At 37.8% G+C, this 57671-nt stretch carries 47 protein-coding genes (1 of these 47 running past the window's edge); 5 read left to right on the forward strand and 42 right to left on the reverse strand.

Annotated features, from left to right (window positions below; genetic code table 11):
- The coding region (locus EDD61_RS04060; protein WP_132224138.1) for an IS110 family RNA-guided transposase at window positions 1–880 on the forward strand (880 nt) is incomplete at its 5' end.
- 68 nt (window positions 881–948) lie between these two features.
- On the opposite strand, the gene EDD61_RS04065 is transcribed toward EDD61_RS04060, so the two are convergent.
- The 15 genes from EDD61_RS04065 to EDD61_RS04135 form a co-directional block, all read right to left on the reverse strand.
- Window positions 949–1488 carry a gamma carbonic anhydrase family protein gene (locus tag EDD61_RS04065; RefSeq protein WP_132224140.1) on the reverse strand — a complete coding sequence of 180 codons (540 nt, stop codon included), beginning with the start codon at window positions 1486–1488 and terminating at the stop codon, window positions 949–951.
- Window positions 1489–1756: 268 nt separating this feature from the next.
- On the reverse strand, window positions 1757–1948 hold the full coding sequence (locus tag EDD61_RS04070; protein ID WP_132224142.1) for a FeoB-associated Cys-rich membrane protein: 192 nt from the start codon (window positions 1946–1948) through the stop codon (window positions 1757–1759).
- Between the two features lie 54 nt (window positions 1949–2002).
- A complete protein-coding gene (gene feoB / locus EDD61_RS04075; protein WP_132224144.1) occupies window positions 2003–4018 on the reverse strand; it encodes a ferrous iron transport protein B in 2016 nt (671 codons plus the stop codon).
- Complete coding sequence (locus EDD61_RS04080; RefSeq protein WP_008979576.1) at window positions 4015–4257, reverse strand: FeoA family protein; 243 nt, start codon at window positions 4255–4257, stop codon at window positions 4015–4017. Before EDD61_RS04080 ends, feoB begins: the two co-directional genes overlap by 4 nt.
- 430 nt (window positions 4258–4687) lie before the next feature.
- On the reverse strand, window positions 4688–5302 hold the full coding sequence (locus EDD61_RS04085) for a J domain-containing protein (RefSeq protein ID WP_008979577.1): 615 nt from the start codon (window positions 5300–5302) through the stop codon (window positions 4688–4690).
- Entirely contained in the window at window positions 5286–6131 is an 846-nt protein-coding gene (locus EDD61_RS04090; RefSeq protein WP_132224146.1) for a DUF5685 family protein, read from the reverse strand. The genes EDD61_RS04085 and EDD61_RS04090 overlap by 17 nt, the downstream gene beginning before the upstream one ends.
- 84 nt (window positions 6132–6215) lie before the next feature.
- Window positions 6216–7163, reverse strand: coding sequence for a tyrosine-protein phosphatase (locus EDD61_RS04095; protein ID WP_132224148.1), 948 nt, complete (start codon window positions 7161–7163; stop codon window positions 6216–6218).
- A gap of 374 nt (window positions 7164–7537) precedes the next feature.
- The gene (locus tag EDD61_RS04100; RefSeq protein ID WP_132224150.1) at window positions 7538–10090 is read right to left on the reverse strand and encodes an ATP-dependent Clp protease ATP-binding subunit; all 2553 of its coding nucleotides are present in this window, start codon (window positions 10088–10090) and stop codon (window positions 7538–7540) included.
- A 342-nt stretch (window positions 10091–10432) separates the two neighbouring features.
- Window positions 10433–12091, reverse strand: a complete 1659-nt coding sequence (locus EDD61_RS04105) for a diphosphate--fructose-6-phosphate 1-phosphotransferase (protein WP_132224152.1) — start codon at window positions 12089–12091, stop codon at window positions 10433–10435.
- A 358-nt stretch (window positions 12092–12449) separates the two neighbouring features.
- Window positions 12450–12923 carry a flavodoxin gene (locus EDD61_RS04110; RefSeq protein WP_132224153.1) on the reverse strand — a complete coding sequence of 158 codons (474 nt, stop codon included), beginning with the start codon at window positions 12921–12923 and terminating at the stop codon, window positions 12450–12452.
- A 31-nt stretch (window positions 12924–12954) separates the two neighbouring features.
- A complete protein-coding gene (locus tag EDD61_RS04115) occupies window positions 12955–14121 on the reverse strand; it encodes an iron-containing alcohol dehydrogenase (RefSeq protein WP_132224155.1) in 1167 nt (388 codons plus the stop codon).
- A gap of 13 nt (window positions 14122–14134) precedes the next feature.
- Entirely contained in the window at window positions 14135–14473 is a 339-nt protein-coding gene (locus EDD61_RS04120; protein WP_132224157.1) for a cyclophilin-like fold protein, read from the reverse strand.
- Between the two features lie 266 nt (window positions 14474–14739).
- The gene (locus EDD61_RS04125; RefSeq protein WP_132224159.1) at window positions 14740–15054 is read right to left on the reverse strand and encodes a flavodoxin family protein; all 315 of its coding nucleotides are present in this window, start codon (window positions 15052–15054) and stop codon (window positions 14740–14742) included.
- 287 nt (window positions 15055–15341) lie between these two features.
- Window positions 15342–16241 (reverse strand): DUF3737 family protein, encoded by a 900-nt coding sequence (locus EDD61_RS04130; RefSeq protein WP_132224161.1) that lies wholly within the window; start codon window positions 16239–16241, stop codon window positions 15342–15344.
- Window positions 16242–16259: 18 nt separating this feature from the next.
- A complete protein-coding gene (locus EDD61_RS04135) occupies window positions 16260–16511 on the reverse strand; it encodes a hypothetical protein (RefSeq protein ID WP_132224163.1) in 252 nt (83 codons plus the stop codon).
- A 170-nt stretch (window positions 16512–16681) separates the two neighbouring features.
- Here EDD61_RS04135 and EDD61_RS04140 point away from each other — a divergent pair, with 170 nt between their 5' ends.
- Entirely contained in the window at window positions 16682–17602 is a 921-nt protein-coding gene (locus EDD61_RS04140) for a LysR family transcriptional regulator (protein WP_132224165.1), read from the forward strand.
- A gap of 232 nt (window positions 17603–17834) precedes the next feature.
- Here the strand turns inward: EDD61_RS04140 and EDD61_RS04145 are convergent, their stop codons facing one another.
- The 6 genes from EDD61_RS04145 to htpG all read right to left on the reverse strand — a co-directional run bounded on the left by EDD61_RS04145 (window position 17835) and on the right by htpG (window position 27554).
- Window positions 17835–18875: a hypothetical protein gene (locus tag EDD61_RS04145; RefSeq protein ID WP_132224167.1), complete on the reverse strand. Its 1041-nt coding sequence runs from the start codon at window positions 18873–18875 to the stop codon at window positions 17835–17837.
- A 224-nt stretch (window positions 18876–19099) separates the two neighbouring features.
- Window positions 19100–19723 carry a hypothetical protein gene (locus EDD61_RS04150; protein WP_132224169.1) on the reverse strand — a complete coding sequence of 208 codons (624 nt, stop codon included), beginning with the start codon at window positions 19721–19723 and terminating at the stop codon, window positions 19100–19102.
- A 609-nt stretch (window positions 19724–20332) separates the two neighbouring features.
- Entirely contained in the window at window positions 20333–23341 is a 3009-nt protein-coding gene (locus EDD61_RS04155) for a DUF4268 domain-containing protein (protein ID WP_132224171.1), read from the reverse strand.
- A 132-nt stretch (window positions 23342–23473) separates the two neighbouring features.
- Window positions 23474–24835 (reverse strand): 23S rRNA (uracil(1939)-C(5))-methyltransferase RlmD, encoded by a 1362-nt coding sequence (rlmD, locus tag EDD61_RS04160; protein ID WP_132224173.1) that lies wholly within the window; start codon window positions 24833–24835, stop codon window positions 23474–23476.
- Window positions 24829–25443, reverse strand: a complete 615-nt coding sequence (locus tag EDD61_RS04165; RefSeq protein ID WP_243642687.1) for an HAD family hydrolase — start codon at window positions 25441–25443, stop codon at window positions 24829–24831. The genes rlmD and EDD61_RS04165 overlap by 7 nt, the downstream gene beginning before the upstream one ends.
- A gap of 176 nt (window positions 25444–25619) precedes the next feature.
- Complete coding sequence (gene htpG / locus EDD61_RS04170; RefSeq protein ID WP_132224177.1) at window positions 25620–27554, reverse strand: molecular chaperone HtpG; 1935 nt, start codon at window positions 27552–27554, stop codon at window positions 25620–25622.
- A gap of 239 nt (window positions 27555–27793) precedes the next feature.
- Here htpG and proB point away from each other — a divergent pair, with 239 nt between their 5' ends.
- On the forward strand, window positions 27794–28594 hold the full coding sequence (gene proB, locus EDD61_RS04175) for a glutamate 5-kinase (protein ID WP_008979589.1): 801 nt from the start codon (window positions 27794–27796) through the stop codon (window positions 28592–28594).
- The gene (locus tag EDD61_RS04180) at window positions 28591–29832 is read left to right on the forward strand and encodes a glutamate-5-semialdehyde dehydrogenase (RefSeq protein ID WP_132224179.1); all 1242 of its coding nucleotides are present in this window, start codon (window positions 28591–28593) and stop codon (window positions 29830–29832) included. The genes proB and EDD61_RS04180 overlap by 4 nt, the downstream gene beginning before the upstream one ends.
- A gap of 339 nt (window positions 29833–30171) precedes the next feature.
- Here EDD61_RS04180 and EDD61_RS04185 read toward each other — a convergent pair whose 3' ends face one another.
- From EDD61_RS04185 to EDD61_RS04235, 11 genes are all read right to left on the reverse strand, one after another.
- Window positions 30172–31128 carry a sodium:calcium antiporter gene (locus tag EDD61_RS04185; protein ID WP_008979591.1) on the reverse strand — a complete coding sequence of 319 codons (957 nt, stop codon included), beginning with the start codon at window positions 31126–31128 and terminating at the stop codon, window positions 30172–30174.
- A gap of 199 nt (window positions 31129–31327) precedes the next feature.
- Entirely contained in the window at window positions 31328–32011 is a 684-nt protein-coding gene (rnc, locus tag EDD61_RS04190) for a ribonuclease III (RefSeq protein ID WP_008689175.1), read from the reverse strand.
- Between the two features lie 165 nt (window positions 32012–32176).
- The gene (recG, locus tag EDD61_RS04195; protein ID WP_132224181.1) at window positions 32177–34186 is read right to left on the reverse strand and encodes an ATP-dependent DNA helicase RecG; all 2010 of its coding nucleotides are present in this window, start codon (window positions 34184–34186) and stop codon (window positions 32177–32179) included.
- 121 nt (window positions 34187–34307) lie between these two features.
- Window positions 34308–34835, reverse strand: a complete 528-nt coding sequence (locus tag EDD61_RS04200; RefSeq protein ID WP_132224183.1) for a GNAT family N-acetyltransferase — start codon at window positions 34833–34835, stop codon at window positions 34308–34310.
- Window positions 34836–34895: 60 nt separating this feature from the next.
- Window positions 34896–35738: a radical SAM/SPASM domain-containing protein gene (locus EDD61_RS04205; protein WP_008979595.1), complete on the reverse strand. Its 843-nt coding sequence runs from the start codon at window positions 35736–35738 to the stop codon at window positions 34896–34898.
- A gap of 236 nt (window positions 35739–35974) precedes the next feature.
- Complete coding sequence (locus tag EDD61_RS04210) at window positions 35975–38548, reverse strand: calcium-translocating P-type ATPase, SERCA-type (protein WP_132224185.1); 2574 nt, start codon at window positions 38546–38548, stop codon at window positions 35975–35977.
- A gap of 171 nt (window positions 38549–38719) precedes the next feature.
- The gene (locus EDD61_RS04215) at window positions 38720–39169 is read right to left on the reverse strand and encodes a hypothetical protein (protein ID WP_017144613.1); all 450 of its coding nucleotides are present in this window, start codon (window positions 39167–39169) and stop codon (window positions 38720–38722) included.
- A 2-nt stretch (window positions 39170–39171) separates the two neighbouring features.
- Window positions 39172–40284 carry a cell division protein FtsZ gene (ftsZ, locus tag EDD61_RS04220; RefSeq protein ID WP_008979599.1) on the reverse strand — a complete coding sequence of 371 codons (1113 nt, stop codon included), beginning with the start codon at window positions 40282–40284 and terminating at the stop codon, window positions 39172–39174.
- A gap of 24 nt (window positions 40285–40308) precedes the next feature.
- Window positions 40309–41568 carry a cell division protein FtsA gene (locus EDD61_RS04225; RefSeq protein ID WP_008979600.1) on the reverse strand — a complete coding sequence of 420 codons (1260 nt, stop codon included), beginning with the start codon at window positions 41566–41568 and terminating at the stop codon, window positions 40309–40311.
- Between the two features lie 146 nt (window positions 41569–41714).
- Window positions 41715–43229 carry a cadherin-like beta sandwich domain-containing protein gene (locus tag EDD61_RS04230; protein ID WP_132224187.1) on the reverse strand — a complete coding sequence of 505 codons (1515 nt, stop codon included), beginning with the start codon at window positions 43227–43229 and terminating at the stop codon, window positions 41715–41717.
- Between the two features lie 11 nt (window positions 43230–43240).
- Entirely contained in the window at window positions 43241–45142 is a 1902-nt protein-coding gene (locus EDD61_RS04235; protein ID WP_132224189.1) for a glucosaminidase domain-containing protein, read from the reverse strand.
- A 271-nt stretch (window positions 45143–45413) separates the two neighbouring features.
- Between EDD61_RS04235 and rpmB the strand changes: the two genes are divergently transcribed.
- Window positions 45414–45605 (forward strand): 50S ribosomal protein L28, encoded by a 192-nt coding sequence (gene rpmB, locus EDD61_RS04240; RefSeq protein WP_008689190.1) that lies wholly within the window; start codon window positions 45414–45416, stop codon window positions 45603–45605.
- A 121-nt stretch (window positions 45606–45726) separates the two neighbouring features.
- On the opposite strand, the gene EDD61_RS04245 is transcribed toward rpmB, so the two are convergent.
- The 10 genes from EDD61_RS04245 to rsmB all read right to left on the reverse strand — a co-directional run.
- Entirely contained in the window at window positions 45727–47340 is a 1614-nt protein-coding gene (locus EDD61_RS04245) for a nucleoside kinase (protein ID WP_132224191.1), read from the reverse strand.
- Between the two features lie 556 nt (window positions 47341–47896).
- On the reverse strand, window positions 47897–48508 hold the full coding sequence (locus EDD61_RS04250; RefSeq protein ID WP_132224193.1) for a thiamine diphosphokinase: 612 nt from the start codon (window positions 48506–48508) through the stop codon (window positions 47897–47899).
- Complete coding sequence (rpe, locus tag EDD61_RS04255) at window positions 48496–49161, reverse strand: ribulose-phosphate 3-epimerase (RefSeq protein ID WP_132224195.1); 666 nt, start codon at window positions 49159–49161, stop codon at window positions 48496–48498. Before rpe ends, EDD61_RS04250 begins: the two co-directional genes overlap by 13 nt.
- A gap of 26 nt (window positions 49162–49187) precedes the next feature.
- Complete coding sequence (gene rsgA / locus EDD61_RS04260; RefSeq protein ID WP_008979607.1) at window positions 49188–50054, reverse strand: ribosome small subunit-dependent GTPase A; 867 nt, start codon at window positions 50052–50054, stop codon at window positions 49188–49190.
- Window positions 50054–51763 carry a Stk1 family PASTA domain-containing Ser/Thr kinase gene (pknB, locus tag EDD61_RS04265; RefSeq protein ID WP_132224197.1) on the reverse strand — a complete coding sequence of 570 codons (1710 nt, stop codon included), beginning with the start codon at window positions 51761–51763 and terminating at the stop codon, window positions 50054–50056. Before pknB ends, rsgA begins: the two co-directional genes overlap by 1 nt.
- Complete coding sequence (locus EDD61_RS04270; protein ID WP_008689196.1) at window positions 51756–52502, reverse strand: Stp1/IreP family PP2C-type Ser/Thr phosphatase; 747 nt, start codon at window positions 52500–52502, stop codon at window positions 51756–51758. Before EDD61_RS04270 ends, pknB begins: the two co-directional genes overlap by 8 nt.
- Before the next feature lies 1 nt (window position 52503).
- The gene (gene rlmN, locus EDD61_RS04275) at window positions 52504–53562 is read right to left on the reverse strand and encodes a dual-specificity RNA methyltransferase RlmN (RefSeq protein ID WP_132224199.1); all 1059 of its coding nucleotides are present in this window, start codon (window positions 53560–53562) and stop codon (window positions 52504–52506) included.
- 241 nt (window positions 53563–53803) lie between these two features.
- Entirely contained in the window at window positions 53804–55135 is a 1332-nt protein-coding gene (locus EDD61_RS04280; protein ID WP_132224201.1) for a TldD/PmbA family protein, read from the reverse strand.
- Window positions 55128–56528: a TldD/PmbA family protein gene (locus EDD61_RS04285; protein ID WP_008979612.1), complete on the reverse strand. Its 1401-nt coding sequence runs from the start codon at window positions 56526–56528 to the stop codon at window positions 55128–55130. The genes EDD61_RS04280 and EDD61_RS04285 overlap by 8 nt, the downstream gene beginning before the upstream one ends.
- A 281-nt stretch (window positions 56529–56809) precedes the next feature.
- Window positions 56810–57671 carry the 3' portion of a 16S rRNA (cytosine(967)-C(5))-methyltransferase RsmB gene (rsmB, locus tag EDD61_RS04290; protein ID WP_132224203.1) on the reverse strand. It continues 386 nt past the right edge of the window, so 862 of the gene's 1248 nt are visible here — the last part of the coding sequence; its start codon lies off the right edge, out of view — the gene reads right to left on this strand; the stop codon is at window positions 56810–56812.

Consider the following 57671-nt stretch of genomic DNA (forward strand, 5'->3'; position numbering starts at 1 on the left):
TCGAAAAACCAAAACAGATAAAATTGACGCTCGTATCATCGCTTTATATCTATCCACAGGTGCTTCTAGAACCTATCTGTATTCATCATACCACACTGAGGCTCTAAAGCAACTATCTCGTGCAAGAAATAAGCTGATTCGTTCTCGTAGTAACCAATACGTTATCATCACGAATATTCTTGATGTGGAATTCCCTGAATTTAAAGCTTTCTTTCATAACAAACTTAGTGATACTGCTTTATTTCTTTTAAACAAATATAAAACAGTGGATCGTATGAAACGTTTAACTCATCAAGACTGTGTTCTATTACATAATAAATCTCGTCGCATTCCAACTTCTAGTTTTGAAGAACTTCGTGATTTAGCAAAGCATACGATTGGGCATCATTTTAACTACAATGACCTTATTCTTTCCTCTGCACTTCAAATCGTAAATACTCTTGAACGGCAAATAGAAAGCATTGAGAAGGAAATTTTAGCTATCATGGAAGAACTGCATTCTCCTATTGATACTATTCCGGGAATCAGTACGCTTAGTGCTGCGACTATCCTCGGGGAATTTGGCGACTTCTCGAAATTTAGTAATCCTAAACAGCTTTGTGCTTTTTGTGGAGTAGAGCCTGCCATTTACCAATCTGGAACATCTTTTCATAATGGCAGAATGGTAAAGCATGGCTCCTCTGAATTACGTTATGTCCTTTTTAATGCAGTTCCTTATTTAGTTATTCATAACATAACTTTTCGTGAATTCTTTTATAAGAAACTTCATGAAGGAAAGAATTACCGCGTAGCACAATCACATGTCGTTAAGAAACTATTACGTATGATTTATCATTTAGAACTTACTGGAGAATCATTCGACCCAACCCTTCTTTACTAGTCAATTTTATCTAATTTTCAAAGATCAATTTTTGTGCTCTTACCAGCACTTGTTTTTGTCATGCTTTTTTAATCTTTTTCAAAAAGGCTTGACTTCTTAATAGCTAGCTCCTTATACTCTTTGCCTAGTTGTGCATAATGCATAGCATTGTCTTGAATTTCCTGTATTTGTTGTGCTGATATTGCCTTTATAACCTTAGCAGGACAGCCAACAACGATACTATTTTTAGGTATCTGCATATGTTCTGTCACTAAAGCCCCCGCTCCGATAATGCTATGGGAACCAATATGAGCACCATTTAAGATGATGGCGCCCATACCAATTAACACCTCATCCTCAATATAACAACCATGCAAAATGGCATTATGACCTACTGTCACATGCTTTCCTATGGTTAATACATGCTGTGGATCGGTATGTAACGTACAATTATCTTGAATGTTACTACCTTCACCGATTTCAATATGATCTTTATCCCCACGGATCACACTGCCAAACCAAACACTCGCATCTGCTTTCATAGTTACATCACCAATGATGGTTGCATTATCCGCAACAAAGCAGGTGGCATCAATTCGTGGAGTATGGTTTCGATATGTCTGTATCATATGTTTCACCTCTTTGCCTTTATTGTAGTTGTGTTTCTAGGAAATGTAAATGCTTCTTTGGCTTTTTTACAAGCGCTTTACTATCGTATCTTCTCCATCTTTCACTTTAATGCAGGTACCATCTAATTCCATGTTCCACTCCAAATGTGTGGTTAATACATGCATACCGATTGGAATCATTTATTTTTGCCCCTTAAATTTTCATTAAACAAAGAAAAAGCGAAGTAGCAAATGACTTCGCAAATAAGACGTAGGTTTGTATACAAGCTCATTCTTTCAGCTTTTTATCAGCTTCATCTTTTTTATAATCTTCATAGAAATTGGAAAATGCATGACAGGAACTGCAATCACTTGTACAAGAGCCACATCCGCTATTTCCTTTTTTAGCTCTGGTTACATAAAAGACAATGAGCAATAAGCCGATAATAATGGCGCTCACGATAACATCTGCTAAGTTCATATCATCACATCCCTTCTTATAGTATTAGTATATGTTTTTTTCTTGATTCTGTCATCAGAAAAGCATAGAACCTATCTGATAAACAACTAGTGCTACCACATAAGCTACACCGGTTTGATAAGCCACCGTAGCCAAAGCCTGTCTCATAGAACCTAATTCTCGTTTCGTTGCGGCAAAAGCAGCAACACATGGCATATACAAGACCGTGAAACATAAGAAAGCAAACGCTGAAACCGGTGAGAAAATCGTTTGCAGTGCGCTGGATAAGCCTGCATCACTTGTGGTATTGGTTAATACAGACAGTGTAGAAACAACACTTTCTTTCGCCGTAATTCCGGTAACCAATGCCGTTGATGCACGCCAATCTTCAAAGCCTAATGGGGCAAAGATATGGGATATCCAAGTACCGATATTTGCCAACATGCTGGTAGATGAATCTTCTACAAAGTTGAAGGCAAAGTCAAAGCTTTGTAAGAACCAGATGATGATGGATGCTACAAAGATGATCGTAAAAGCTTTACGTAAGAAATCTTTTGCTTTTTCCCACATGTGTAAGATCACACTTTTCGCACTTGGAATACGATAAGCCGGCAATTCTAAGACAAAGGGTACGGATTCTCCTTGAAATACAGTTCGCTTTAATAACAAAGCAGACAGTATTGCAACTAAGATGCCTATCAGATACACACTGATTAAAATAAGTGCCGTATGTTCTGGGAAAAAGGCAGCTGTAATCATGCCATAGATTGGCAGTTTTGCACTACAGGACATGAAAGGTGTCACCACGATCGTCATTTTGCGATCACGATCACTGCTTAAGGCTCTTGTGGACATGATGGCAGGTACGCTGCAGCCAAATCCGATTAGCATTGGCACAAAACTTCTTCCGCTTAACCCAAGTTTGCGCAATGCCTTATCCATGACGAAGGCAACTCTTGCCATATATCCACTATCTTCCAATAAAGATAGAAAGAAAAATAAGGTAACGATGACAGGAAGAAACGATAATACACTTCCCACCCCATTACAGATACCATCAATCACCAAGGCATGAAGCCAAGAGCTAACATGTAACTGCAACAGCAATGTACTTAACGCATGAACTGCAATATCTATGCCTTCTTCTAATAAACCTTGTAAAGTACCGCCAATCGGTCCAAAGGTCAAATAGAAGATCATCAACATAATAAGGATAAAAACCGGAATCCCTAAATATTTATGTGTTAACAGCCGATCAATGCGTTGACTGCGTTTTAATCCTTGTGAGCGATGATTTTTCACAACACAATCCTTTACCAGCTCTTCAATATAAGAATAACGCATATCCGCTAATGCAGCCTCACGGTCTGTACCTAAAGCATCTTCCATGCTTTTAACAATTTTTTCAATGATATCTAGATCATCTTGATGTAAATGCAAAGCACGCTGCATCGGTTCATCACCTTCAACCAATTTGGTAGCCGCAAAACGTGTTGGATAATCCGCAATCTGCGCATGATCTTCAATGATATGTGCAATTGAATGAATGGCACGATGTACTTCACCCTTACAAAAATCCAGATGAATGGCTTCTTGATGTTTCCGTGCTTCTTTCTTTATCACACTGATCAGATCATTGATGCCTTCATTCTTACTAGCAGAAATCGGTACGATGGGAATCTGTAAATGCTTTGATAGCTTTTCTACATCAATACTATTTCCACTGGCTGTAACTTCATCCATCATATTCAATGCGATGACCATCGGTGTCTTTAATTCCATCAACTGTAAAGATAAATATAAGTTTCGTTCAATATTGGTCGCATCCACAATATTGACGATCAAAGCAGGGTGATCTTTTAAGATAAAATCTCTTGTGACAACTTCCTCACTCGTATAAGGCGATAAAGAATAAATGCCCGGAAGATCGACAAGGGTTGCCTCTTTGAAATTCTTGATGGCTCCCATCTTCTTTTCTACCGTTACTCCAGGGAAGTTACCAACATGTTGATTACTTCCGGTTAAACGGTTAAATAAGGTTGTCTTGCCACAGTTCTGGTTACCGGCTAATGCAATTAGCACTTCACTCATAGCATTTCCTCCTCAACCAGCACTTCAATCTCTGCTGCATCCTGCAAACGCAGCGTTAATACATAACCGCGTAAATATAATTCCATCGGATCTCCCATAGGGGCAATCTTAGTTACCTGAATTTTGGTTTTAGGGGTTAATCCCATATCTAAAAGTCTTCTGCGCAATGCTCCTTGCCCACCTACACTTTGTATGATGCCGCCCATGCCCGGACGTATTTTATCTAATGTCGTCATCATGCTGTCTACCGCCTTCCTAAAAAAGTTATACGCGTCTAACGTTTACATATCTATCATACTCGAAATTCTTAACTTGTCAACAAATTGCATGTGTTTCGTAAAGAAAAGTAATAAATTTATGCATGAATGCGTTTACATCAAATGATATACTCTCTGTGTATAATGATAAGTAAAAAAGACAAGAGCGGCTAAGGAAACCCTTGTTAACGAATCCCTATGGATAAGACTTATGTCGGGCAACGATAAACACACCATCCTATGAAACAAAGCAGTGATCAGTTTTGTATGTGAAGAAGGCAAAGACTGCCCTTTTATAAATAACAGCTTTCTATATCTCAAAGACTTTTTTTCAGATAGACAGGATGTAATGATTGAGATTTTCACTAAGGAAACAAGCAAAGGATGCCATAATAAAAAGAGTGTTTCCACTCTAACAGCATAATATAGGATAGCACATGCCGCCTCCACCAAGGCACATATTGCATAACAACAAATAACAACAGAAATTACTTGCACCACCAAACGGTGTCTGCATCTGCTGATAGCGCGTCCTGCCTCTTTGCAGTTGCGCATACAATTGACGATACTGCTGGTTGCTTGGATCCATCTGACAGGCCTTCTCCGCCGCATCCATTGCCGCGATATGATTGCCTAAGCCATAATTCGCAATGGCAAACAGATAATACCAGCTGGCATCACGTTCCTGAATATTGATTAAAACATTGTAAGCTGCCTGATACTGACCGGTATTCAAATAATTCACTGCTGCTTGATAATCATTCGTTGCACCACCATTTTGGTAGCCTTGATAATTACCATAGCCACTGCCAAACCCGCTGGCATTCCAGAAATCCTGCGGCCCACCGTTTTTCTTATAATCCATGATCTGCTGATAAGCATTCTGAATTTCTTTAAACTTTTCCTCAGCTCCCGCTGTTTTATTCACATCCGGATGATACTGCTTCGCTAATCGTCGGTATGCTTTTTTTATTTCATCTTCACTGGCATCTCTTGATACCCCTAATATCTTATAAGGATCTTCCATCTTCTTCACCTGTTCTCTTTTTACGTGCTAATTCATATTTTGCCCATATCCCTGAGTATAATACGTTGCGGATAATATCTGCATACGCAATGACCGGCAATATTTCAAAAGCCTCACATGATGCGGAAATCATCAATTCCAAGATCGTGCGCATGCGTTCATCAAAATCACTTTTCTTCGCTTCTTCTAACAAAGGATTAAAACACTGTTTCTTCTTATCTTCTTCTAGATCATCATAAGCATCCAGCAGATAAATATAGCGTCCCAGATAATCACCCATCGTTTTTAAAGTGGGTGCCCACTCATCTTCCTTGTAGCATAGAATTTCTGCCATAAAACGCCCTGTATAGGAAGCCAACAGATCTAAATCCTTAGTTCCCTTTTTTTCTTCTTCACCAAGTGCTGTCAAGGCTTCTTCAATACGTGTTACTTTCTCAGGATACTTTTGCTTAATGCTTTCATAGCGATGCTTTAATACTTTCTGATACATATGTGATGTATGCGAATGTTCATCCTGCCAATTGTCTTCACACTTTAAATACGTTAAGACTATCGTCATCTCGGCCGCATAGCTAAGATAGATGTTATCATACATCCTACGTTTTTGCATGGGATGTACCATACAGCGTTTCATCTTCTCTTCTGTAGGCGGTTCATATAACGCAGTTAACAAAATGGCCAGAAATGTCATATCGTAATTTAAGGAAAACCGTGACAGCTGTCCAAATTCTTTTTTCAGACATTGACAAAGACCACAGTAAAAACTGCGATAAATATCAAAATCTTTGATTTTTAGTTCCGGTTTATTTACAATGACATAGCCAAACATGCTCTTACCTCAAATATATTCATGTCATATAGTTTAACCTGTTCTTTAAAAAAATTCAAGAACAGGCGTTAAAATAACATGATTCTACATATTCAAAGGATATAAATAACGCTGTTTTAGATGCTTTCTTTGTGTTTCATCAATACCGAATTCTGCTTGAAAATAGGCTTCATAGGTTTGATAGCGTTGTTTAATAGCCTGCAAAGCTGCCCTAAGATACTGCTTTTGTACCCCCATTACAGCCTCCACATCCGTTTGCGAAGCTGCTACCTGCGCATAGATTTTCGCATTCTCCTTCTTACGATACTGATTGCTTAAGACATAATCATTTAAGATGGTTTCTTCATCAACATCAAGCAGCAACAATAACAAAGCTGCCCCAAAACCAGTGCGATCTTTTCCTGCACTGCAATGAAACAATACCGGTACCTCTTCCTCTAACACCACTTGTACAAGAAGACGATACGCAGGATTATCAAAAGGAAGCTTCGTATAAACCTGCATCATCATATTCTTTAACAATGTGACATCTACTTGTTGCAATAATGTCGCAAAATCAAAACTGCCTTTTACATCTATTCCTTGATCAAAAGTTATCGCCGATATGGGATGATACTTCGCTTCCGGTAAGTGGATGTCCTCCTTGCCTTTACGTTCCATATCACTACGCAAATCCAGAATATGTTGTATATGCAGTTGTTGCAAATATTCCACATGTTCCTTTTGTAAATCACACAAAGGAGCACTGCGATAAAAACAATCATAGCGCACCTGTTGTCCATCACGATTCACATAACCGCCAAGATCACGAAAGTTCACAACACCGGTGTCAGGAAGCGCCCGCGGTTTTACTACAAAGGTTTGCTTGCCTTTGCGAATATAGAGCATTGGACGTTTGTTGTTGCCAGAAAGCAAATGGCGCTGATTTCCTGTAACCTGCTGTAAGAGGCATCTTTTCTCATCGTAGACATCATAAACTCCTGCATCTGCATCCATCTCTAACAGCCAACCATCTTCATAACGTAATTCCATAGTTAATATCTCCTATTCATCACACATGTCATATATTTTCTACTATCTTCTAGTATACCTGCAATGTCTCATGAAAACAATTCCTCAAGAGGGAATCCTTACGTTTTCATGCATCTCGTAACCCTCTATCTGCACGTTGATCCTAGCTGTTAGGCGTTAGATGAGTCCTTATTACTTCTATTTATGATTCACTGGAAAGGCATAAAGGATACATTGGTAATGTACCTTATAAAAACTATTGGGCAAAACAGCCATAACAAAAAAAGATCCCTCCTTTCATAAACAACGTTTTATTTACGTTGTCTACTTTAGAGGGATCATATCAAAGTTGTTTGAAAAACAGTCAACAAAGGGAATCTTTTTTATTCTAGTCCTTATGCATGAACCGTAACGACGTAATCGCCATCAACGACATCAACACTGATGACATCATCCTTACCGGCATTGCCTTCAATCATCTTACGAGCAATAAGTGTTTCAATGTTACGCTGGATATAACGCTTCATAGGTCTTGCCCCATATACCGCATCAACACCCTGAGTAGCAATACTGCGATATACAGCATCACTAACTTCTAACTTAATATCTTTATGGGCTAATCGTTGTGTCAGCTCATCCATGAATTTATGGGCAATCTTACTTAACATATCATCATTTAAAGCATTGAACACTACAATTTCATCAATACGATTGATAAATTCCGGTTTAAAGTATTTCTTCACTTCGTTTAAATACTTGTCTTCTTTATCTTCTTCATCAAAGGCAAACTGACTTCCCAGATTACTTGTCATGATCAGCAGCGTATTCTTAAAGTCTACGGTCACACCTTTAGAATCGGTAATACGTCCATCATCCAGAATTTGTAATAATACGTTAAAGACATCCGGATGGGCTTTTTCAACCTCATCAAACAGTACGATAGAATATGGATTCCGACGGATTGCTTCCGTTAACTGACCACCTTCATCATAACCGACATATCCCGGAGGAGCACCAATCAAACGGGCAACGCTATGTTTCTCCATATATTCACTCATATCAATACGAACGATATGTGATTCACTATCGAAAAGCTGTTCTGCCAATGCTTTGGCAACTTCTGTCTTACCAACACCGGTAGGTCCTAAAAATAAGAAGCTTCCAATAGGACGATTTTCATCTTGAATCTGGGCTTTGCTACGCAGAATGGCATCACTTACAAGCTCTAAGGCGTTGTCTTGTCCAATGACACGTTTTTGCAATGCTTCTTTCAAATGCAATAATTTCTGCCGCTCGCTTTCCACCAGTCGTGCAACTTCTACACCGGTCCAGCGCGAAACAATCTTGGCGATTAGCTCTTCATTTACCGTTTCCTGAATCAAAGCATCTTCGTTATGTTCTTTTTCAGCTTGTTCACGAATGAGCTTCTCTAAATGCGGAATGGTTCCATACTGGAGCTTCGCCGCATCCTCATAACGAGCCTCACTTTGTGCCTGTTCTAAGTCTAAACGTGCTTTTTCCAGTTTTACCTTAGCATCTTTGCTTTCTTCCAAAACAGCCTTTTCATCTTCCCATTTTGTATAAAGCTCATCTTTCTTTGCACGTAACTCTTCCAGTTCTTTCTTAATATCATTCAATCGTTCGATTGCTTTTTTATCTTCTTCTTTCTTTAATGCCGTTTCTTCGATTTGCAGCTGCATGATCTTACGCTGTAACTCATCCAATTCTTGTGGCATGGACTCCATTTCCACCCGTAAGGTAGCACAAGCTTCATCTACTAAATCAATGGCTTTATCCGGCAAGAAACGATCTGTGATATAACGATTCGACATAGTAGCCGCCGCAATGATTGCTTCATCTAAGATTTTTACACCATGATAAGATTCAAAACGATCTTTTAAACCACGCAAGATACTGATGGTATCCTCAACCGTTGGCTCTTGCACGGTAACTCTTTGGAATCGACGTTCCAAAGCAGCATCCTTTTCAATATACTGACGATATTCATTAAAGGTCGTTGCTCCGATACAACGCAGTTCTCCACGCGCTAGCATTGGCTTTAACATATTGCCGGCATCCATACTACCTTCAGTTTTACCAGCACCAACCAAATTGTGAATTTCATCAATAAACAGTATGATGTTTCCTTCGGCATTTTTTACTTCTTCCAAAATTGCTTTTAAACGTTCTTCAAACTCACCACGATACTTCGCACCGGCAATCAAAGAACCCATATCCAATTCAATCAGTTTTTTATCCTTTAAAGAACTAGGTACATCACCCTTCATGATACGCCAAGCAATTCCTTCCACTACAGCGGTCTTACCAACGCCTGGCTCACCAATCAATACTGGGTTATTTTTCGTCTTACGAGATAAGATTTGGATAACACGGCGAATTTCATCATCACGTCCGATGATAGGATCAATTTTACCGCTTTTTACATCTTCGACCAAATCACGACCATATTTACTTAAAGCCTCTAAATTACTTTCCGCATTTGGTGTATCCATATTCTTGCCACCACGACGTTTCAGTTCCTCTTCCTTGCATGCTTGCTCATTCAGGTGGAACTCTTTCACCAACTGTTTAGAAATATAAGATTTGTTAAACAGTAAGGCAATAAAAACACTGGCAACACTTAGATAGCTTTCCTGAACGGAATCACTCCATTGCTGCGCCTTATCAAATGACTTCGCAACTTCATTTGAGAATTGCGGATTCACATTGGAACTGCGAGCTACCCTGCTCATCTCATCATCAATCATTTGTAAAGCTCTTGTTTTATCAATATTCAATCGCTTAAACAGCCCATCTAACACATCGTTTTCAAAGATAGCTTTCAGCATTTGAATTGTGTCGATGGTTGTATGCTGATAGGTTTTACAGATTTCGACGGCATGCATGATAACTTCTTGCAGTTTCTCACTCATCTTTTCAAAGTTCATAGTATCACGCTCCTTTAGCACTCTAATACTTTGATTGCTAATTGTATTATAGCACAAGTTTTAGCACTGTCAACACTTGAGTGCTAATTTATTTGAAATAATATTTATTTAAAGCAGAGCTATTCTATTTTCAAGAATCATTTGTCAATATTTTAATAACTTGTATGTTTCATATTTTAGAATCATAAAAAAAGCTATACTGCATATTACACAATATAGCCTTTTACATGTATCTGGAATTTTTATACGATATTCATCTTTCTATATGCCACTTCTTTTACGAATACCTTCATTATGAAGGACTAGCATTTCACAAAATAGCAATAGTTTGACTACAACGTATTATTCTTGTTCAAGAGCAAGCGTTCTCGTTGTGATATCACATACTTCAGCAGGTCCGTAGTACTGGATAGCTCCTGGATAAACGAAGCAAGTTTCACTTGCCCATTCTTCTCTGTGTGCTTCAAAGAATTTGAATGGTTTTCCATCAAGTTCAACTAACGCCTTTCTGATAACTGGTTTGTCTTCACCATGACGTCTTTCTACGTTCATCATCTTCGTGATTGGCATACCACCGGCAACCCATTCGCTAGCTGGCTTAGAAAGATTAGAAATCTTTGATAAGTAGCCTGTATAACCATACTGGATCAACATAAATGCGTTATATCCTAATGAGTAGCAGTAGTCAGAATCGAAATTAGATGGGAATGCACATCTTCCTTCATATCCAAAGAAATGGTGAAGAGGATTAAATTTACCGTTGTATGTACAAGCTTTTCTTCTCTCTTCTAATTTATCTTTTACTAAAGCAGAGAATAATTTTTCAGATTCAATCAAAGAAACCTGCACATTTCCATGTGGATCTCTTTCTAAGAATAACTGCTGCTGAATACCTTCTGGAAGGATCGCAAATACATCCATAGATGCTTTTGTTAAACCATTTTCGATGAAGGCATATTTTTCTTTCCAAGTTGCTAAAGCATTGAATGCTTCTGCTTTGCTACCTGCTAATAATTCATTGATTTCCTGGATCAATGCAGAGAATTCAGGAACGAATTCAACAACACCTTCTGGGATGATGGCAACACCAAAGTTCATGCCTTTAGCTGCACGTTTTTCAACAGAATCAGCGATATAATCAGCAATCTGTGATAATGACATCTTTTTCTCAGCTACTTCTTCAGAAATCAAGCAGATGTTTGGCTGTGTTTCAAGTGCACATTCCAAAGCTACATGAGATGCAGAACGTCCCATAACTTTGATGAAATGCCAGTATTTCTTTGCAGAGTTTGCATCTCTTTCAATGTTACCAATCAATTCACTGTATGTTTTTGTTGCTGTATCAAAACCGAAAGAACATTCAATATCTTCATTTTTAAGGTCACCATCAATAGTTTTAGGACAACCGATAACTTGAACACCTGTATTATTAGCTGCAAAATATTCTGCTAATACAGCTGCATTTGTATTAGAATCATCTCCACCGATAATAACGATAGCAGTGATTCCATGTTTTTTACAAACTTCAGCAGCGATAGCAAACTGTTCGTTTGTTTCCAGTTTTGTTCTGCCAGATCCGATAATATCAAATCCACCAGTATTTCTGTATGCATTGATATATGCATCATCGAATGTTAAATAGTCATCTTCGATCAATCCACTAGGACCGTTTTTGAAACCTAACAATACATTTTCTTTATTGGTTGCTTTTAATGCATCGTATAAACCACAGATAACGTTATGTCCGCCTGGAGCCTGTCCTCCAGAAAGGATAACACCGACAACCTGTTTTTTTGCTTCAGATGTATTTGCTCCTTTTTGGAAAGTGATTTCCTTTTTACCATAAGTATTTGGGAAAAGTTCTTTGATCTTTTCTTGATCGGCTACACTTTGCGTTTCCTCGCCTTCTACAACACAAATATCTGCAATACCGTTTCTTAGCATTCCTGGAAGTTTAGGTGAATACTCATATCTAGCTTTTTGTAGTGATGAAATTTCCATAATCATTCTCCTTTTCATTTATCTAATTACATCCTAAATTATAAGGCATTCGCCTTAAAATGTAAACTACTAAAAGGTCATAAGTATGATTTTAAAGAGACCCCTCTTAGATGTCCTTAATGATCACTCATACATCATTTCAAGAGGCAGTTTCATAACAAAAAAGTTTGTATGATGCCATGCTAATTCACATCAAATGATAAATGTCGTATCCGAATATGACTTTATCTTCATTTTACCTAAAAGAAGTAAGTCTATCTTTTATCCCGTTAATTTTACAGTATCCTGTTTTCTGCTTAACCTTAACAAAACAAAACATCCGATTTCCATAACCTTCTTTTCTTACTTTACATATCTGTTAAAACTGTTCTGCCCAAGCTTTCAGCTCAATATCTTTTGCTTGACTACAAAAACGTTTCCCTTCTTTTAAGATAGCTCCTTTACAAGAACCTTCCAATTCGGCATTTGTTCTTCCCATTTCACTTCCCCCTGATGTAGCGAAAGGTATCACCGTTTTTCCTGTCATATCATAGCTCTCCAAAAAGGTGTTGATAATCGTTGGTGCAACATACCACCAAATAGGAAACCCAACATAAATCGTATCATATTGCTCCATGTTCTTTACCTTTCCTGTAATAGCAGGACGAAATGATGTATCATTCATTTCACAGCTTGTGCGACTATTTTTATTTGTCCAATCTAGATCGGCTGTCGTATACGGCTGCTCCGGCATAATTTCATATAAATCCGCATGCATCACCTTTGCCAACTTTTTTGCTATTTTCGCGGTAACACCACTCGCACTAAAATATGCAACTAATTTTTTGCTCATATCTTATACCCTCCTCTATTTGATACTTGTATTATAAACTGTTTGTTAGAATATTGACAATGTCTTCATGATTGAGAATCCGATAGCCACCTTCCATAATCAGTGTGCTGTTCGCAATTGGTTCAATCATCGCTTCCGTGACACCAAGCTCAGAAAGATTCATCACCAACCCCAACTCTTTCATATAGGTTTCCATACGATCAAGACCTTCCCTTGCAATCTGTTCATCTGTTTTTCCTGATGGATCCACATCCCATACATGAATGGCATATCTCTTAAATTTCTGTAATCCATCTGCCATAATGTACTTATAATATGGAATTGATACTGCGGAAAGTGTCATTCCATGGGTAGCATCGGTATGGGCACCTATCGCCTGTCCAAGCATATGTACTTCCCAATCCGTTGTTTTCCCCATTGCAATCAGTGTATTTAATGCCCATGTAGCTGTCCACATAATATTGCTTCTTGCTTCATAATCCTCTGGATTCTTGACAGCAATCTTACTGCTGGTAATCAAAGAGCGCAAAAGTCCTTCGGCAATATAATCAGATGTAGTGTCATCTTCACCTGAAAAGTACTGTTCTAAAATATGTGACATAATATCAAAACAACCCGCTACCATCTGGTATTTCGGCAGCGAATACGTAAATTTTGGATTCAAGATCGAGAATTTTGGAAATACATTATCCCCAAACACATGTCCGATCTTCAATTTCTGTTTGTGATTTGTAATAACGGCTCCCCCATTCATCTCAGAGCCTGTTCCTACCATCGTTAATACACATCCAACCGGAATGATCTTGCAAGTGACATCTTCAAAGCGAATATAATATTTTTCCCAAGGATCATCTTCACAATATGCTGAAATGGAAACCGCTTTTGCATAATCACATACAGAACCGCCGCCAACTGCTAAGATAAGATCCACCTGATGTTCTCTGGCTATCTGGCATCCTTCTGCTAGTTTTTCTACTGTTGGATTTGGCATGACCCCACTATCCTCAAAAATCACCTTTCCACATTCCTTCAAAATGGTTATTACCTGCTCGTAGATACCATTCTTCTTAATTGAACCTCCGCCATAGACAAGCTGCACGTTTGTTCCATAGCTTGCCAGCTCTACTTTTAAATTGCTTAGTGCATCCTCTCCAAAATATAATTTTGTCGGATTCGAATATTTAAAATTTCCTAACATTAACCTTTCCTCCTTATGAATTCTGACATACTTCAATCGTGATGGTTCCCTTTAATTTTTCAATATCACTTTTCCCGGAAACCACTTTGCCAAGCGCATATAAATCACTTCCTTTACCATAAAAGTCATAAAACATCACCACATCCGCCCAAGGTGCATAATAAGCCAATGTTCCTTTTTCTGCATTTGCCAAGGGAGCATCCTTTATATCAAGTGTTTTAGGTGGATAGAATGTTTTTTCATTTGTGCTAAAATCTTTGACTTCCAATGTCAAGGGAAGTTGTGCATATAATTGCATTGCGGCTTTGCTCTCATTCAGTTCATAGACAATTTCATACGCTTTTGACTTCACACGAAACTTATAGTTCTTTTAATCATTATTTAACACCCCCTTCGTTCACATTGTGCTTCCTAGATGATAAGCTCTTTCAAGATGCTTTTTGTCTATATGTCTTTTTCCTTTCTCACCATTACAACCACTGCCAAACACATTCCTATATCTGTCCAACCAATTGCTTTGTAACAAAACGATAGTAGGAGACCGATTGCTCAAATGTCCAAAACTGATCACTTCCGGCAGTCATTAACAAAACACTATTCTTATGTGGATATTTATCTTTACGTTGATATGGCAGATAACCTGTCAATAAATGCTTTTATGCTTGCTGAAAAAGACCAAAAGTAAAGAGGTGATGCCAATACTATCGTATCGCATACTTTGCATAATGGATATATCTCATTCCCTATGACACAAATATGGTTTCCATTTTGGCATGCTCCACATCCTTGACATCCAACAATTTTTTTATCACCCAGAAATACTTTATGTATAACATGTCCGTTTGCTTCTGCACCTTTTCTATAGGCATCTGCCAACTTATCTGTATTTCCGTTTTTTATACCACTTCCAATTATCGCCAAAATCTTATGCATAGTTATCTTCTTCTGAATAAACTATTCCTTTTATTTTGACTACGTTTTTCATAAAATTGTACATACGCTGTCCTACCCTTTTTCAACTATAGCAAACTTTATTCTAATACAATATGCAGGTAAGCTGTATTCATGACAAACGCGCTTATCTTTTATATTCGTTTTGTTTCCCAAGATACAATTAGACTTTTCTTTGCCACAAGAAACCGTTTTTTTCTATTTGCGAAACTAGTTTTAAAAAGGTGTCATGAAATATCGTTTACTACATCTGCGACATTTCATCTTGTTTATACTTTAATAAATTGTTTGTTTTCAGAAATCATCTTTTGCGCTTCCTCTGTAGGAAAATCAACAGGACCTACCATGACTTTGCCTTTTGCCTCTGGAATATCTATGATAATTTCTTTCACTTGCGGAACTTGAATCCATCCTGAAAGTGGATTTTTAATACTATCTAGTGAAGATGAAAGAATTGCCTGAACTTCTGATTTTTCAAAACAAAGATCCGCGTCTACCATTTCACAGTTGATCAAGGTCAGATTCTTGCAGTAACAAAATGGCTGCGTACCAATAATCTTACAATTCACAAGCGTTAATCCATCAGAATACCATGCCAAATATTCGCCTTTTATCACACTGTTCTTTACAACTACATTCTCTGCATGCCAGAAAGCATCTTTCGTATCCAATACACAGTTTTCGAATACAGCATTTTTTATATACTGGAATGAATATTTCCCTTTGAAGCGCACATCAGAAAAATCCAAGTCTGTAGCGCGCATCATAAAATACTCACTCTCTGCAGTACTATGATTCATCTGCATTCCATTGACTGACCAACCAAATTCCGAAGAGATAATATCACAGTTTTCAATTACCACATCGTTACATTCTCGCACCGCTTTAATTCCATGCATTTTTGTATGTGAGATTTTAACATGCTGAGAATACCATAACGAAGCTCTGCAAAGTTCTGTCATATCACTTCCATGTATCTTTAATCCTTTATTATGCCAAAATGGATAACGAAGATTGAAGTAACAAGCATCCACTTCAATTCCCTGACATTCTTTAAATGCACTTTCTCCATCTGCCAATCCATCAAATGCACAATTTTTCACCAATAAATCTGAACGTCCATAGAATGCTCTTTCCTTATCGAAGCTCTGATTCTCTACTATATTCATAACCATCATCCTTTTCTTTTATTTATGCTCATTATTTCGTCTAATCTGATAAACCAAATAATCAAGACAATCAATCTGTTTTTCGCTTTCATGTAATGCGTTAAGCAGTTCGTTTCTATGCTGTTCCAATAACTTAAACGCTTCTTTCATGTCATCTTCATTTAGATGTGTCAAGATACATTCCAGCATTTCCTGAGTACACCCGGCATCCTTTAGATTCTGAAGGACAATTTCCTTTGATTCATAGTTAACTAACTTCTCTAATTCCATGTTTATTCCCTTCCTTTTAATTTTTTCTCTCTACATGTATTATAATTTTACCGCTTTTATATAGCAAATACTTATTTTAAATACATTTGTATAGTTGAAACCTATTCATAAATCTGATATGCTACCTAAGAAGTTATTATCAAAACCAGATAGTTATAGGAGGGCACCATATGGAATTACGTGTACTTACTTATTTTCTTGCTGTAGCAAGAGAACAAAGCATCATTCGAGCTGCTGCTTCACTGCACCTTTCACAGCCAACCCTTTCCACACAAATTCGTAACATGGAAAAGGAATTAGGGAAACAACTTTTAATACGTGGAACGAAGGGCTCACGAAAAGTTACTTTAACTGAAGAAGGAATGATTCTCAAAAAACGCGCAGAAGAAATTTTAAGTCTTATAGAAAAAACAGAAAAAGAAATAACGCTATCAGATAGCGTTATAATGGGAGATGTTTATATAGGAGCCGGTGAGACAGATGCAGTTAGGATCCTTGCAAAGGCTGCTAAAGAATTACATAGCATTTACCCTGACATTCATTATCATATATCCAGTGGGAATGCTGAATTTGTTTTAGAACAGTTAGATAAAGGTCTGATTGATTTTGGCATCGTATTTGGAAGCGTGAATTTTGATAAGTATCATGCTTTGAAAATTCCCGTTAAGGATACTTGGGGTGTCTTAATGCGTCGTGATGCTGAACTTGCTCAAAAACAGACTATTGTACCAGAAGATTTATGGGATAAACCTTTGATAATTTCACATCAAAAGAATCAAGGCGGAGAAATCAGTTCATGGTTAAATTACGATATTGATCAATTGAATATTGTTGCCACTTATAATTTATTATTTAACGCTTCATTACTAGTAGAAGAAGGTTTAGGCTATGCCATCGGGCTTGATAAGATAATCCATACCGAAGAAAATAGTAAGCTATGTTTTCGCCCTCTAGAACCAACTGTCGAAGCAGAAATGTATATCATTTGGAAAAAATATCAAGTTTTCTCAAAAGCTGCGGAGCAATTTATGATAAAAATAAAAGAACTCCAGGAACAAAGCGAAGAAGAGAGATTAACATCGGCTATTTAACTTCAGCAATCCCGTATACTTCACTACTAGCTCATTTGCATGACTTCAATATTTCCTAAACCATATACCCAATACAGTGAATATTAAAGAATTTCAAAATTCAATTTCATAAGCATGCGTCCGCTTTTAATTTCTATTAAAACAATTCATCAATGCATACTTATTTCACCATAATTAACGTATCAGAAATCACTTCTTACTGTATTTTCATAGCAACACCACATTAATAATATTAATGATATGTATAATATATTTTCTTTGTATTCATAATTTCTATCGCCGTTTTAAGTAGTCTTTGATACCATTCATCAATTTTATCTTTATCATCAATCCACTGATATAATTCTTCAATTGTTATAATTTGGCTATCATAAATTTTCATATAGATCTTGCGAAATTCAATCTCTTGTTGTGCAGTAGTATGAAAATAAGCTTTTGGATTATGAAGCGCTTCCTCAAATATTTTTAAATCTTTCTGCATGTTTTTCCGATATATTTCTTTTGTTTCAATAATTGCCTTTAATTCTTTTTCGGCATTTTCTTTGTTCCCTTCACTGATATAAAATAGTGCATTTCTATAAGGTGTTTCATATCCCTTCACATCTATTAGAGTGGATTTTTTATAATCACGGATATAGAATTTTTCGATATCCTGTAAAGATTGAACGCTATTAAAGTAAGGAAATAATTGTTGAAAGATTAATTCTTTCATATCAACTACACTATGAATCAAATTCTCTTTTACAGCACAATCAAAATAAAAAGGCAAAGTATATGTACAATCTTTACTTATTATAGCTCTATAATATATTTGATCATCACTGAAATATTTAAACAAATCCTGTTCAATTAAGCATAGAGGGTATATATAGCCATTTAATTCTCGTATCCCTCTTTGTCCCTTATAGACTGCTGAAATAATAATATCATATACTATGTCATGTTCAATTTTACGAAATACAATACCTTTCTCTTTCACTTTATGAAATCCATATTGGTTTAAATCTTGTTCTAAAACCTGTTTTACCTCATTTTTTAAATTGTTTCTAATATCTTGACTGGACATTTTTTCACGATTCTCATCTTTTTGATTCCAACTATCTAGCCTACGCCAACCTCGATCTACCAAATATTGTTGCATTTGCTCTTGTTCCTTTTTAGAACAGCTTTTTCTTCTCATTTTAACCTGTACTATTTCTTTTAAAAATGATACAAAACTTGCGAAAAAAAACAAACAAATGAGAATTGCTATGAGCAATAAAATTTTAATCAATTTAAATCCTCCTTAAATAAATGTATAAAATTCATATGATAACACTTATAGATATTGGAAACAATGGAAGCTCCCAGTTTCTATATCACTACTATGTTTTACGAAAGTATCATTGCAAATATTTTAACTTCTACACATACTTTTTCACAGAGCTATTAATTTAACATTTTTTAGTTTATATTAATAAAATATCCATTCTGCTCATTACCTAATCTTTGCTTTCTTTAGACCTGTTGCTTATTCATCATTGTTTTGCAATATTGTTTTATGCCATCATGTATCCAAAGTCCTTTATTACAGAATATACCTTCACCTTTATCTTTTAGATATTCGATTGCCTCTTGATATCGGGTATTGTAAGCCATTGTTAAAGATACTCTTAGTTCTTCATGATATGTATTATCACTTATATGAGCATAAAAATCATCTATTGTGACCTCATTCATGATTTGATTAAATTTCTCTAAATACAAATCCACATATGTTTCCATTTCTTCTCTTGTCCACTCTTTTAGATAAGCATAATCTGAATATACTTCAACGCCACTAACCGTGAATGCGCCAATAGCCCTTAAACTCATTGGTTCTGCTTTGTTGTTTTCCATTCCTAGACAATCCCATAATAAATCATCTATCCATAAAGGTTTTATTTTTACTTGTATACTGCAACAACATCTATCGTCAACTGTTTCTCTAACATCAATCATGCATTCTATAAACAAATCGTTTATACTATACCAAATCATATAGTCTTTTTTCTTCATTTTGTATGCCTTGGCTTTTTCCTTTAACATCTTTGGCAATGTTTTTTTTAATTCTCTTAGTTTTCTTTGTTGCTCTCGTTTCATATTAACCTCCCAGGCATAAAACTTTACATAACGAATTGAACTGAGATGTTTTCCTCTTTTGCTAAGTTCTTAATAATTGTTTTTAATTACATCGCGTTTTTCATAGCAAAACCTCAAAAATGTCCTCAATTTTGCTTCTACTTTGAATATTTTTGCATATGCGGATAAAAGTAGTATACTCTTATTTTTTTCAGCAGCATTTCGTTTAAAACTTTCAGTAATAGTTTGTATTTCCGCTGAACTGTTCAGGTGCAAAATATCACAAAGCTTTCTTGATTATATGCCTTTACAGTATTACCACCGGGTCTTACTTCTTATAAAACATTGAAAAAACCTATTTTCATACACTTTTATTTCTGTATTTTAGTCAACAACACGACACTCTCAACATGGCTCGATACGTGCTGATTGATGTCGCCATATTGGAACATATCTGTGTATTTTGAGCCAAATATCGCTTATTTGCGGAAACATATCTATCGGCATAATTTGCCCTTATAGCAGCGCAGGGAGGACTATCGTCTCCACCTCTGATGAGCCATTTCGGGAATAGGTCATAGTAGAACTGTTTCCGCTTTAATTGCCATTGTCTCAACCTTAAAAACCACTTTACTTGCCTAGTTTTTTCGCCAAATCAGCTTCAAATGCAAGAATCTCCTGCCAGCATAAATCCAACTTCGTAAACACCTCTGCTTTATCCAACTGTTCATCAAAGTCAATAGTTGTTGTCTTAAATGGTATTCTCCATTGCCAATCTTCCTTACCCATCTTTGCAGGATAGTATTTATTAATGTCATCACAAATTGCTCTAAACTCATCCGTGATGTTCTTTGAACTAATTGCAAGCTGGATATATGAAGTCTTACCATTTCTATTAATGATTTCATAAAAATAGTGGTTATTAGTATTCCAGCCACTAGGTGCATCAGGAATATCAGGTAAAATTGCTGACATACCATCTGTAGTAAAACGGGTATAAGTTCTATTGCATCTAATCATATCAAGATGAGTTTCAGTCCTTGATTTAACCCATTCTCTGAAAATAGAAACAATAGCATTATAGCGTTTTTCCTCGTCACTTAATAAATACTCTAGCATTACGCCACAAATTTTATCGCTCCATTCTGCATGGAATTTAGCCATTCTTGACCAGTCTGCTTCATTAGTGATGCTTACTCCATTTAAGTGATAACACATCCATGAAGCTTTATTGTTATCCGCTCTATCCCAAGCAAGCTCTATTCCTAATTTAGCTTCGATTTCGTTTTTGTGCTTGTATAGTAAATCAAAAGCCTGTTTGTTTTTATTCGTATCACCGTTACCAAGGTAAAAGTCAATTCTTGCATTGTCATAATTAGCAATACAACTAATACAGAATCCACTTATTCCAAAGAATCCAGACTCAGTATTTGAAGTAGTCGGATTACATCCACTGAATGTACCTCTATGAACATGCTGTTCCTGAATAATTGGAAGTGCATATTCCCAATAACGTCTTCTGATTTCATGTCTTCCAGCATCAGAAACTTTTTTCATTTCTGAGTCTTTAAGATAGAAAACCAAATCCATTGGGTCAGCTTCGTACAATGCAAAGATTCTGCGAAGAATGGACATCTTCAAAGCTGTGCTTGTATTCTTCTCTATATAAAGATTTTCATCAATCTTTAATGCGCTACGTAAGTCTGATTCATTATTGGTAACATAAACAGCAAGGTCAGTATTTTCTTTTTTGCTATATGCAAGTGACATAAGCACAGACTTGTCCTTCTGATGTAGGAACTTAACAATATGCTCAAACATATCAGTCCAGCTTGTTACCGATTGTTCTGTAGTTAAATAACTATACTTTGCAATATCTCTACCGGTAAGGTCGAAGTTTTCATCGTCTAGTGTGCAAGAATCAAACTCCTTTTCTGATGGAACAAAATTCGTTGTTGGACAAGCCCAAATCTCCATAGCTAATTCAAGCATTTCATCATTACGCTCTTTTAGCTCATCCAATCCCCATGTTTGTTTTGTGGCGATTTTCTGGTTCATTTTTAAACCACTTGCTTTATAGCCACCTTCTTTAGCATCGCGCTTTTCAACAAAAGTATTATTACTAAGATTCGGATTATATCCTGTCAAAGTAAGGTTCGCTAAGCGGTGCAACCATGTTGCATGGATTTCTGCAGCATTCACGCCTAAACTTTCATTCCAAGCTGGAGTTAAATGCTGCGGCATAATATGCTCAATTGTATAAATGTTATTATCAAGATGTGTATAAACATCTTTTGTTTCAATTGTTCCATAGTTCTCAAAGCGTTCAAATAAGTATGCTTTATATTTACCACGCATCTGATATACTTGCTTCTCAGTAAGAGCCAAGCCGAATTCATCATCATCTGGAAATCGACCACTCTCTTTCTTTGAAAGCAATGCGTAGATGAATTTTGAAACATAATCATCGGCAGTATTATCATAGCGAATGATTTCTTTATTCAAATTCAAGAAAATCTTATTCAATGCATTTGTAGGCACTTCACAGATATTTCTTCTAAACAAGTAATTTTCAGTGATTAAGAAAATTCTTAATACATCATCAGTAGTTAGCTTACCATCCTGATGTAGTCTTAATACTTCCATCAAGAACGGACGAGTAACAACAATCTCTAAACGCATCAAGCGATATAAACAGTCATCAAGTTTCTGCTCCTTTAATCCGCTTTTACAAGTAAGGAGTTTTTCAAAGAATCTTGCATATCTAAGAAGGTCTGTGAGTAATGTATCAATAGGCAGAGAAACAGATTCGGCATAATTCTTAAATGCTCTATAAACGTTGCTAACCGTAGGAGTAACCTGCTGTTTGATGCTTAAGTAATCTCTTACAAATCCACTCACATCATTAGCTGTGCATTTTTCAATCTTTGCCCAGTAAGTATCATAATACTTGGTCTGATGTTGAGCAGGAAGGCCCATCAATACATAGTTTCTGATTTTATCACCTTCAGTAAGTGCAAGGCCAGTTGAGTTTAGGCTTTCAAAAATAAGCTGTGCATTATCGCCTTGGTCTAAGGTTATACTGATAATTTCAAGTTTACCAATTGCGGCATACAAATCAGCTACCGAAACTTCTTCTTTCATCACCATGTCATAGAAAAACTGATAGTTAATTGTGAGATTAGAACTCAGGTCATAGTCTTCTTTATCTCCGAACAATTTGATAAGAGCTTCTTTATCGCTTTTTATCGGACGAAGCTTAATTCTATCATCTTCACTAGCCCAAGGTGAGATAAGAAAACGCTGACTAATCTGTTCATCAAGTTTTTCTTCATCTGTTTTCACCTTACCTTGTGAAATAAGGTTACGGATGGCCAAAAGCAATAAAGTAATTGTAGTTAATCTTTGTTGCCCATCTATGATGTGATATTCAATTTTGCTGCCATTAGGTACAATCGCGGAAACAATGCTACCAAAGAAGTGGCTATCTCTACCATCAATCACTATTTTCTTTAAATCATCGTATAACTGGCGGCAGTTTTCATATTTCCAATCATACTTTCTCTGATAAACAGGAATCACATAGCGCTTATCTGCACCTTCCATGAAGCCTGTCATTTTAGCTTCTGAACCTTTCATCCGCCACCTCCTCTTTACTTTTAAATGAACTGTACTATTTTTCCATCATAAAGCAACTCAGCTTATTGACTTTTGAATTGATCTTACTTATTGTTTCGATTCAAAAGAAAACACCTTGCATTGAAGTGAACCCTATTTATAAATTCTTGACATCAATACTACGGTTTCAACATGAAACGTATTCGGAAACATATCCACACCATGCAAAACATCTCCGACATAGCCATATTTCTGAAACAGCTGCAAATCCCGCAACTGTGTTTGAGGATTACAAGAAATATACAGCACCTTTTTAGGACGAATGGTCGCAACACTGCGAATAAACGCTTCACTGCTGCCAGAGCGTGGTGGATCTAAGATCACCACATCCAAACGTTCTTTTTTCGCCGCCAGTTTCTGCATGAACTTACCGGCATCATCACAAACAAAACGAATATTGCGAATCTGATTCAGTTTAGCATTATTCTTAGCATCCTCTACAGCATCCTTATTCAGTTCCACACCAATGACCTGTTTCGCATATTGTGCCGCATACATACCGATTGTACCGATTCCACAATAGGCATCTAAAACCGTTTCTTTGCCTGTCATATGTAACAGCTCCATACCTTTTTTATACAACACTTCACATTGCTCATGATTGATCTGATAAAAAGATTTTGCTGATATGCGAAATTGTAAACCACATAAAGTATCCTCGATATAACCCGGACCATATAAAATACGCTCCTGTTCACCTAAGACAATGCTCGTCTTACGGGTATTCACGTTTTGTACGATGGTCGTTATCTGCGGATGCTTTTTTAATAGTTCCTGCACAAATGCCTTACGTGCCGGGAATACCTGCTGATTAATGACCAATACCACCATGATCTGTTTACTTACCATACCATAACGTATGACAACATGGCGAAGTAACCCTCTACGTTTATCCTCATCATAAGGTTCAATGCGCAGCTTTATCATCAAAGCCGTAATCGTATGTAAGATAGCATCACAAATTTCCGGATGCAGTAAGCATTGCTCATAGGGGATGATATGGTGTGAAAATTCTTCATAAAACCCTGCTTGCAGTTTCCCTTGTTTATCCTTTTGAAACCCAATGATCATCTTATTACGATAATGATACGGCTCTTTCATCGTGGCAATATCTTCCACTTTCATATGCAATCCCTTGCTTTTTGAACATAAATGCTGTAAGTACGCTAGCTTCTGTTGTTTTTGTCCCTGCACACTCATATGCATTAAATGACAGCTTCCACATCGCTCATAAATACCACAGAGTGGTTTTACACGTTCCTTATCTTTCTGTACAATTTCTATAACACTTGCACTATAGCCTTCCTTTAAGCGTTTCTGTATCTTCACCTTAACTCTTTCTTTTGCCAATACATGACGCACAAACACCTTATCTTTACCAACTATTAAAATTCCATTGCTGGATTCATCTAAATAAGCAATCGTTCCAGTTAGGATCTGTCCACTCTTTAACATACCTTCTCTCCTTCCAGCAATTCTTCTAGTTCTTGTAAAGCAATCTGTATATCATGAACAACGATTCCCTGCATACCTAAAGAGATTGCTTTTTCAATGTTTTGTACACCATCATCTAAAAACACACAAGATGAAGGTTTTAAATGATAGCGTTGAAACAATTCCATATACATAGCCGTATCCGGCTTAATCGTTTTTAATTCATAAGATAATACCGCACCATCTGCATAGGCAAAGAAATCCTGCGTCTTTTTCAAATAATCTGCGCTATCCTGACTGATATTTGATAATAAATAGATGCCATAGCCCTGCTGTTTTAACTTCTTCATACAAGCTAAGGTTTCCGGAATCGCATCCATCAATTCCAGCCAATGTGTCAGCATATGATCCATTTCTTTTTGATATTGCGGATATGCCTGATGATAAATTTCATATAGATCTTCTAGAAAAAGTATTCCTGCATCATATTGTGACCATGCCTCATGTGAGAACATCAATGTGCATAAGGTCTGCGTTTTTGTTTCATCCTTAAAATATTTAAGAAAATAGGTATAAGGGTCAAATGTTACTAAGACATTTCCAATATCGAAAATAATATTTTGTATCATTGCTAAAGCCTCCATATGTTTACATTATACTATAGTCCGTAAAGTGAAGAAAGTAAAATTGTCTATCCATGGCACATCTATTCACAGACGCAAAAAAAGACCAGCGGTGTGTTTATCCACACAACTAGTCTTCTTCTAAGTGATACTTTCTAAATCATCCACTCTTATCGACGATCTTAGTTTGCTGCTTTAACCATAAACTCACAGATTTTTCTTGAGAATTCAGCTGGATCATCAATTGGGAATCCTTCAATCAACAATGCCTGATCATACAGTAACTGCGCATAATCCTTCACCGCATCCTTATCTTGTGCATACACATTTTGTAAGGCGGTAAAGATTGGATGGCTAGGATTGATTTCCAGAATTCTTGTGGCTTTCATGCCGTATGGATTGCCATCTGGCATTGCGCTTAACACCTTTTCCATCTCAAAGGACATACCTTCATCGGCACTTAAGCATACCGGATCATCTACTAAACGTGTACTCAGTTTGACTTCTTTGACTTTTTCACCTAAAGCCTCTTTTAAGCCATCAAGCATATCCTTACTTTCTTCAGCCTTCTTTTCCAGTTCCTTCTTTTCTTCTTCACTATCTAAGTCTAAATCTCCCTGTGAGATATTCTTAAAGTTCTTTTCCTTATAGTTCATCAAAGACTGTAAGACAAATTCATCTACATTATCTGTCAGATACAAGATTTCATAGCCTTTCTCTTTGACCTTTTTAACAATTGGCAGCTGGTCGATCTTTTCTACTTTATCACCGCTGACAAAGTAAATGTCCTTCTGACCTTCTTCCATGTGATTAATATACTCATCCAGCGTAATCAATTTCTTTTCCTTGCTGGAATAGAACAATAATAAATCTTGCAGCAATTCTTTATGTGCACCAAAGTCATTGTATACACCAAACTTGATCTGTACACCAAAGTTCTGCCAGAATTTCTCATATTCTTCACGTTCGTTCTTCAACATCAATAATAATTCTGATTTAATTTTCTTTTCAATACGATTCGCAATAACCTTTAATTGACGATCATGCTGCAACATCTCACGAGAAATGTTCAAAGACAGATCCTGAGAATCTACCAAACCTTTTACAAAACGGAAATGCTCCGGCAATAGTTCTTCTGCATTATCCATGATAAAGACGCCACGGCTATACAGTTGTAAGCCTTTCTTATAATCCTGTGAATAATAATTCATTGGTGTCTTACCTGGAATGAACAATAAACTGGTAAAAGATACCGCACCCTCTACACTAAAATGGATGACTTTTTGTGGATCGGTATAGTCATTAAATTTACTCTTATAGAAGTCATTATATTCCTCTTCCGTGATCTTTGCCTTTTCACGTTTCCACAATGGAATCATAGAGTTCAATGTTTTTTCTTCCATCACTGTTTCATATTTTGGTTCTTTTTCTTCTTCGCCTTCTTTTGTTTCCTCTTCCACACGACGCTGTTCTTCCACCATCATCTGGATAGGATAACGGATATAGTCAGAATACTTTTTAATCAGACGTTCAATTTCATACTGCTGCATGTATTCATCATAGTTTTCATCATCACTGTTCTCTTTCAGATACAGCGTAATTTCAGTACCACAGCTATCCTTTTCACATGGTTCGATCGTATAGCCATCAACTGCATTTGAGCTCCAGATATAAGCTTCTTCACTGCCATATTTCTTAGAGATGACATCAACTTTCTGGGCAACCATGAAAGCGGAGTAGAAACCAACACCGAACTGTCCGATAATATCTACATCATCCTGTTTTTCCTCTTCTTCTAATTCCTGCTTGAAGGCCAAAGAGCCACTCTTCGCAATTGTTCCTAAGTTTTCTTCCAGCTCTTCTTTATCCATACCTAAACCATTATCGCGAATGGTTAAGGTACGAGCTTCCTTATTTACTTCCAGATAAATGTGGAACTTATCGCGTTCGACATCGCTCAGATTTTCACTTAAAGATTTATAGTATAATTTATCGATTGCGTCACTCGCATTGGAAATCAATTCACGTAAGAAAATTTCCTTATGCGTGTAGATAGAATTAATCATTAAATCTAACAGACGTTTTGACTCTGCCTTAAACTGTTTCTTTCTAGCCATTGCAAATTACCTCCCATTTAGCACTCTTTTGCTAAGTCTGCTAATAGTATAAATCTTTTCTTTAGCACTGTCAACACCCTAGTGCTAAAAAATCTTGCTTCTCTACATGCAGGTGACAAGGAATCGTATATGGGGTTGTCCTTTTTGTTTTGTTCGATCTAAGTAACCAAGAAATGTTTGCTTGTTTGCTGTTTCTCGTCTATAATATAAGAAACAATTTACAAAGGGGTTGTAAGAAAATGAAAGAAATGAAAGATGTGCGCAGAATTGTTGTGAAGGTAGGCTCTTCTACCTTGACCCATCCACAAGGAGGACTTCACTTTCAGAAGATTGATCAGCTTGCCATGGCATTGAGTGATATCAAAAATAGTGGCAAAGATGTCATCTTGGTGAGTAGTGGTGCTGTGAGTGCCGGTGTTGCGAAACTGCAAATGCGTCATCGCCCCACTTTGATGAAAGAAAAGCAAGCAGCAGCTTCCGTAGGACAGAGTGAATTGATGTTTATCTATGATAAATTCTTCTCCCAATACGGTCAAACCATTGCACAGCTGCTGTTAACCAAAACCATAACCCACAATGAAACCTTACGGATGAATGCCGTTAATACGTTAGAAACGCTGTTATCCTATGGTGTCATTCCGATCGTCAATGAAAATGACAGTGTCGCAACGGATGAAATTGCTTATGGTGATAACGATACGCTAAGTGCCGTGACTGCTTATCTTACAAATGCCGATTTACTTATTTTGCTATCGGATATTGATGGTCTGTATGATGATAATCCTACCCTTCATCCAAATGCCAAGCTGATTCCTGTCGTCAATCACATCAGCGAAGAGATTCAGGCAATGGCAAAGGGCGCCGGCAGTAAGCATGGGACCGGTGGTATGGTGACAAAACTATATGCTGCACAATATGCCGGTGAGCATGGCATTCCGATGATCATTGCCAATGGCAATCAACCATCAATTTTATATCATATCCTAAAGAATACGTATCGTGGTACGTTATTTGATTTAAAAAAGGAGGAGAATTTATGACGTTAGAACAATTGGCACAGAAAACAAAAACTGCTTCCACCGCAATCATGAATGCGGACACACAACGCAAAAATCAGCTCTTAGCAACCATCGCAAAAGGTTTAGAAGAACATATGGCAGCCATTTTAGAGGCGAATCAAAAGGATGTTGAAACAGGCAAAGCCAATGGCATGTCAGCTGGCTTGTTAGATCGTATGATGTTGAATGAAGAACGCATGAAACAAATGATCGAAGGTATTCAGCAGGTTATCTCTTTACCTGATCCAATTGGCGAAATGCGTGGTATGCATACAAGTGAAAATGGTTTACAGATTGGTAAGATGCGTGTCGCTTTGGGAGTTGTCGGGATGATTTATGAAGCTCGTCCAAATGTTACCGTAGATGCGGCCATTCTTTGTTTAAAAGCAGGCAACGCCGTTATGTTAAGAGGTTCTAAGGATATTTTGGAATCAAATAAAAAACTCGTTGCCATCATGCAGGAAGCACTTATGAGCTGTGGCTTTGATAAATATACCATTGCCTTATTAGAAGATACCTCACATGCATGTGCAACAGCATTCATGCAATTAAATGGCTATTTAGATGTTTTAATTCCCCGTGGTGGCGCCGGACTTATTCATAATACGGTGCAGCATGCAACCGTTCCGGTATTAGAAACCGGTACCGGCAATTGTCATGTTTATATCGACGCGGATGCTGATCTGCAAAAAGCGATGGATATTGTCATCAATGCGAAGACCTCTCGCACGTCGGTATGCAATGCCTGTGAAAGTATTTTGATTCATCGTGGCATTCGTGATAGCTTCATTCGCTCTTTATTGCAAGAATTATCAGAACATGGTGTTAAGATTCATGGCGATATGACCATTTGTGAGTTGCATCAAGAATGTATTCCGGCAACCCAAGAGGACTATCGCAAGGAATATCTGGATATGGAGGTTTCCGTAAAAATGGTGAACAGCTTAGCCGAAGCCATTGCCCATATCAACACTTGCAGCACGCATCATAGTGAAACGATCGTATCTGAGAATTATACGAACGTGAAAAAGTTTTTAAAAGAAATTGACAGTGCCTGCGTGTACGCCAATGCCTCAACAAGATTTTCCGATGGCTTTGAATTTGGCTTGGGTGCCGAAATCGGTATCAGTACCCAAAAGCTGCATGCCCGCGGACCGATGGGATTAGAAGCTTTAACGAGTGAGAAATATATCATTCTCGGTGATGGACAAGTTCGCTAATGAACGTAACAAGAAATATGCAATTTTCGACAATTTTCACGCAATATCATCCAAATAGTTTCACAAAGTTTCAAAATACTTCTATAAGGAATAAATTTCTTTTTCTATCCATCCTACACATAATACGAAAGATTTAAAAAAGTTATAAAAAGCTCTAATGCAAACAAAGAACTCTTTCAGTAAATGAAGAGAATTTGCCTTTTGAAATACAATCAAAATGATACCATAAAAAAGGAAGGACTATTGCCTATGCATACTAACATGTCGAAACGTAGTTCTTCCTTTTTTAATATTTTTAAATTTTTTATGTGCCAACAGTTCTGCTAAGTATAAATTCTTTTACATGGATAAGGCGATACTCAGCACGTAAGATACTAAGATCAACACACTACATAACAATACTGCTCCACGATGTTTTTTTCCATAAATAACACCTAATGTTGCCAACATGGAAAATGCCCCAAAACCTAACAGGTTCAAGACTTGTGGCTCATTCACATAAATACCACCCTTGACATAAAGCACATCCGCAAAGCATAAAATGATAAAATTAAACAAATTGCTTCCTACAATATTGCCAAAAGAAGCGTTAAAGTTCCCGATACGTACCAAATTTATGGAAGCACTCAATTCAGGTAATGAGGTTGCCACTCCTAGGAAGATAGCACCAGCCACCGTAGCTCCCAACTGCAATTCATTCGCAATCTTATCTGTTACTTGAGTTAATAAGATACTTACAACGACCAAAGCAACACTGAAGATGATAAAACGCAAAGCAATTTGTTTTACTGTTAATGAAATATACACATCCTCAGCATTGTCTCCACTTTCATCATGTTTCATGAACTTCACATTCACAAGATACACAATCAGAATGAGAACCGACATTAAATTTACCTTTAAAAAGCCAACTCCAAGTTCATAAGGATAGAAAATGGCAATAAAGACACAAGCATACATGACAATACCATACCATAACGTCTTGGAATGGGAATTTGACAGGGTTGCTTGCTGATAGCGTTTGCTGGTAAACAGCATCAATCCGCCAATCACACAAAGGTTAAAGATATTAGAGCCAAGCACATTCCCCTGCACTAGATCAGGCTGATCTAATGCCAACACAGCGGTTAATGAGGTGAATAGTTCAGGCAGTGAGGTGACTGCAGCCAGCATGACTCCCCCGATAAAAGCGCCGGATAAATTGGTCTTTTTATCCAGGCAATCCACATAATAGGATAGTCGGACAGACAAATAAACAACCAGGATCGCCAATACCAGATATTCAATATATATCATACATTCGTTTCCTTTCTTATTTTCAGCTTTTTTATGATACCTTCCCTTATGAAAGAAGTCAATAGCCTTTCTGGGAAAACACCATCCGTTTCCAGCTTGTAATCATTCTTGTAAAAAAACAGAAACACTTTAGGTTTCTATTTATGATTTATCCTTTTTTAAGTTGTAGGAACACGTTTACGAAAAATCACCTACAAAGTTATTTCACCATTTTTTCAAAAGCATCCTTGGCAGCCATTTGCTCAGCCCGCTTTTTGGAAAAACCCTTTCCTCTTCCTAACGTGATATCATCCAACATCACAGCTACTTCAAATTCCGGCTTATTGCTAGGCCCTGATACATGAATGGTTTCATAGTGGACAGTCTTGCGTGAATCGGATTGGATATATTCCTGTAATTTTGTTTTATAGTCAATGACCTTCTCACTTTTTGGTTGTGTGATGGCTGGAGTAAGTACCTCTTCTAAAATAACATTAATGCTGTCCATCCCTGAATCTAAATAGATAGCACCTAATACCGCTTCAAACATATCCGCCAGTATGGAATCACGTTCTCTACCACCAGTCTTTTCTTCTCCTACCCCAAGCAAGAGATAACGACCTAAGCCTAATTTGCGATTATATTCCGCTAAAGCCTCCTCACATACCAATTGTGCACGCAAGGTGGTCATCTGCCCTTCACTTAATTCCGGCGTCAGTTTAAACAACTTGGTCGTTGACCATAACTGTAAAACCGCATCCCCCATAAATTCTAAACGCTCATTATCGTGGGCAAAGGTCTTATGTTCATTCACATAAGAAGAATGAACCAGTGCCTGACGTATTAATTCCTTATCTGTATACGGAATTTTTTTGCTTTCTAACCAATCAAAAATCGTATTCATATCATTTCTCCTTCTTATATACCCTATTTAAAGTCACCTTTGCTTTTCATGAGTATGATCTTTCCTTTTATTAGTAAGCTATCACGAATCCCTTATCTAAAACGAAACATCATACCAACTGCCATTGTATAATCAAAAGCGCGGTCACACCGCTATTATATCACACTAATCCAAATATGTGGCACGCGCAATGGTCATATCAATATAATTTTTTATCTGTTCATAACCAGGATCATGGATGTGCTTTAATAAAGCTTGCGCATCTTCTCTGGCAACCTCTAAAATATTTGCATCTTGAATAACATCCCCTAAAATAAATCCCGGAACGCCACTTTGCCGTGTCCCTAAGATATCTCCCGGACCTCGCAATGCCAGATCATAACGCGCAATCGCAAAGCCATCATTTGTTTTCTCACAAACCTTTAAACGCTGTAGGCTATCTGGATCTTTTGAATCACTTAATAAAAAACAATACCCCGGTTGACTGCCGCGTCCCACACGTCCGCGAAGCTGGTGAATTTGACTCAAACCAAAACGATGTGCATCATAAATAACCATTATATTGGCATTAGCGACATCCACACCCACCTCAATAACCGTTGTTGATACTAAGATTTGCAAATCCCCCTCTACAAATGCTTTCATTACAGCATCTTTCTCTTGCGCACTCATTTTTCCATGGAGCAAGCCTATCTGATAACGTCTTCCTAAGGAAGCCTGCATGCCTTGAAAGATATCTGTGACATTACGCATCTCATAATCTTCATTTTTCTCAATGGCCGGGCAGACAACATAACACTGATTGCCTTCATCAATTTTCTCTAACACAAAATCTAAAATACTACTCATGGATCTTGCGTGCACCAGCTTTGTCGTGATTTTTTGACGTCCAGATGGCAATGTCTGAATCGTGGATACATCCATGTCGCCATACAAAGAAATGGCTAATGTTCGCGGTATTGGTGTAGCACTCATCAATAAGAAATCAACCTTATCCCCTTTTTCCAACATTTTCTTTCGCTGGGCAACCCCAAAACGATGCTGTTCATCCGCTACGACCATACCCAAATCATGAAACTCTACACCTTCTTGAAACAAGGCATGCGTTCCTACAAGAATATCAATTTCATTTCGCGCTAAGCGCTCTAAAATATCTTTTTTCTCTTGTGTCTTTAAGCTGGCATACAATACCTCAACCTGAATTTCATAATCGTGAAAGATTTTCTTCAAATTGTTTCCATGCTGTTTCGCTAGGATTTCCGTCGGTGCTAAAAAAGCTGCCTGCTTATGTGCTAATACACAGGCATACATGCCAAAAGCCGCCACCAAGGTCTTTCCACAGCCTACATCTCCCTGCACCATACGATACATGATGTGATCACTCTTCAAATCGGCTAAAATCTCTTCGATTGTTTTGATTTGATCCTCGGTCAAAGAGAAAGCTAAGGTTTTTTGCAGATCCATGACTTCCTCATTATCAAATCGCTTTTCATGTCCATGTACCACTTCTTTTTCCTGTGCCTTTAAAGCTTGCATCGTGATTTGGAATTTTAAAAACTCTTCATATTTTAAATGGCGCAGGCTCTGTTTTACCGCCTCCATATTTTTGGGATGATGGATGAAATACAAGGCCTGCGAACGAGAAATTAAGCGATACTTCTGTAAGTATTCCATGGGCAGAAAGTCTTTAATGCTTTCTTGTTGCGCTAGCCATGCCTTATCAATGTATTTACGGATATCTTTTTGACTGATTCCCTCTTTTACATTATATACCGGGAAAATACCAAGCTGTTCCTGTAATGGCTGAAAATTATATTGCAATGCCGTCATCCGTGAACCACCTTCATATTTAGCGATAAGTGTAATTGTTTTTCCTACCGTAAACGCTGATATCCAAGGGCGATTAAAGATAGCGATATCCAATTCTTCCTCTTCATATAGAAGTTTAAATTTTGTGACACTCTGTTTGCCTTTCAAGCGTATTACTCTGGCACGATTTAAAATCACACCTTCCAATGCGATTCGATCTTCTTTTTGCCATTCCTTACGTGGTTTCGTTTCTACGCTTTCATAACGAAACGGATAATACGTTAAAAGATCCATGGCATTTTCAATTCCCATGGTATGCAAAAGTGCTCTTTTTTTCTCTGATATTCGCAGTTCTTTCAGTTCCATATGTCACACCCTAACTGATTTTCATTATATAATAGGTTTTGAAAACATTCAAACAGAAATATCCTTCCCCTTTACGATCGTATCGCACGATAGCATTTCTTCTTATTATCTTTATCTTTTATTAAAGTGATGTTTCCATCATCCTTACCTGATACTTCCCCATATCCATTTCTTCTTTCGTAAAATGAAATCCCAACTTTGTCCAAAACTTTTCGGCCACGACATTTCCCTTAATGCAGCCCAAACGCGCATACTTAGCAGAAAAACACTGATGCAACAGCGTCTTCATCAATGTCTGGGCAAACATCGTACCTTGATACTTTTTGTGAATCATAAACCATCCGATATACAAACAATCTTCATTGGGATAGCCAACAATAGCATCCAAAAAACCTAACAATTCCTCCTGGTGATAAAAACCAAGAAAGTACTTATCCTGCATGCTTTTCCCCATAGGTAAAGCAGTTAAATCTTCTTTCAATGAAGCTTTCGTTGGTTTGCTTTTCATACAAGCAAAATAATAGGGATTGCTAATACAGATGGCATACATAGCATCTATATCTTTTTCACTCAGTTTACAAACCTTAATACCATCCTGATACGGTGGAATCGTTATTATGCTTTGAAAACAATGCTCTTTATTTTTCATGATATACCTCCATTGGCCATTTTTTTAGTTTCTCGTTATTCGCTTTACTTTCCTAAGATATCATAGAAATCTTAAGCGATACGTGCAATGCTGACACAACGCTTCCTCTACTTGATGCTTTTGAAAGCCCTCCAACATCTTTAAACAGCGTTTCGATGATAAGATTTCTTCCAAAGGGGTCTCAAATAAATTCCCCAAAGCAATATCTCCTTTACTGTCTAAACAGCATGGCACTAGTGTACCATCCACCAATACCCCACACATGCTTTTCATACCTAAACAACTTCCTGTCTTCGACACAAAAGGATTCATCAAAGAAGGCCAAGTAAAGATATTCTCAAAATGCAGATGAATATGATCCGCTAAATCAAAACGATGCATTCGCTTAATAATCACATCTTCTAAGTTCTTCTGATATTGTTTTACTACGGTCGTTAATAGTGTTTGTGTTTCTTTGCTTAACTTTTCATCTTGTATGCTCCATAAACGATAGTTCACATGTATACCACAGGCTGCTAGCTTTTCCGCACATTCCCATATCGTCTCTAAATATCGTGGTTGTTCATGCTGAGGAAAGCTGTGCAAGGAGATATTTAATTGTCGGATACATTGGGAAGCACATAAAGCATCCACTTGTTTTTTTAATAAAGTTCCATTTGTCGTCAGGATGACCTCCATATCATTCGCTTTGCATATCTGTAAAAAAGCGGGAAGATCTGGATGGGACAGCGGTTCCCCTAATACATGCAGATAAACATGTCTTGTGACACTGCGTACCTCCTGAATGACATGCGTAAATTCTTGTATATTCATCCTGCGTGGCTGTCGCTGATTTTGAATACAGAAGCTGCAGGCAAGATTACAAGTGTTGGTAATTTCGATATAGACTCTCTTAAATCGCATAAACGCTCCTTTTTTTCTCTTATTTTACCACAGGTGATAAAACAAAGAAATAAGAAACCTATCTTCGCTTTTGTTAGCAAATCTACTTTTTCTGCAAAAAAATAAAAGGAAGTAAGAAAATCCCATCTTCGTAGGTACACATTTACTCATTCCTGTATCTACTTTGATGGGATCCTATCAATGTTTTAAACTTCCATATTTATTCAACAATCACTTTCTGCCTATAACCTGTTTTCTTATTTATCCTTCGCAAACCATTTGCTAGCCTCATTAATCAAAATCACACTGGCACTTAAGCCAAACACCAACCCCCAACTCATCATATCTAATGGTACCGTTTTTAATATAAAATTAAAGATCGGCAACTGACATACGGCGATCTGCAATGCTGTACTAAACAAGAACGTCAGGATTAACCATTTGTTCTTAAATAAACCGACGGCAAAGATAGAATGGGTACGACTGCGCAAATTTAGCGCATGGAAAAGCTGCGATAAAGACAATACCATAAATGCCATTGTTTGTGCTTTAGCGGGACTGCTATTTAATCCATAACGGAAAGCGACTAATGTAATGGTACCAATAAACATACCATTTAAAATGGTAAACATCCAACCTCCATGGGCAAACAAACTCTCTTTTGCATTTCTTGGTTGTTGCTCCATGATATCCCATTCCATAGGATCTACACCTAAAGCAAGTGCAGGAAAAGCGTCTGTAATCAAATTGACCCATAAGATCTGGATAGCACTTAAGGTTGATACCACATGTGGCATGCATATAATGGCTAAAAATAATGACATAATTTCTCCCAGGTTACAACTTAACAGGTAAAGAATCGCTTTTTGGATATTTTCATAGATTCCTCTGCCCTCTTCCACAGCTTTCACAATGGTCGCAAAGTTATCATCTGCCAAGATCATATCACTCGCCTGTTTACAAACATCGGTTCCTCCCTGTCCCATAGCGATACCGATATCTGCCTGTTTCAAGGAAGGCGCATCATTGACTCCATCTCCCCCCATGGCTACCACCAGATCATTTTGTTTAAAAGCCTGAACGATGCGTACTTTATGCTGCGGTGTCACGCGGGCAAACACACGATATCCTTTTACACTGGCACACAGTTCCTCATCACTCATCGCATCTAACTGATTTCCGGTAATCACTTCTGTCTCTTGTTTGGCAATCCCAAGTCTGCGGGCAATTGCTAATGCGGTTAATGGATGATCTCCGGTGATCATCGCCACACGGATACCGGCTTTATAACATCGGGCAATAGCATCTTTCACTTCTTCTCGCGGTGGATCCATTAAACCAACAAATCCAATGAAGCACATCTTATTCTCAACATCATCTTCATAAGGCGATTTCAATGTTTTTCTTGCTAAAGCCAAGACCCGCTGTGCATCTTCACTCACCTGACGGCTGGCTTCTAAAATACGCTGTTTTTCATAATTTGACATGCGTACTGCCTTGCCATCCTGCCAAACACTGGTGCACATCGCTAAGATCTTTTCCAATGCTCCCTTCGTATAAGCAACAACTTCTCGCTCATGCTGATGGATTGTCGTCATTCTTTTTCGATTAGAATCAAAAGGAATTTCATTGACTCGGACATACTTCATATCCAAGTCCTTCTTATGAAAGCCTTGTTTTTCACCAAAGCATAACAATGCTGTTTCTGTTGGCTCTCCTAATACTTCATTTTGCGATATACTGGCATCATTGCAAAGCACCATACCTTTTAATAATTCCTCATTTACTTCCTGCAACATGCCATTGGCATAACTGCTGACCACATGCATCTTATTCTGTGTTAAGGTTCCGGTCTTATCACTGCAAATAACACTAACAGAACCCAGTGTTTCTACTGCATGCAGTTTGCGCACGATGGCATTTTGCTTACTCATGACCTGAACACCTAATGCTAACACAATGGTGACAACGGCTGGTAAACCTTCTGGGATAGCCGCCACTGCCAAAGAAATGGAGAGTAGCAGCATATCAAAAAGATTTCGTCCTTGTAATATGGCAACCACAAACATAGCCGCACAAACTCCTAACGATAGCATTCCTAAAATCTTTGATAAATGTGCCAACCGTTGCTGCAAAGGCGTCATATCCTCTTTTGTTTCATCCAGCATGCGGGCAATTTTGCCAACCTCACTGTCCATCCCACAGCGAACGACCATCCCTTGTGCTTTTCCATATGTAACATACGTCGACATGAACACCATGTTGCGCTGATCTGCGATATGCATCTCATCCGGATAGACAATATCTGCCTGTTTTTCAATAGCCTCACTTTCCCCAGTTAGCGTACTTTCTTCCACCTTTAAATTGGTACTGGTGAGCAAACGCATATCGGCAGGTATATAACGACCTGCTTCTAGCTCTACAATATCTCCTACAACTAAATCTTCGGAATTGATTTCTTTCAAATAGCCATCTCGCAGGACATACGCTTTTGGCTCTGATAACTTTTCCAAAGCATCAATCGCTTTTTCTGCTTTAAACTCTTGAATGACACCAATGATTGCATTTAACACGATTACAACCAAAATGATACAAGCGTCCATATATTCCTTTAAAAATATAGATACGATTGCCCCAATAATCAATATAATGACCATTGGATCCTGAAATTGTTCCAGAAACATTTGTAAGAGCGTTACTTTCTTTTTCTTATTTAAAATGTTTTTCCCTTGCTCTTTTTGTCTTCTCCGTGCCTCTTCTTCACTCAATCCTTTATGAAGATCACTTTGACAAGCTGTTTCTATCTCCTGAATCGTCTTTCGATACGGCATACGATCCCTCCTTCAGTTACACCTTATGATGCTTTCATGCATGCTATGTACACTTCGTCAAAACATGACAAAACTACTGAAAAAAGGTGTTTTCACATAGGAAGAAGGCGCAAGTGAGTTCTAAAGAAAAAAGTATAAAACAACCGCAGCTATTTCATACTTTCTTATCATTTAATTTATTTCATCTTTCTTTTTCTTCATGTCAAAGATTTTATCCTGAATGGCTTTTTCTAGTTCTTCCACCAGAAAATCAAAATTTTCTTCCTCATGATGATCTACAAACATATCCAGATAAATCCGTTTCGCTTTTTTTTCTTTTTCATCAAATTCCACGCAAGTACCCGAATATGCATGCTGAATTGGATAGCCCTCAATGGCCGCATACCCAGTATGCAAGGTTCCACAAATTCCATCCACATCAAATATTGCTGGACTGCGAACAATGGAAATATTCTTACATTCTTCTAGGAACTTACGGTATCGTCCATTCTCCTTATGAGCTGCACTCACCAAAATCAATTTCACCTGATTTTTACGTAAATGGCACAAAAAGCGATGACGAATTTCTTCTTGAAATGCCCCGGCTTCAAACATAGCATCATCTATGTAATAAAACTTCATCATTATCTTCTTGTGAAGAAGGAAGGAATCCCTTCATTGTCATCCTCTTCCGCATCATTCATGCGTGAAGTTGCATATACTTCTGGTTCTGATGCTTTTACACTTTGCTTCGGCGCAGCCTTAGCAGCAGAATAGGAGAATGCTTTTTCTAAGACATCTTCTTCATTCTTATCAGCGTCAAAACCTGTAGCAATGACGGTAACAATGATAGAATCTCCTAGTTTTTCATTAATCGCAACACCAAAGATAGCATCAATATCATTACCAGCAGCCTCTCGTACTAAAGCCATAGCATCCTCAGCATCAAATAAGGTGATAGATTCTCCACCGGTAATATTGACAATAGCATTGCGTGCACCAGTAATCTGTGCCTCTAGCAATGGGGATTGAATAGCTTTTTCAGCTGCAGCACGTGCTTTGTCTTCTCCTTCTGCCATACCAATACCAATTAATGCAGAGCCTTGATTTTCCATAATTGTGCGAACATCCGCAAAGTCCAAATTGATCAATGCCGGTACGGCAATTAAATCCGTAATCGTCTGCACGCCCTGACGCAATACATTATCAGCAGCCTGGAATGCTTCCGTCAATGGTCTTCGTCCGATGACCTCAATAAGGTTATTGTTAGAAACGATAATCAAAGAATCTACGTATTCTTTCATTTCAGCCAAGCCTTCTTCAGCTGCCTTCATACGTTTCTTACCTTCAAAGGTAAATGGTTTGGTTACGATACCTACAGTCAATGCGCCTTCTTCTTTTGCTATCTTCGCAAATAATGGCGCAGCACCAGTACCAGTACCTCCACCTAAACCGGTAGTTATAAAGACCATGTCACTGCCTTTGATTGCCTCACGAATTTCATTTTCATTTTCCTGTGCAGCTCGTCTTCCCATTTCCGGGTTTGCGCCTGCTCCAAGACCTTTGGTAATCTCACGTCCAAGCACCAGTTTATTTTCTACAGGAGAAATATTTAATGCCTGTAAATCCGTATTTGCCACATAAAACTCGACCCCTTTAACACCTTCGCTCACCATACGGTTCACCGCATTACAGCCGCCACCGCCGATTCCAAACACTTTAATATTTGCTACCTGTTCAAACTGTAAATCACTCATCTTTATTCCTCGCTCTCTCTTCTTTTATCGATCATTCAACAGAATGCTTTTCAATTTTTTCGTAAATCCGCCTTCTTCATCCTGTGTGGACGTCTTACGGCGTATAGTTTCCACAACCTGTTCTACTTCTGCATCAGCACAGCTTGTACGTTGATCATTGCGAATATCTATCTGTTCCTTCCAACTGTAAAATAAGCCTAAGCAAGTTACTAAGGAACAATCTCTAGCTCCAATCGTCTGTGGCACATATAGCTGCCAAGGCGCATTTAATTCATCAAACAACGGTTCCACTGCCTGAATCTCACAGCCTTCTCCCGTGATTAGATAGCGAACATCGCCACTCTCAATAATTGGTGCACAGGCTTCATTAATGCCTTGGATCCATTCATGAATGTATGGCGCAACCAGCTGACATACTTGCTTTTCACTCAGCTGTTTCTGTTCTTTGCCTTCGCTCCAAACATAAATAATCGTATCCTTTGCTTCATGTTCTTTTAAACAACAAGTATTTTGTACCAAGCGATAACCGACATGTGGCGATAAATGGTTTTCTTCACAAAGCTTTGCTAACCATTTGCCATATCCATCTTCTAATACCTCGCAGTTTACAAGTTTACCATGCGTAAATAAAGAAAGTGTAGTATTCTGTCGAGCTAAATCAATTAATATGACATATTTATCAACCGTCTGCTCAAAAACCGCTGCTTCTTGGGCAATGGCATAAGAATCCAAACATACATCCAGAATTTCTAAGCCAGCTTTTTCGATACAGCGTGCATAGGAATACACGGTTTCTTTATCCGCGAATAGTAAATCAACATCCATGATCAACATATCACTTGTTTCATCGATTGGCATTTTTCTTGAAGTGATGCCATTGGTTATGTATTTGATACAGCCGACATTCACCAGTTCTAATTCGGGATCTGGTTTATAAGTAATCGCTTCATTCAGTCCTTTTTGAATATCACTTAAACGAATACGTTTACTGCTTGCCTGTGGCAATACATGAACACGTTTATTATGTCTGGCCACATTGACGCTAGGTAACGATACCAATGCGCGTTCAATATGATAACCAAGCGATTCCTCCGCCTGTTTCACAGCTTTTATGATTCCATTTACAACATTTTGTTCATCTATAATTTTCTTTTTTTCGATTCCAGTAATCCCTGCTCTTTCAACCCGCAGAATATTAAATCTGGTATCATAAAATTCTCCAACGATCAGACGAATTTCATGATCGGCAATTTCTACGGAGGCATAGATTTCCTTTCGATCCATAAGGTTTACCCCCTTACACACGTTTTCACTTATACTCATATATAATATCATAAAAATGGTGGATAAAAAACATTTTACAGGAATTTGTCATATTTTTTTCAGATTTAGGAATTTCCGTGCTCCATCGTTTTAAAAAAGAGAGAATTTTAGAAATTCTCTCCATCTTCTTGCTGCATTTTAACCAAGCTTTCGTGCTCTATTTCAGCACTTTTTGATAATGGTTTTCCCTTCACATCAATCTTATTGAAATGCTTTGGTTTACGTTTCTTGATACATATGATAAGAATAGCCAAGAAAAGGATAGCACTCAATGCACAAAGACCATACACGATCAGTTTCAGCTGCTTCGTTTCTTCCTCATGTGCTTTCAGTAATTTTTCATATGCATTCTGCGTAATTGCTGCACCACCGGCATACCGCTGTAAGGTATTCCCTGTTTTCTCATATTGATAATACACCTTATCACCGGCATCATTCATTACATAAAGCAATGCGTAATCAGCAAATGCCTTATCTTGATATGTCCAACCAGGAAGTTCTTTTCCATCGACCTTTACTGTCGTAAACACCATACCAGTACGTTTTTGCAACGCTTTGGGCACATCGATGATCGCAATATTTTCTCCAAGTAAGCCCATCGGGCGATAAATGGATGTTACTTCTTTCTTTTCCGTATCATAAAAATAAAAGTCTTTTTTATCATCGTTTTCTAAATACAACAATGTCATATGTAAACTTTCATTTGTCCAAGCTGGTACTACTTTTCCATCAATGGTAAGCTTTGTTTCCTCAAATAATTTCTTAGACAATTTCGCAGCTGAATGTGAAACGCCAAGTTTTTTCCCTTGATAATTTACAAAGACTAGTGGTTTTTCATCCACATGTACCTTTATCGTATAGGTTGTTGATGTCCCATTTTCTGCAGTACATATCACTTGAATCGTATTATTACCGGGTTTCAACTTCTTTTTTCCGATTCCACTCAGTGATGCCTTGCTGTTATTTGCTGCTGCACTGACCTTTAGGGTATCTACACTACCAGGCAGATCAACCTTATATGAAGTTGTTCCAGCTTGAAATGCCGGGGATAATTTGCCTTCACTGACACTTAAAGACTTCAAGAAACTATCCTTATTTTTCTTTTCTTCTTCTTTTGGTTTCTCTGTTTTATTACTAGGCTCATTCTTTGGTGTATCATTATTGGAAGGAGCATTGTTATAATCATCATTATTGTTCTGTGAAGTATCATTATTTCCTGAATTACTTGAATTATTATTATTGTTGTTTGATGGTTTGCTGCGTTCTTTTACCACCACGGTACAAGAAGAAGACAATGACTGATCCTTTTCCGTATTAAAATCGGCAATCGTTCCTGAAGCATAGACGCTAAGACTGCCAGCACTAGTTCCTTTTACGGTATAGGATCGAGAATTATTTTCAAACCAATCAGAATCATTTGCAGCACCACTCACAGCCACCATACCTGCTCCACCAGAAACACTGACCGTAAAGGTCACAGTATCTCCAACATAAATTGTCGAACTACTACAAGATACGGATAAGCCTGCTGCAGCAATATGTTTTTTAGGCAGATTCAGTACTGTTACTGCTAAAATAGCAACACTGATACCTGCCAGAAATTTTGTTATTTTCTTTCTCATCTTTACCTCCACTATTTCCCCATGATCCTGTTCTTAACGACTACATAATCAGCTGGTGAAATTTTACCATCTTGATTTGCATCCGCTGCTTTTAAAGGCGTTCCTTTTAATTTTGTCACACCCATGATATGATTTTTGATTTTCACATAGTCAGCAGGAGATAATTTCCCATCACCATTTACATCTCCGGGTAAAACTTTTTCATCTGGTTTATCCGGTGTGTCAGGCACCTTATCATGGTTAGCATCTTGATTGCCTTCATAAATGACCATCATCGAATCTTTCACCTTTATGTATCCATAATTGTATGTGTAATCATATAGACCATTGGAATCATTATTCTTAGCACTGCGATCTGCTTTTAAGATGCAGTCTGTACGTATTTTATACCATGTACCTTGACTGTTTTTTACCGTATCTAACACAACAAATGGGAATTGATGAATGACCTTGCTATTGCTATTTCCGTTTTGATAATATTCTTTGCTGGAGGTTTTAGCATCCTTATATATACTGATTGGTTTTACACCGGTGTCAATCACAAGGGTGTACTTATCACTGTCCTTTTTACCAGAAAGATCTTCCAAAAAATAACCTTGTGCTGCCGCTTTTTCCCCCCAGTAAGGATCACTAGCATATTGCACATTCATACCGCTTTGTTTATCCCCAAGATGAGGTCCATAATATCGCCAATCATATGGATCTGTATAGCCAAGCGACACCCAGTTTTTCGCAAAATCATTGATACATGCCGCAACTGAGGCGAATGTATTCGCTGAAGTTCCCGGACTGGTATCCACAGCATTTAATCCAAAGATGTTGTTTTTTTCCTGTGCGATAGAGCTATTGCCCCAAGCACTTTCATTCACTGCCAAACCAAAAGCCAAAGCTGCATTTGTACCATATTGTTGTGCATTGATAAAATCTACGCCACGATTTCGCAGCTTTGATTTCGTATTTGTCGTACCTTCTAACAAACGTTTATTTAAATGATCTGCTGTAAAACTAGATACCGTACGCATCGAAAGAAACTGATAGTAATTATAATAAGGTGATTCCTTATTAACCGCACGGCTGTATACATCCTTTTGATAATCATTGATCATGGTTTCAAAAGCAGTATAAAAATAATGACCGTCATAGCTGAAATATTTTGTATTCTCTTTCAAATACGCTGGCGCATTTCCAACGCGCTGAGATGAACTGTAATATGGTGTAAATATCTGATGATAGAGTTTATTCTTTGTCACATAATAATAACTGACATTCACCTTTGCTGTATATTCCTGAATGGTAACATATTTCGCATCCACCAAACCGGTAACTCCGGCCATACGAAACTTGACCTTTCCATCCACCGTGCCAAGATAGGCTGCATCTACCGCATAAACGGCACTCGTATACCCACTGATATTGGTATCGACTTCCTTATATGGTGTCGTCATTCCACCATCCAACACTTTAAATTTTACGATAGATGGTTTGGTAGTGCTGCGTAATACATTCTTACTATACACAGAAACATCCACATCACTATTTGCTGAACGCATCATGCTGCGTGTTAGCTGTAACATATTTGCTGTCTTTACCGCATCCTCAATGGTATCATAATGGCCAACCTCTGCACTAGCTCCATCTTTGGTTTCCATTTCCACATCAAACGTTACCTCTTCATCTGTATCTTCCGGCAAGGTAATGTCCTCTTTGACACCCTGTGGATTCGCTTTTACATAAGTAATTTTTCCATCTTCATCCATCTTTAAAAACATACCTGTTTGATCGCCATAAGAAGAACCCTTCCTAGTTTCTGAATGTTCTTCTTCCGCAAACAGCTTTTTTTCTATATTTGGCAAAACGTTAACTGCCAGTAAACTTACCCCAAGAAAGATTGTAAATACCTTTGTTTTTCTCATACCATCATTCCTTTTGTTATAATAACTCAGTCTAATTATAGAACAGCCCTTTCATGAATGCAATTGGTAAATATTACACATCCTTACTACTAGCCCGTTATCCTTCCTTAAAATTGATTGAAAACCCTTTAAAATCACCGTTTTACAAACATATCCTTAAGGGTGATCAACAGATAAATAAAAATAAAAAATATTCTTGCATTTTATAATCTTAAATGGTATGATATTTAAGCGAATTATGTTAAGTATTATACGGAAGGAGGTAAACGGTATGTCAAAAGTTTGTGCAATTACAGGTAAAGGTCCTTTATCAGGTAATAAACGCTCTCACTCTATGCGTGCATCTCGTCGTAACTGGAATGTAAATTTACAGAAGGTTAAAGTCGTTGTTGATGGGAAACCTCAAACGATCCGTATTAGTGCTCGTGCATTGAAAACATTAAAGAACAAAAACGCTATCTAAGAGTGATTTAAACAGGGAAACCTGTTTTTTTTATTTCTCTAAACCTTCACGTACAATCTAAAATTGAATGTGACATCAGCAATCCAAAAGAGCAGAAGTCTGCTCCTTTGGATTGCTAAAATTACGATACATCAAAGATGCTATTCCCAATAAATTCTGCCAGAATAGAGCTGCGTGGAATGGCTGAGGAATCCCCAGTCAAGAAATAGTCTAATAGCTTATGCAGACGATTCGCTTCCAGATACGCTTCTTCCTTTATGTCAACTTCTTCTAACAAAGGAAGAACAATAGGCTTTAATACTGCTAATTCATAGACCATAGAACTATTGAAAATGGCATCTGCTTCTTCTTGATATGGATAAATATAGCGATCCTCGCCATAACGGACATTTTTCCATGAATGAATCGTTTCTGCAGCACTCCAACCGCGAGATTGATAATCTCGTGCGATACGACGTATTAAACGATAATCACTTGTTGGAATACGATTATGATCATCTAAATTGAGATGCGTCAATGCATTGATATAAATACGGAATTTTGCTGAATCCGGTATATAAGCACTTGTCGTTGGATTCAATCCATGAATGCCTTCAATAATTAAAAGCTGATCCTGTTGCATGCATAACGTTTCCCTCCACTCACGTTTTCCAGTTTTAAAATTAAAATGCGGCATACGAGCTGGAAGGTTATGCAATAACTTTAACATCGTTTCATTAAACAGCTCCAGATCCAAAGCTTCTAACGATTCAAAGTCATAACTGCCATCCGGCAATTTTGGACAATCCTCACGATTTTTATAAAAATCATCCATGGATATAGCAATAGGTTCTTTCCCATGTATTTTCAAATGGATGGATAAGCGCTTTGAAAAAGTTGTTTTCCCTGCTGAACTAGGGCCGGCTATTAAAATGAAACGAGTACCTGCATGTTCTTTTAACATTTTCACTGCAATATCCTCTAATTTCTTTTCGACCATCGTTTCACTCATTAACACCAACTCATCCATCTTTCCTTCCATAATTTTCTGGTTTAGCTGCGCTATATGCGATACGCCGATGGCTTTCCCCCAGGCCTCAAATTCTTGAAATACTTGAAACATCTTTCCCTGATTCACAAAGTGTTCTTGTGGTGATAACCAAATACCGGGAGCATAATAGCGCAATGCAAAATGCGTTAGATAACTAGTGTTTGGCAGCATGATACCATAAAAATAATCATTGACATCTTCTAAATGATATATACTACTTGTTTTACTATGGCGATTTCGCAATAAGCTTGCCTTATGCAGCATTCCGCATGCTTCAAAAAAAGCTACGGCTTCTTTTGTAGGCACGACGCTGCGTAAGATTGCCAGCTTTTCCCTGGTCATTTGTTTCATGGTCTGTTCAATCTGAAAAACATCCTCAGGCGTTAAATAGCTTTGCTGTTCCACTTCACAAAACAAACCATTACTTAGCGCATGTTCAATACACACATGCGCTTTAGGGTATAAGCGATGCACAGCCGCAATAAACAAAAAGCTCAAAGATCGTTCATAAATTTGTTTCCCTATCTCACTATCCGCATAAACAAAGGAAAGATCTCCTTCTTCCTTTAAACAATACTTCACATCATGGAGCTTCCCATTGAAGACAATAGCATAGACATTTGCTTTTTCTTCTGCCGGAATAAGCTTTTCCACTGGCGTATCTTTGGTAATTTCTATTATTTTTTGTTGTAACGTGATTTTCATATTCATCCTTCTTTCACTGTTAGGATATGTCGTTGCTACCCTTATTATAATACAGAATAGCTGTTCCTCAAAGAAGAACGATAAAACGAAAGAACCACTCTATTTCATATACCGTTTCATCCTTAATAACAACTGTATTTTAAACAAAGTTTGATGTACTACATATTGCCTCTTCATATTTATATGCTAACCAATATACAAAATTTGCTGCTATCAACCATGAACAACACAAGATAGCTAAAAACTACCCATAAAGTTTTTTAACATATTTTTCTATCTCACATCCCTTTATCCACAATATGAAAACCGGCTAAGCTATGTCGTTTCAAATTTTTTAAACAACAGTTACAGATCATATCATTTGCTTTCTGAGAATTTGCATCCATGAGCCAAGCAAGGACAACTACCTAATTACCAAAGATTCCATGTTGTCATAAGAAACTGTGTTTTTTATTATGAACAAGCACCATCTGTATAAACAAAAAGCTACATGTGGTAAAACGTATATGAAAAAAACTCCATGCATTTGGTTATCCAAACTTTGGAGTTCGCTTCATCATATTTTATCACTTGATTCAATCATTAAAAAGCTTCCTTTATGTACAATAATCTCAGCATACTCATTTAGGATTTCATTACTGATTGCATATATATCTCTTGTAGATAAACAGCGTTTGGATAACGGATAGGCAACGCCGATTTCTGTTATCTGGGAGTCTTCTAAAGCTAGAAACGACAAATAGGTATATTCTTTAGGTACTTTATAAGTACCTTCTTTTATTACACGAATACGATTTTGTTCATTGACCAGGGTGATGGGATAATTGCGATGCATTAAAAGATATAAATTGGCTAATTCATGATCTAAGCGCCCACCTAATGCACCATAGACCCAAATATCATCATAACCATGTGCAAGAGCGTACAGTATCGCCTCTTCTGTATCCGTCTCATCCTTATGTGAAGGAAGTTGTTCCATTCTTTCTGCCATCTGTTGGATTTGGATAACCTGCGTTTTATTCACACTATCAAAATCGCCAATGGCAGCTTTCATGACAACGCCTTGCAAAGCACAGATATAGGCGCCATGATCTACCCCGATGATGTCATAGCCTTCTTTTGTATACACCCGTTCAGCTAATCCACTGATTAGAATTACGCCAAGCATAATAAGGATTCTACCGCCTCATGCACATCTTGTTTAAATACATAGCTTCCCGCAACCAGCGTATCACAGCCAGCTTCAATCGCCTGTTTTGCTGTTTTCGCGTTGATACCACCATCAATTTCTATGCGTACATTTAACTCATGTGCATCAATATAGCTGCGCAATTTTCTTACCTTATCCAACTGATCTTCCATAAAAGATTGACCGCCAAAACCTGGTTCTACACTCATGATCAAGAATACGTCCATTTCGTGTAGATATGGTAATATTTCATCAATCGGTGTTTTAGGGCGCACACTCACACCGGCTTTCGCACCTAAGGAGTGAATGGTTCTACACAAGGCGACACATTCTTTGATAGATGCAACAGCTTCATAATGAAACGTCACAATATCGGCACCGGCTTTAATGAAAATAGGCGCATAAAACTTAGGATCACTCACCATGATATGCACATCCATCACCATATCTACTGCTTTTTTAAAGCCTTTTAAGATATCCGGGCCAAAGGTTAAATTCGGCACAAAGTGTCCATCCATCACATCAAAATGCATCCATTCTGCACGTGTTTTATTCAAATCGGCCAACTGTTCACTCACTCTTGCATAATCTAATGATAACACCGATGGCGCGATTACTAATTTTTGTTTCATTTTTTTCCTCCTTTTCTTATATTAGATTAATACTTAGGTTTTGCTTGTTTGATCATCTGCACAACTTCCAGATAATGTGCATAGCGTTCACCATTGATTTCTTGCTTTTCCACGGCCTCGCGAATGGCACAGTTTGGTTCTTGCACATGAATACAGTCATTGAACTTGCATTGATGCAGATAAGGTGCAAAATCAGGAATACGTTCAGCCAGCGTTTGAATGTCCATCGTTGTAAAATCCATGGAAGAAAAGCCCGGCGTATCGGCTACCCATCCACCGGCAATCTCATGCAATTCACAATGTCTGGTCGTATGTTTTCCACGTCCTAATGCCTTGCTGATTTCTTGTGTCTGCAAATGAAATGTTGGATCAATACGGTTTAGCAACGAACTTTTTCCAGCACCACTTTGTCCTGTCAAGACGGAGATTTTCCCTTTCAATATTTGTATGAGCGCATCACTGGCATACCCTTTCCCACTGACATAAACATCATAGCCACTATCGCGATACGCCATGATTTTTTTATGAATTTCATCATCTTCCTCGATAAGATCCATTTTCGTAAAGCATAAGATGGGATGGATCTGTGCGTAACATACTTGAAAAATCAAACGATCTACCAACACCGTAGAGAAATCCGGATCTTTACAAGACATAACAATGATTGCCTGATCGACATTGGCAATTGCCGGACGCAGCAATTCATTTTTTCTAGGTAAGATTTTCTGAATACCGATTTGTGCGTCAAATCGCTGAAGCTTTACAACATCGCCAACAACCGGCGCTTTATGCTTACGCAGCTTGCCCATGGCAATGCAGGCTAAATGCTCACCCTGTTCATTTAATACCTCATACTGATTCGAAATGATTTTAATAATTCTTCCTGTTTCCATCAATAGTAGTACAATGTGATCGTATTAGAGCCCTCCTGTATGTACCAACTGCCTTCTACAGGATCACTCTTGACCACAACTCCTTCCTCAACATCTTCTTCATCCTCTGGTTTATCCATTTGTACCAATACCGGGATGATTCCTTTATCCCCCAAGATGTTCTGTGCTTCTTCCACTGTTTTACCATTCAGCTGAATCGTAAATTCCACGCGTTTTGTTACCGTTACATATAATTCACAAGGTTGCTGTGGATCCAGCTTTTCGCCAATATTTAAACCACTTTGTTCGATAATGTACCCTGGTTTATACTCTGCATTCTCTTTTTCTTTAACAATGAGCTTCACCTTAGGTGCATATTCTTCTAATTCCTTTTTCACATCTTCATATGGACGATTTTTGTAATCTTCGACGATATAATACGTACCTTTTGAAACCGTTAACGTAATAGGATCACTAGTTTTATACTTACTGCCCGCTTTTGGATAAATATCTACTACCGTACCAGAACTTTTATCATCGGTTAATTTCTCTTCGATTTTGATCTTATCCTTAGCAAATCCTGCTTCACTTAATTTGGTGATAGCTTCATCTTTCGCAAGATCAATAACTTCTGGAATGGCCGCTTCTTTCGGCGACATGATATTAGTGAAAATCATGAAAGCCACAAGTGCTCCAATAGCGATACAAATGCCAATTATGAGTGGTGTTTTGTGCTTTTTCTTCTTTGTTTTTTGCTGTTCCGCTTTTTGCGGATGGTCATCTTCATCCGGTATTTCCATCACTTTTGCTTGTCGCGGTTTATGTTGAGTCACCTTTTTTTGTTCCTTCATGATCAGGGTAGGATCTTGTTCCTGCGCAAAGCTGAGTTTTTTTACATGCGCATTTGATGCATCTAAACAATGTTCTAAATCATATAACATTTCTTTGGTGCTTTGATAACGCAATTTGCGGTTTTTTACCGTCGCATGGATAATGATATTTTCAATTGATTGAGGCAAGGTAGGATTAAATTCACATACACTAGGTACTTCCTCACGTAGGTGTTTCATGGCGATCTGTACCGGATTATCACCGCGGAAAGGTACGCTGCCTGTCAACAATTCGTAGAAAACAATTCCTAAAGCATAAATATCAACCTGATTCGTAGGTGTTTCCCCTCTGGTAGTTTCCGGTGCTAAGTAATGCGCACTGCCCAGTACTGCATCACTTTGGGTCAACTGTACTGAATCATGTGCCAGCGCAATACCAAAATCCGTAATCTTGATTGTTCCATCATCCTTCACTAAGACGTTTTGCGGTTTGATATCACGATGGATGATGTTATGCTCATGCGCATGCTGTACCGCACTGGTTAATTGAATCATAATATCAACGGCCTCTTCCTTATGCAAGGCTCCACGCTGACTGATCAACTGTTTTAAGGTTCTTCCTCTGACATACTCCATGACAATATAATGATGCCCATCATATTCTCCTACATCATAGACATCAACGACATTGGGATGCGAAAGCTTACTGACCGCACTTGCCTCACGCTGAAAGCGCAATAACGTGACTGGATCTTTGCTTAATTCTCCACGCAGCACCTTGATGGCAACCTCACGATTCAAGATCGTATCCTCAGCCAGATACACATCTGCCATGCCGCCTTCTCCGATACTGTCTTTGATGATATAGCGTTCTGCTATCATTTTTTGCATTCTATTCATCTGCTGCATCCTCCTTATCCACAAGGATGACACTAACATTATCATAACCACCGGCATCTAATGCCGCTTGAATTAATAAATCTACCTTTGCCTGTAATGCACAATCACTTTCCATGATATGGCGGATTAATTCTTCACTTACATAGCCATGAAGACCATCACTGCACACTAATAGCATCTTATAATCTTCTTTGACCTTATTGATATCAACCTTTACACTATCCCAAATACCCAAAGCATTTGTCAGCACATTGCGATTAGGATGATGCTTCGCTTCTTCTTCACTCACTTCACCGCGTTTTAATAAATCAGCCACATAGGAATGATCTTCTGTCAAACATAAAAAATCATCTTCATATAACCCATAGGTACGAGAGTCCCCGACATTAAACACATAGGTCGCATCCGGACAATGCAAGATACCAACCATGGTTGTTCCCATACCACGCTGTTCTTCTCGTCTGGTTGCCTGCGTAAAAATCAAATCGTTTGCTTCCTGAATGACACCTTTCAGCCATTGTTTTACTTCTACATCATTTTTATGGCATAATACTGCTTGTTCAAAGCTTTTTTTCATATGTTCTGCGGCCAATGCGGACGCCACATCACCGGCTTTACCTCCGCCAATGCCATCACAGACAACGGCTAATAAAGCATGCTGTTGATTTTCTGCCAGACAGATACTGTCCTGATTATTTTTACGACGCAAGCCGATATGACTCTTTCCATAATACTTCAAGCTAGTTTCCCTGCCTTTCTTTTGCTTCTTTGCGTAAATGCTTCACTCTTAACTGTCCGCATGCCGCATCAATATCCGCTCCATGTTCCTTACGAATCGTACAGCGAATCCCTTCTTTCATGAGGGCATCATAAAAGACCATTGCATGGGCATGATCAACACCTTGAAAACCTTTCTCATCCACTGCATTGTAAGGAATCAAATTTACATAAGCATTTAAACCACGCAATAGTTTTGCCAACTGTTTCACATGCTCTTTTTGATCATTGACACCTCTTAATAAGATATACTCAAACGTTAAACGTCGATTGTTTTCTGATGCATACTGACGAATTGCCTTCATGAGTTCTTCCAAAGGATAGGCGTGATTGATCGGCATCAGCTCATCACGCAGCGTATTGTTAGGCGCATGCAAAGAAATCGCTAAGTTATACTGGGTATGTTCCTTTGAAAATTCATAGATCTTAGGAACGACACCGCAAGTCGAAATCGTAATATGTCTTGCCCCGATACCTAAGCCACGATCATGATTCACCGTACTTAAAAAATTCATCACATTTTCATAATTATCAAATGGCTCTCCAGTACCCATAACAACGATATGGCTTAAACGCTCTTCTTGTTTATCCAAATCCTGTTGTACATACATCACCTGTGCAACCATTTCACCACTGGTAAGATTGCGTTTTTTCTTCGTTAAACCACTGGCACAAAACGCACAGGACATATTACAACCAACTTGGCTTGTTACACAGATGCTTTTTCCATAATCAAACTGCATTAAGACGCTTTCGATCAAGGAGCCATCTTCCAAGGCAAATAAATATTTTGTTGTACCATCACTGGATACTTGTTTATCTTTTAAAGTCAATGGCTTCAAAGCATAGTTTGCTTTTAGAATTTCTCTTGTTTCCTTTGACAAATCACTCATTTCATCAATAGAGGTTACCCGTTTGCGATACAGCCATTGAAAAATCTGGTGTCCGCGAAATTTCTTCCATTCATGAGAAAGTGCTAATTCTGCCATTTGCTCATAGTTAAAATCATATAAACTCTTCATGTTATCACCAACCGCCTTTTATTTTACCATAGAATTGACCATCCTACCTATTAGATTGAATGGATTTTCAGGAAGTTTTAAGATTTTCTTTAAGAAGCTGAATGAACAGAAAGATTTGTTTATGCAGGTGGCACAAGAATAATAGATGAAAAAATAAAAACAACACTTTTTGAATATTACTTATTTAAACTTAACAATTCAAAAAAAGAGTTTACCTGTTTTGGAAAACTCTTCTCTATGATTATTTACCACTTACAGCAATGGTTTCAAATAAAATACTTGGTGTACCGACACCGCTCATTCCCATCTTACAGTCGTTGCCAACCATTTTAATATGTTTCATCATATCTAAGAAATTACCAGATATCGTGAATAGGTTAATTGGTTTCACAATGACACCATCTTCTACATAAAAACCTTCGGATTGTAACGAAAACTCTGTTGATACTGGATTTAATCCGGCATGCAGACCATTCAGATTGGTGACAATAACACCTTTTTTCATCGTTTTAATCATTTCTTCATAGCTTGCTGTACCATTTTCGATATAAAAGTTTGTTGGTGAAATACCAACTGGTCCGCCATAGCCACCTTTAAAGCCGTTGCCAGTAGAAGTTGTCTGCATCAATTCTGCTGATTTGCTATTATGCAGATACGTTTTTAATATTCCCTTATCAACGACTGTTTTCGTATAGCATGCTGTACCTTCATCATCAAAGGATGCTGAATTTATGCCATCCTCCATTAAAGGATCATCAATTACACTAATCTTTGCATCAAAGATAGCTTCATTAAGCTTATCTTTCAAAATAGAAATGCCTTTAAAGGCATTTTCGCCATCAAACAAACCTGCTAAAGCACTAAACAATGAGGTCATAGCACTTTTTTCCATCAATAATGGATAATTGCCGCTTTCTATCGTATCCGCATGAAGCTTATTGATGACCTTATCACATAATTTATGCGCAAAAGCAGGTATATCCAAGGCTTCCAGATCTTTTATATACAGCCAATCAAAAGCACTCTTTGTATCTTCGCCGTCCTTTGCCAATACTTCCACATAAACTATGGAACAACTGTCACTGTCACAAAGATCCATACCTTTTGTATTTACAATACTGCGTACTGCAACACTTTCTTCATAGGTGGTTGTCATGACTTGTGCAATTCGTGAATCCATTTGTTTTACTGTTTCTTCCAGTTCTTTAAGTTTCTGGATCTTTAAACTGTTTTCTGTTTCTAATAATGTGTTTTTATGCTTTTGTATTGTTGGATAACTTTCTGCTGGTGCTAAGATCATTACTTTATCTTCCGCAGTAATAATAGAAGCATTTTGTTTAATCTGATCTAATACATCGTCTATCTGCGCATCATCTACTTCTTCTAAGAAACAGTTTCCCATTTTCCCCTGATAAATCCCACGCATGGCAATCCCATCACAATCACTGATACTAAAGGAATCTACCTTTTGTTCATAAACATTAATAGAAGTTGAAGTGTGTCGCTGTTCATAGATTTCAAATTGTTCTAATCCGGCTTTTTTTGCCGCATCCATCCATAACTGCTTATTCATTTGCACTTCCTCCTTCCTTACCACCGACAATCATCGCACTTACTCGTAATGGTGGTTGTCCTACATCAGTAGGAATAGAACCGCTGCTTGCCCCACACATACCAGGTGCACGTAATACATTTTTTCCTACCATATCTATTTTCATCAAGACATCAGCACCATTACCAATCAAAGTAGCACCTTTCACCGGTTTACTGATTTTACCGTCTTTGATCAAATAGCCTTCACGTACTGAGAAGTTAAAATCTCCGGTACTTGGATCTACACTTCCTCCACCTAAGGATTTTGCATATAAGCCATAAGAAATACCTGCAATCATATCTTCTAACGTATCATTTCCCTCTGTAATAAAAGTATTTGACATACGGGAAGTTGTTTCATATTTATAAGATTCTCGACGAGAACTGCTGGTACTTTCCATACCCATTCTGCGACCATTGAGTCTATCGATCATATAGCTTTTTAAAATACCATTTTCAATCAATACACGACGCTGTTGGAAGTTTCCTTCATCATCAATGTTTTCAGAACCCCATGCATTTGGTATCGTTCCATCATCGACTGCGGTAACACACTCACTTGCTATTTTCTGTCCTAATTTACCACAGAATACAGACTGACCTTTCGCAACTGCTGCAGCCTCTAAAGCATGTCCACACGCTTCATGGAAAATAACGCCGCCAAAGCCGTTTTCAATCACGACAGGCATTGTGCCACTAGGACAATCATCGGCATAAAGCATCTGCATTGCTGCTCTAGCTGCTTCTTTCCCTGTTTCTTCCGGCAGTGCTTCTTCATAAAATTCCATGCCCTTGCTAGATCCTGGTGCACAGCTTCCGGTTTCATGCAAATCGCCGTCTTCTGCAATTACGGTAACTCCTAAACGGGTATGCACACGCGTATCTTGAATATAGCGCCCTTCGCTATTGGCAATTGCAACATGCTGTTCTTCATCCATTAAAAATGACATGGCTTTTTGGATATGTGCATCATATGCCATGGCAGCATCATTAGCACGCTTCAGCAATGCAACTTTCTTTTCCATTGGAAATGTCTTTGGATATAACGTAACCGGATGCGCATTCTCATAGGTTACTTCCTGCAGTTTGACATGTTCAATGACTTGTTGATCATCAATAGCGGCAGATAACTGCTTCGCTGTTTTTATCAAATTTTCTTCACTTAGATCATTGGTATACGCATATACCGATTCTAAACCATGATAGATACGCAAACCAATACCTCTGCGTACTCCACTGTTAACATCTTCAACCTTTCCATTCAGCATGGAAATAGAATTACGATAATTTTTTTCTTCAAAGATTTCCGCAAAATCGCCTCCGGTTTTCAGAGCCGTTTCCAGAACCTTTTCTAACACTTTTATTTCTAGCATCATGTTCACCTCGTTATTCAGAATTATACTCTGAAACATTTCATTACGCAATGAAAAAGATTCCAAATATAATGTAAAATATCAAGCACTTAACTATCTATGTAACACAAAAAGGTGAAAGATCGGCATGCTCATCTCTCACATTTTATGGTTTTTAAATCCTATTAATTGCGTAATCTATGCCAATTACGTATTATACGCATCTACAAAATCAGAAATAATCTTTTCTACCCTACCCACTTATCTTTGATTCTCATAATCTATCCCCCAATTTTGCTTAATTAAGCTTTCTTCTCCATCTTCGCCATATAAAAGCCATCACTGCCAAACTCAAAAGGAAATATAGTTCTCTGTGATACTAAGGTAAACTCCTCATGTTTCTTTAAGAACTTTTCCACCTGCTTCTCATTCTCTTTTTTATTTAAAGTACAGGTAGAATAAACAAGGATACCGCCTTGTTTCACCATTGTGCTTGCTTTTTCTAAAATAGCTGCTTGTAAAGGAATCAATGTATCCATATCCTCACTCTGCATATGATACTTGATATCGCTTTTTCTTGCTAAAACCCCATAGCCGCTGCAAGGTACATCACATAACACACGATCAAAACTAGCTTCCTGTAATCCTTGTAATTTCGTCGCATCCATGACAACAGGATGAATGCTATGCAGCTGTAAACGATCTGCACCTTGTTGAATTAGTTCCACACGATGTTCATGAATATCACCACAGATGATTTCTCCTTCATCCTGCATCAATTCCGCCATATGTGTAGACTTTGTCCCTGGGGCTGCACATACATCCAAGATGCGCTCCTTAGGCTGAGGATCTACAAAATAAGCAACCAGTTGACTGGCTTCATCCTGTATGGACAACATACCATCTTCATACCAGGAAGTATGGGCTAAAGAGGTCCCTTGATAATATACAGAAGAAGCTAATTGTCCAACTGTAAATTGATTGTCCTGTGCTAGTAATTCTTCACGACTCATACGCATGAGATTCACTCTGGCGCACTGTTTACGCGTTTCCATATTACTTTCACAGATGGCGCGGCAAGTTTCCTCTCCGTATTGCGCCTTCCACATTTTGATGAGCCAATCTGGATGTGAAGTTTTTATTGCCAACTTTTGTAGCACATCC

The sequence above is a fragment of the Longicatena caecimuris genome (genome assembly GCF_004341945.1).
Taxonomy (GTDB): Bacteria; Bacillota_I; Bacilli_A; order Erysipelotrichales; family Erysipelotrichaceae; genus Longicatena; species Longicatena caecimuris.

Bases quoted from the DNA above. Each gene is read 5' to 3' on its own strand.
- EDD61_RS04130 (WP_132224161.1), bottom strand. From the start codon at position 16,241: ATGAATATAGTAGAGAATCAGAGCTTCGATAAGGAAAGAGCATTCTAT.
- feoB (WP_132224144.1), bottom strand. From the start codon at position 4,018: ATGAGTGAAGTGCTAATTGCATTAGCCGGTAACCAGAACTGTGGCAAG.
- EDD61_RS04280 (WP_132224201.1), bottom strand. From the start codon at position 55,135: ATGAATAAGCAGTTATGGATGGATGCGGCAAAAAAAGCCGGATTAGAA.
- rsgA (WP_008979607.1), bottom strand. From the start codon at position 50,054: ATGGAAACAGGAAGAATTATTAAAATCATTTCGAATCAGTATGAGGTA.
- proB (WP_008979589.1), top strand. From the start codon at position 27,794: ATGAAAGAAATGAAAGATGTGCGCAGAATTGTTGTGAAGGTAGGCTCT.
- rnc (WP_008689175.1), bottom strand. From the start codon at position 32,011: ATGAATACGATTTTTGATTGGTTAGAAAGCAAAAAAATTCCGTATACA.
- rpmB (WP_008689190.1), top strand. From the start codon at position 45,414: ATGTCAAAAGTTTGTGCAATTACAGGTAAAGGTCCTTTATCAGGTAAT.
- EDD61_RS04225 (WP_008979600.1), bottom strand. From the start codon at position 41,568: ATGGATCGAAAGGAAATCTATGCCTCCGTAGAAATTGCCGATCATGAA.
- EDD61_RS04080 (WP_008979576.1), bottom strand. From the start codon at position 4,257: ATGATGACGACATTAGATAAAATACGTCCGGGCATGGGCGGCATCATA.
- EDD61_RS04125 (WP_132224159.1), bottom strand. From the start codon at position 15,054: ATGCATAAGATTTTGGCGATAATTGGAAGTGGTATAAAAAACGGAAAT.
- EDD61_RS04070 (WP_132224142.1), bottom strand. From the start codon at position 1,948: ATGAACTTAGCAGATGTTATCGTGAGCGCCATTATTATCGGCTTATTG.
- EDD61_RS04250 (WP_132224193.1), bottom strand. From the start codon at position 48,508: ATGCTTGGCGTAATTCTAATCAGTGGATTAGCTGAACGGGTGTATACA.
- EDD61_RS04235 (WP_132224189.1), bottom strand. From the start codon at position 45,142: ATGAGAAAAACAAAGGTATTTACAATCTTTCTTGGGGTAAGTTTACTG.
- rpe (WP_132224195.1), bottom strand. From the start codon at position 49,161: ATGAAACAAAAATTAGTAATCGCGCCATCGGTGTTATCATTAGATTAT.
- EDD61_RS04065 (WP_132224140.1), bottom strand. From the start codon at position 1,488: ATGATACAGACATATCGAAACCATACTCCACGAATTGATGCCACCTGC.
- EDD61_RS04230 (WP_132224187.1), bottom strand. From the start codon at position 43,229: ATGAGAAAGAAAATAACAAAATTTCTGGCAGGTATCAGTGTTGCTATT.
- EDD61_RS04205 (WP_008979595.1), bottom strand. From the start codon at position 35,738: ATGCGATTTAAGAGAGTCTATATCGAAATTACCAACACTTGTAATCTT.
- EDD61_RS04100 (WP_132224150.1), bottom strand. From the start codon at position 10,090: ATGAACTTTGAAAAGATGAGTGAGAAACTGCAAGAAGTTATCATGCAT.
- EDD61_RS04210 (WP_132224185.1), bottom strand. From the start codon at position 38,548: ATGCCGTATCGAAAGACGATTCAGGAGATAGAAACAGCTTGTCAAAGT.
- pknB (WP_132224197.1), bottom strand. From the start codon at position 51,763: ATGAATAGAATGCAAAAAATGATAGCAGAACGCTATATCATCAAAGAC.
- EDD61_RS04180 (WP_132224179.1), top strand. From the start codon at position 28,591: ATGACGTTAGAACAATTGGCACAGAAAACAAAAACTGCTTCCACCGCA.
- EDD61_RS04285 (WP_008979612.1), bottom strand. From the start codon at position 56,528: ATGCTAGAAATAAAAGTGTTAGAAAAGGTTCTGGAAACGGCTCTGAAA.
- EDD61_RS04185 (WP_008979591.1), bottom strand. From the start codon at position 31,128: ATGATATATATTGAATATCTGGTATTGGCGATCCTGGTTGTTTATTTG.
- EDD61_RS04140 (WP_132224165.1), top strand. From the start codon at position 16,682: ATGGAATTACGTGTACTTACTTATTTTCTTGCTGTAGCAAGAGAACAA.
- EDD61_RS04165 (WP_243642687.1), bottom strand. From the start codon at position 25,443: ATGATACAAAATATTATTTTCGATATTGGAAATGTCTTAGTAACATTT.
- ftsZ (WP_008979599.1), bottom strand. From the start codon at position 40,284: ATGAGTGATTTACAGTTTGAACAGGTAGCAAATATTAAAGTGTTTGGA.
- rlmN (WP_132224199.1), bottom strand. From the start codon at position 53,562: ATGAAGAGTTTATATGATTTTAACTATGAGCAAATGGCAGAATTAGCA.
- EDD61_RS04135 (WP_132224163.1), bottom strand. From the start codon at position 16,511: ATGGAATTAGAGAAGTTAGTTAACTATGAATCAAAGGAAATTGTCCTT.
- EDD61_RS04155 (WP_132224171.1), bottom strand. From the start codon at position 23,341: ATGAAAGGTTCAGAAGCTAAAATGACAGGCTTCATGGAAGGTGCAGAT.
- EDD61_RS04105 (WP_132224152.1), bottom strand. From the start codon at position 12,091: ATGGAAATTTCATCACTACAAAAAGCTAGATATGAGTATTCACCTAAA.
- EDD61_RS04115 (WP_132224155.1), bottom strand. From the start codon at position 14,121: ATGTTAGGAAATTTTAAATATTCGAATCCGACAAAATTATATTTTGGA.
- EDD61_RS04245 (WP_132224191.1), bottom strand. From the start codon at position 47,340: ATGAAAATCACGTTACAACAAAAAATAATAGAAATTACCAAAGATACG.
- EDD61_RS04215 (WP_017144613.1), bottom strand. From the start codon at position 39,169: ATGAAGTTTTATTACATAGATGATGCTATGTTTGAAGCCGGGGCATTT.
- htpG (WP_132224177.1), bottom strand. From the start codon at position 27,554: ATGGCTAGAAAGAAACAGTTTAAGGCAGAGTCAAAACGTCTGTTAGAT.
- EDD61_RS04085 (WP_008979577.1), bottom strand. From the start codon at position 5,302: ATGGAAGATCCTTATAAGATATTAGGGGTATCAAGAGATGCCAGTGAA.
- recG (WP_132224181.1), bottom strand. From the start codon at position 34,186: ATGGAACTGAAAGAACTGCGAATATCAGAGAAAAAAAGAGCACTTTTG.
- EDD61_RS04150 (WP_132224169.1), bottom strand. From the start codon at position 19,723: ATGAAACGAGAGCAACAAAGAAAACTAAGAGAATTAAAAAAAACATTG.
- EDD61_RS04090 (WP_132224146.1), bottom strand. From the start codon at position 6,131: ATGTTTGGCTATGTCATTGTAAATAAACCGGAACTAAAAATCAAAGAT.
- EDD61_RS04110 (WP_132224153.1), bottom strand. From the start codon at position 12,923: ATGAGCAAAAAATTAGTTGCATATTTTAGTGCGAGTGGTGTTACCGCG.
- rlmD (WP_132224173.1), bottom strand. From the start codon at position 24,835: ATGTTAAAGAGTGGACAGATCCTAACTGGAACGATTGCTTATTTAGAT.
- EDD61_RS04200 (WP_132224183.1), bottom strand. From the start codon at position 34,835: ATGAAAAATAAAGAGCATTGTTTTCAAAGCATAATAACGATTCCACCG.
- EDD61_RS04095 (WP_132224148.1), bottom strand. From the start codon at position 7,163: ATGGAATTACGTTATGAAGATGGTTGGCTGTTAGAGATGGATGCAGAT.